The 44,147-nt window shown below is 71.8% G+C and carries 43 protein-coding genes and 1 riboswitch; of the genes, 23 read left to right on the forward strand and 20 right to left on the reverse strand.

From position 1 onward, the window contains the following. Positions 1–1,779, reverse strand: a 1,779-nt coding sequence (locus JYK17_RS33430; RefSeq protein ID WP_222811846.1) for an AMP-dependent synthetase/ligase, incomplete at its 3' end; no start/stop codon positions are given. A 336-nt stretch (positions 1,780–2,115) separates the two neighbouring features. On the opposite strand from JYK17_RS33430, the gene JYK17_RS33435 reads away from it, so the two are divergent. From JYK17_RS33435 to JYK17_RS33460, 6 genes are all read left to right on the forward strand, one after another. Then, entirely contained in the window at positions 2,116–2,871 is a 756-nt protein-coding gene (locus tag JYK17_RS33435) for a metallophosphoesterase family protein (RefSeq protein WP_181362532.1), read from the forward strand. Positions 2,872–3,009: 138 nt separating this feature from the next. Then, positions 3,010–3,453 carry an SRPBCC family protein gene (locus JYK17_RS33440; protein ID WP_108013347.1) on the forward strand — a complete coding sequence of 148 codons (444 nt, stop codon included), beginning with the start codon at positions 3,010–3,012 and terminating at the stop codon, positions 3,451–3,453. Between the two features lie 100 nt (positions 3,454–3,553). After that, positions 3,554–4,723, forward strand: a complete 1,170-nt coding sequence (locus tag JYK17_RS33445; protein ID WP_222811847.1) for an ArsA family ATPase — start codon at positions 3,554–3,556, stop codon at positions 4,721–4,723. Positions 4,724–4,780: 57 nt separating this feature from the next. Beyond that, positions 4,781–5,287 carry a DUF5304 domain-containing protein gene (locus tag JYK17_RS33450; RefSeq protein ID WP_108013349.1) on the forward strand — a complete coding sequence of 169 codons (507 nt, stop codon included), beginning with the start codon at positions 4,781–4,783 and terminating at the stop codon, positions 5,285–5,287. A 122-nt stretch (positions 5,288–5,409) separates the two neighbouring features. Further along, complete coding sequence (locus JYK17_RS33455; RefSeq protein WP_108013350.1) at positions 5,410–6,363, forward strand: ROK family glucokinase; 954 nt, start codon at positions 5,410–5,412, stop codon at positions 6,361–6,363. 159 nt (positions 6,364–6,522) lie between these two features. Then, positions 6,523–7,275, forward strand: a complete 753-nt coding sequence (locus tag JYK17_RS33460) for an endonuclease/exonuclease/phosphatase family protein (RefSeq protein WP_108013351.1) — start codon at positions 6,523–6,525, stop codon at positions 7,273–7,275. A 33-nt stretch (positions 7,276–7,308) separates the two neighbouring features. On the opposite strand, the gene JYK17_RS33465 is transcribed toward JYK17_RS33460, so the two are convergent. Together JYK17_RS33465 and JYK17_RS33470 are read right to left on the reverse strand one after the other, a co-directional pair. Next, a complete protein-coding gene (locus JYK17_RS33465; protein WP_108013352.1) occupies positions 7,309–7,884 on the reverse strand; it encodes a hypothetical protein in 576 nt (191 codons plus the stop codon). Further along, positions 7,877–8,656: an alpha/beta hydrolase gene (locus JYK17_RS33470; RefSeq protein WP_108013353.1), complete on the reverse strand. Its 780-nt coding sequence runs from the start codon at positions 8,654–8,656 to the stop codon at positions 7,877–7,879. Before JYK17_RS33470 ends, JYK17_RS33465 begins: the two co-directional genes overlap by 8 nt. Before the next feature lie 192 nt (positions 8,657–8,848). Between JYK17_RS33470 and JYK17_RS33475 the strand changes: the two genes are divergently transcribed. The 4 genes from JYK17_RS33475 (at position 8,849) to JYK17_RS33490 (ending at position 12,696) form a co-directional block, all read left to right on the forward strand. Further along, the gene (locus JYK17_RS33475; RefSeq protein ID WP_222811859.1) at positions 8,849–9,604 is read left to right on the forward strand and encodes a lysophospholipid acyltransferase family protein; all 756 of its coding nucleotides are present in this window, start codon (positions 8,849–8,851) and stop codon (positions 9,602–9,604) included. 40 nt (positions 9,605–9,644) lie between these two features. Beyond that, the gene (macS, locus tag JYK17_RS33480; RefSeq protein ID WP_108013354.1) at positions 9,645–10,859 is read left to right on the forward strand and encodes a MacS family sensor histidine kinase; all 1,215 of its coding nucleotides are present in this window, start codon (positions 9,645–9,647) and stop codon (positions 10,857–10,859) included. Continuing rightward, positions 10,856–11,533 (forward strand): response regulator, encoded by a 678-nt coding sequence (locus JYK17_RS33485; protein ID WP_108013355.1) that lies wholly within the window; start codon positions 10,856–10,858, stop codon positions 11,531–11,533. Before macS ends, JYK17_RS33485 begins: the two co-directional genes overlap by 4 nt. A gap of 134 nt (positions 11,534–11,667) precedes the next feature. After that, on the forward strand, positions 11,668–12,696 hold the full coding sequence (locus JYK17_RS33490; protein WP_108013356.1) for a 6-phosphofructokinase: 1,029 nt from the start codon (positions 11,668–11,670) through the stop codon (positions 12,694–12,696). A gap of 44 nt (positions 12,697–12,740) precedes the next feature. Here the strand turns inward: JYK17_RS33490 and JYK17_RS33495 are convergent, their stop codons facing one another. Beyond that, complete coding sequence (locus tag JYK17_RS33495; protein ID WP_222811848.1) at positions 12,741–14,597, reverse strand: anthranilate synthase family protein; 1,857 nt, start codon at positions 14,595–14,597, stop codon at positions 12,741–12,743. 113 nt (positions 14,598–14,710) lie between these two features. Beyond that, the gene (locus JYK17_RS41320; protein WP_078516689.1) at positions 14,711–14,767 is read right to left on the reverse strand and encodes a trp operon leader peptide; all 57 of its coding nucleotides are present in this window, start codon (positions 14,765–14,767) and stop codon (positions 14,711–14,713) included. A 96-nt stretch (positions 14,768–14,863) separates the two neighbouring features. Between JYK17_RS41320 and JYK17_RS33505 the strand changes: the two genes are divergently transcribed. Together JYK17_RS33505 and JYK17_RS33510 are read left to right on the forward strand one after the other, a co-directional pair. After that, complete coding sequence (locus JYK17_RS33505; RefSeq protein ID WP_108013358.1) at positions 14,864–16,216, forward strand: class II 3-deoxy-7-phosphoheptulonate synthase; 1,353 nt, start codon at positions 14,864–14,866, stop codon at positions 16,214–16,216. Positions 16,217–16,365: 149 nt separating this feature from the next. Further along, positions 16,366–16,599, forward strand: a complete 234-nt coding sequence (locus tag JYK17_RS33510; protein ID WP_222811849.1) for a (2Fe-2S)-binding protein — start codon at positions 16,366–16,368, stop codon at positions 16,597–16,599. A 7-nt stretch (positions 16,600–16,606) separates the two neighbouring features. On the opposite strand, the gene bfr is transcribed toward JYK17_RS33510, so the two are convergent. Beyond that, positions 16,607–17,086 carry a bacterioferritin gene (gene bfr / locus JYK17_RS33515; protein WP_108013360.1) on the reverse strand — a complete coding sequence of 160 codons (480 nt, stop codon included), beginning with the start codon at positions 17,084–17,086 and terminating at the stop codon, positions 16,607–16,609. Positions 17,087–17,259: 173 nt separating this feature from the next. Between bfr and JYK17_RS33520 the strand changes: the two genes are divergently transcribed. Continuing rightward, complete coding sequence (locus JYK17_RS33520; RefSeq protein WP_222811850.1) at positions 17,260–17,907, forward strand: sulfite oxidase-like oxidoreductase; 648 nt, start codon at positions 17,260–17,262, stop codon at positions 17,905–17,907. A 22-nt stretch (positions 17,908–17,929) separates the two neighbouring features. Here JYK17_RS33520 and JYK17_RS33525 read toward each other — a convergent pair whose 3' ends face one another. From JYK17_RS33525 to thiO, 6 genes are all read right to left on the reverse strand, one after another. Next, the gene (locus tag JYK17_RS33525; protein WP_108013362.1) at positions 17,930–18,403 is read right to left on the reverse strand and encodes a DUF4396 domain-containing protein; all 474 of its coding nucleotides are present in this window, start codon (positions 18,401–18,403) and stop codon (positions 17,930–17,932) included. Between the two features lie 55 nt (positions 18,404–18,458). After that, positions 18,459–19,361 carry a deoxyribonuclease IV gene (locus JYK17_RS33530; protein ID WP_222811851.1) on the reverse strand — a complete coding sequence of 301 codons (903 nt, stop codon included), beginning with the start codon at positions 19,359–19,361 and terminating at the stop codon, positions 18,459–18,461. Positions 19,362–19,395: 34 nt separating this feature from the next. Next, positions 19,396–21,327 (reverse strand): Stk1 family PASTA domain-containing Ser/Thr kinase, encoded by a 1,932-nt coding sequence (gene pknB, locus JYK17_RS33535; protein ID WP_164932273.1) that lies wholly within the window; start codon positions 21,325–21,327, stop codon positions 19,396–19,398. 119 nt (positions 21,328–21,446) lie between these two features. Further along, positions 21,447–22,241, reverse strand: coding sequence for a thiazole synthase (locus tag JYK17_RS33540; protein ID WP_108013364.1), 795 nt, complete (start codon positions 22,239–22,241; stop codon positions 21,447–21,449). Positions 22,242–22,244: 3 nt separating this feature from the next. Further along, positions 22,245–22,445: a sulfur carrier protein ThiS gene (gene thiS, locus JYK17_RS33545; protein ID WP_108013365.1), complete on the reverse strand. Its 201-nt coding sequence runs from the start codon at positions 22,443–22,445 to the stop codon at positions 22,245–22,247. Next, entirely contained in the window at positions 22,442–23,596 is a 1,155-nt protein-coding gene (gene thiO, locus JYK17_RS33550) for a glycine oxidase ThiO (protein ID WP_108013711.1), read from the reverse strand. Before thiO ends, thiS begins: the two co-directional genes overlap by 4 nt. Next, a riboswitch (TPP riboswitch) is annotated at positions 23,594–23,705 on the reverse strand. It overlaps the preceding gene by 3 nt. A 108-nt stretch (positions 23,706–23,813) precedes the next feature. On the opposite strand from thiO, the gene JYK17_RS33555 reads away from it, so the two are divergent. The 5 genes from JYK17_RS33555 to JYK17_RS33575 all read left to right on the forward strand — a co-directional run bounded on the left by JYK17_RS33555 (position 23,814) and on the right by JYK17_RS33575 (position 28,322). Then, positions 23,814–25,058, forward strand: a complete 1,245-nt coding sequence (locus JYK17_RS33555; RefSeq protein WP_222811852.1) for an NAD(P)/FAD-dependent oxidoreductase — start codon at positions 23,814–23,816, stop codon at positions 25,056–25,058. 63 nt (positions 25,059–25,121) lie between these two features. Next, the gene (locus JYK17_RS33560; protein ID WP_108013367.1) at positions 25,122–25,487 is read left to right on the forward strand and encodes an Rv2175c family DNA-binding protein; all 366 of its coding nucleotides are present in this window, start codon (positions 25,122–25,124) and stop codon (positions 25,485–25,487) included. Between the two features lie 140 nt (positions 25,488–25,627). Beyond that, positions 25,628–26,287: a thiamine phosphate synthase gene (gene thiE / locus JYK17_RS33565; protein ID WP_128803295.1), complete on the forward strand. Its 660-nt coding sequence runs from the start codon at positions 25,628–25,630 to the stop codon at positions 26,285–26,287. A gap of 98 nt (positions 26,288–26,385) precedes the next feature. Beyond that, on the forward strand, positions 26,386–27,309 hold the full coding sequence (gene metF, locus JYK17_RS33570) for a methylenetetrahydrofolate reductase [NAD(P)H] (RefSeq protein WP_108013369.1): 924 nt from the start codon (positions 26,386–26,388) through the stop codon (positions 27,307–27,309). Between the two features lie 56 nt (positions 27,310–27,365). Continuing rightward, positions 27,366–28,322, forward strand: coding sequence for an SCO2102 family sporulation regulator (locus tag JYK17_RS33575; RefSeq protein WP_222811853.1), 957 nt, complete (start codon positions 27,366–27,368; stop codon positions 28,320–28,322). Positions 28,323–28,329: 7 nt separating this feature from the next. Here JYK17_RS33575 and JYK17_RS33580 read toward each other — a convergent pair whose 3' ends face one another. The 4 genes from JYK17_RS33580 to JYK17_RS33595 all read right to left on the reverse strand — a co-directional run bounded on the left by JYK17_RS33580 (position 28,330) and on the right by JYK17_RS33595 (position 33,793). Next, a complete protein-coding gene (locus JYK17_RS33580; protein WP_222811854.1) occupies positions 28,330–29,838 on the reverse strand; it encodes a phytoene desaturase family protein in 1,509 nt (502 codons plus the stop codon). Positions 29,839–30,316: 478 nt separating this feature from the next. After that, positions 30,317–30,952, reverse strand: a complete 636-nt coding sequence (locus JYK17_RS33585; RefSeq protein ID WP_108013372.1) for a TetR/AcrR family transcriptional regulator — start codon at positions 30,950–30,952, stop codon at positions 30,317–30,319. A gap of 47 nt (positions 30,953–30,999) precedes the next feature. Next, entirely contained in the window at positions 31,000–33,084 is a 2,085-nt protein-coding gene (locus JYK17_RS33590) for a YhgE/Pip domain-containing protein (protein WP_222811855.1), read from the reverse strand. Next, positions 33,056–33,793 (reverse strand): ATP-binding cassette domain-containing protein, encoded by a 738-nt coding sequence (locus JYK17_RS33595; RefSeq protein ID WP_128803297.1) that lies wholly within the window; start codon positions 33,791–33,793, stop codon positions 33,056–33,058. Before JYK17_RS33595 ends, JYK17_RS33590 begins: the two co-directional genes overlap by 29 nt. 170 nt (positions 33,794–33,963) lie before the next feature. Here JYK17_RS33595 and JYK17_RS33600 point away from each other — a divergent pair, with 170 nt between their 5' ends. The 3 genes from JYK17_RS33600 to JYK17_RS33610 all read left to right on the forward strand — a co-directional run bounded on the left by JYK17_RS33600 (position 33,964) and on the right by JYK17_RS33610 (position 36,220). Further along, a complete protein-coding gene (locus JYK17_RS33600) occupies positions 33,964–34,530 on the forward strand; it encodes an SAV_6107 family HEPN domain-containing protein (RefSeq protein WP_128803298.1) in 567 nt (188 codons plus the stop codon). Positions 34,531–34,722: 192 nt separating this feature from the next. After that, positions 34,723–35,550, forward strand: a complete 828-nt coding sequence (locus JYK17_RS33605) for a methyltransferase (protein WP_128803299.1) — start codon at positions 34,723–34,725, stop codon at positions 35,548–35,550. A 277-nt stretch (positions 35,551–35,827) separates the two neighbouring features. Further along, positions 35,828–36,220 carry an SCO2097 family morphological protein gene (locus JYK17_RS33610; RefSeq protein ID WP_016435839.1) on the forward strand — a complete coding sequence of 131 codons (393 nt, stop codon included), beginning with the start codon at positions 35,828–35,830 and terminating at the stop codon, positions 36,218–36,220. Positions 36,221–36,376: 156 nt separating this feature from the next. Here the strand turns inward: JYK17_RS33610 and JYK17_RS33615 are convergent, their stop codons facing one another. The 4 genes from JYK17_RS33615 to JYK17_RS33630 form a co-directional block, all read right to left on the reverse strand. After that, positions 36,377–38,893: a transglutaminase TgpA family protein gene (locus JYK17_RS33615; RefSeq protein WP_222811856.1), complete on the reverse strand. Its 2,517-nt coding sequence runs from the start codon at positions 38,891–38,893 to the stop codon at positions 36,377–36,379. Further along, complete coding sequence (locus JYK17_RS33620; RefSeq protein WP_108013378.1) at positions 38,890–40,260, reverse strand: DUF58 domain-containing protein; 1,371 nt, start codon at positions 40,258–40,260, stop codon at positions 38,890–38,892. The genes JYK17_RS33615 and JYK17_RS33620 overlap by 4 nt, the downstream gene beginning before the upstream one ends. Next, positions 40,260–41,300, reverse strand: a complete 1,041-nt coding sequence (locus JYK17_RS33625) for an AAA family ATPase (RefSeq protein ID WP_222811857.1) — start codon at positions 41,298–41,300, stop codon at positions 40,260–40,262. The genes JYK17_RS33620 and JYK17_RS33625 overlap by 1 nt, the downstream gene beginning before the upstream one ends. Before the next feature lie 239 nt (positions 41,301–41,539). Further along, entirely contained in the window at positions 41,540–42,085 is a 546-nt protein-coding gene (locus tag JYK17_RS33630) for a beta-class carbonic anhydrase (protein WP_108013380.1), read from the reverse strand. A gap of 418 nt (positions 42,086–42,503) precedes the next feature. Between JYK17_RS33630 and rsmH the strand changes: the two genes are divergently transcribed. Both rsmH and ftsL read left to right on the forward strand, forming a co-directional pair. Next, positions 42,504–43,460, forward strand: a complete 957-nt coding sequence (rsmH, locus tag JYK17_RS33635) for a 16S rRNA (cytosine(1402)-N(4))-methyltransferase RsmH (RefSeq protein WP_222811858.1) — start codon at positions 42,504–42,506, stop codon at positions 43,458–43,460. Between the two features lie 55 nt (positions 43,461–43,515). Beyond that, on the forward strand, positions 43,516–44,103 hold the full coding sequence (gene ftsL, locus JYK17_RS33640; RefSeq protein WP_108013382.1) for a cell division protein FtsL: 588 nt from the start codon (positions 43,516–43,518) through the stop codon (positions 44,101–44,103). The last annotated feature ends 44 nt before the right edge of the window (positions 44,104–44,147 follow it).

The raw sequence follows: 44,147 nt of genomic DNA on the forward strand, positions 1-44,147 counted from the left end.
CTCGATCTCGCCCGCGTAGTCCTTCGCCACCACATTGCGCTTGAGCTTCAGCGACGGCGTCAGGTGGCCCGACTCCTCCGAGAACTGGGAGGACAGGATGCGGAACTTGCGCACCGACTCCGCCTTCGACACCGCGGCGTTGCCGTCGTCGATCGCCGTCTGGATCGCGGCCAGCAGGTCGGGGTCCTCGCGCAGCGACGCCGCGGTGGAACCCGCCGGCTTGCCGTGCTCGTCGGCCCAGCGGCCCAGGAACTCGTCGTCGATGGTGACCAGCGCGCCCACGAACGGCCGCCCGTCGCCCACGACCATGCACTCCGCGACCAGCGCGTGCGCCCGGATGCGGTCCTCGATCACGGCCGGGGCGACGTTCTTGCCGCCCGCGGTGACGATGATCTCCTTCTTGCGGCCGGTGATCCGGAGGTAGCCGTCCTCGTCGAGCGTGCCGATGTCGCCGGTGTGGAACCAGCCGTCGGTCAGCGCCTCGGCCGTGGCGGTCTCGTTGTTCCAGTAGCCCTTGAACAGGTGCTCGCCGTGCAGCAGCACCTCGCCGTCGTCCGCGATGCGCACCACCGAGCCGGGCAGCGGCTGGCCGACCGTGCCGATCTTGGTGCGGTCCCAGGGGTTGAAGGCGGTGGCCGCACAGGACTCGGTCAGGCCGTAGCCCTCCAGGACCGTGAAGCCGATGCCGCGGAAGAAGTGGCCCAGGCGCTCGCCGAGCGGGGCGCCGCCGGAGATGGCGTACTCGCCCCGGCCGCCGAGCACCGCGCGCAGCTTGCTGTAGACGAGCTTGTCGAACGTCCTGTGCTTGATCTTCAGTCCGAGGGAGGGGCCCTGCGGGGTGTCCAGCGCCTTGCTGTACGCGATCGCGGTGTCCGCGGCCTTGTCGAAGATCTTGCCCTTGCCGTCCGCCTGCGCCTTGGCGCGCGCCGAGTTGTAGACCTTCTCGAAGACCCGCGGGACGCCGAGGATCAGCGTCGGCCGGAAGGAGGCCAGCTCGTCGGTGAGCTGCTTGATGTCGGGGACCGTGCCCAGCTTGATCGGCGCCATCAGCGGCGCGATCTGCACCATGCGGCCGAAGACGTGGGCGAGCGGCAGGAACAGCAGGACCGAGCACTCGCCGGTGCGGAACAGCGGGCGCAGCCGCTCCACGATGTTGCCGCACTCGGCGAAGAAGCTGCGGTGCGTGAGCACACAGCCCTTGGGGCGGCCGGTGGTGCCGGAGGTGTAGATGATCGTCGCCGGGTCGTCGGCCCGCGCCAGCGAGCTGCGGTCCTCGACCATGCCGTCGGTGACGCCCTTGCCGAGCCTGCGCAGCTCCTCGAGCGCGCCGGCCTCGATCTGCCAGATGTGCTTGAGGGCGGGCAGCCGGTCGCGCACCGACTCGACGGCGGCCAGGTGGTTGTCCAGCTCCACGACGACCGCAGTGGCGCCCGAGTCGGAGAGGATCCACTGCACCTGCTCCGGGGAGCTGGTCTCGTAGACGGGCACGGTGATCGCGCCGGTGCACCAGATCGCGAAGTCCAGCAGCGTCCACTCGTACCGCGTGCGGGACATCAGGGCGACCCGGTCGCCGGGCTGGATGCCGGAGGCGATGAGCCCCTTGGCGGCCGCGTGCACCTCGGTCAGGAAGGCAGCGGCCGTCACGTCCTGCCAGTCGCCGCCCACCTTGCGGGCGATGATGGCGACATCGGGATGCTGCGCGGCGTTTCTCCGGACGATGTCGGTGAGATTGCCGTCCGCAGGGACCTCGTACAAAGCCGGAAGGCTGAACTCGCGCAAGACTGCTGCTCCTCATAGGGCGCCGGCGCCACGACATTGTGTGATGCGACGGGGGTCCACGGCTCGGGCAGGTACTCGGGTTTTCAGAGGTTGAAATCCTGAGTACGACTGGACGGCCCGGACGTTACCCGCCGGTATGGCTTCTTCGACAGGGGGTCCCGGCGAGATGTTCCCTGCGTCACACAGGCTGGTGTTCCTTTGCGTACGGTAGTCCACCGGCTAACTGACTGGCCAGTAACCGCAAGGTCACCCAGCACTGTTCACGTACACCGCACACGCTTACCCTTGATCGCCATGGCATCCTCACCAGCCGGCAACCGCAGGACACGCGTTCATGTGGTCAGTGACGTGCACGGCAACGCCCGTGACCTGGCCACCGCCGGCGAGGGCGCGGACGCCCTGATCTGCCTGGGGGACCTCGTCCTCTTCCTCGACTACGCCGACCACTCGCGCGGGATCTTCCCCGATCTGTTCGGCCGGGAGAACGCCGACCGCATCGTGGAACTGCGCACCGCCCGCCGCTTCGAGGAGGCGCGGGAGTTCGGGGCCCGGCTGTGGGCCGGCATCGGCTCGGACCGAGCGGCCGTGATCGAGCAGGCGGTGCGCAAGCAGTACGCCGAGATGTTCGCCGCCTTCCCCACCCCGACGTACGCCACCTACGGCAACGTCGACATGCCGCCCCTGTGGCCGGAGTACGCCGGACCGGGCACGACCGTCCTCGACGGCGAGCGCGTGGAGATCGGCGGCCGCCTCTTCGGCTTCGTCGGCGGCGGCCTGAAGTCCCCCATGCGCACGCCGTACGAGATCGGTGACGAGGAGTACGCGGCCAAGCTCGAGGCCGTGGGCGAGGTCGACGTCCTGTGCACCCACATCCCGCCGGAGGTGCCGGAACTCGTCTACGACACCGTCGCGCGCCGCTTCGAGCGCGGCAGCCGGGCGCTGCTGGAGGCGATCCGCAGGACCCGTCCCCGCTACGCCCTCTTCGGCCACGTCCACCAGCCGCTCGCGCGGCGCATGCGGATCGGGGCGACGGAGTGCGTGAACGTCGGGCACTTCGCCGGGACCGGGAAGCCGTGGGCGCTCGAATGGTGACTCCCGTGGCGAGCGGACGACAGCGGCGGAACGCAGGTGGGGGTGAAGTCCCCTCGTCACGTGCGCGGTAGCCTTCACGCGGCACACACGTGCGCACGACGACCTCTGTACCGGCCCGCATCTGGAGGAGCCACAGCGATGGCGGAACACACCAGCTCGAGCATCACGATCGAGGCGGCACCGGCCGATGTCATGGGGGTGATCTCCGACTTCGCGCGGTACCCGGACTGGACCGGCGAGGTGAAGGAGGCCGAGGTGCTCGCCTCGGACACCCAGGGCCGCGCCGAACAGGTCCGTCTCGTCATGGACGCCGGCGCGATCAAGGACGACCAGGTCCTCGCGTACACCTGGACCGGTGAGCACGAGGTCTCCTGGACGCTGGTCAAGTCCCAGATGCTGCGCTCCCTCGACGGCTCCTACCTGCTCAAGCCGGCCGGAGCGGGCGCCACCGAGGTCACCTACCAGCTGACCGTGGACGTCAAGATCCCGATGCTCGGGATGATCAAGCGCAAGGCCGAGAAGGTCATCATCGACCGGGCGCTGGCCGGGCTGAAGAAGCGCGTGGAGTCCGGGGAGAAGTAGCGCGTGGAGTCCGGGGAGCAGTGACGCCCGCGTTGCCCGGACGCCGCTCGGACCCGACGGCGAGCCCGCCTCCGTTCCCGCCTCCGTTACGGTTCAGCGCATGCGCACCATCCTGATCACCGGCTCCGGCGGCAGCGGTCGTACGACGATCGCGGCCGCCACCGCCCTGGCCGCCGCCCGCGAGGGGACCCGCACCCTCGTCCTGAGCGCCGACCGCACCGACACCCTCGGCGCGGCCCTCGGCACCGCCACGGGACCGGAGCCGGCGCAGGTCGCCCCCGATCTCACCGCCTGGCGCCCCGACGCGGCGGCCGGCTTCCGGGACGACCTCACCGCCTTCCAGGAACGCGCGACCGGCGTCCTCGACCTGCTGGGCGCCGCCCGGCTGGACGCCGAGGAGGTCACGCCGCTGCCCGGCGCCGAGGAACTCAGCTTCCTGCGCGCCCTGCGCGACGCCGCGCTCTCCGAGCGCTTCGACCTCCTCGTCGTCGACCTCCCGCCCGTGCCCGGCGCCCTCGCCCTGCTCTCGCTGCCCGAGGAACTGCGCCGCTATCTGCGCCGGCTGCTGCCGCCCGAGCGCCAGGCCGCCCGCGCGCTGCGCCCGGTCCTCGGCAGGCTGACCGGCGTCCCCATGCCCTCGGAGTGGCTGTACGAGACGGCCGCGCGCTGGGAGACGGAACTGGCCGCCGTCGAGGCCGTACTGGCCGACCGCGACACCGTCGTACGGCTGGTCGCGGAGCCCGGCCCGGCGGGCGCGGACGCCGTGCGCACCGCGGCCCTGGGGCTCGCCCTGCGCGGGCTGCGGCCCGACGTCCTGGTCGCCAACCGGGTGCTGCCGGAGCGGGCCGCGGAGGGCTGGCCGACCGGGCTCGTCGCCCAGCAGCGCAAGGCGCTGGAGGAGTGGCAGGAGTCGTACGACGTACGTCCGGTGCACCACCTCGGCCACGACCCGCGCGGCACCGACGACCTGACCGCCCTGCCCGTCCCCGGCGTCAACGGCGCTCCCTCCACGGTCGAGTGGCCCGTCACCGACCGGCTCGCCGACGACGGCGTGCTGGTCTGGCGGATCCCGCTGCCCGGCGCCGTCCGCGAGGACCTGGACCTCGTCCGGCGGGGCGACGAACTCGTTGTCACGGCGGGCCGGTTCCGCCGTGTCGTGCGGCTTCCGTCCGTACTGCGCCGCTGCACCGTGGACGGGGCCGCGCTGCGCGAGGGCGAGCTGAGCATCCGGTTCGCACCCGACCCGGATCTGTGGCCGCGGACCCGGTGAAGCACATACGGCCGTTCGGGTAACGTCGTAGGGACGAACCGTAGTCAGGAGGTCGTCATGAGCGAAGAGCTCCCCCCGTCCGGCGCCGAGCGGAACGAGGCGGCCGGCGAGGTGCGGGCGACCGACGCCGACGCCTGGTCGACGGCGTGCGCCGAGGACCTCGCGGCGGAGAAGTCCCGCCGCCGCGCCGAGTACGGCCCGCCGCCGGGCTCGGCCGCCGAGGAACTGCGCAAGTTCGTCGACGCCGTCTCCGAGAAGCTGGACAAGCTGTCGGCGGGTCAGTCCCCGCTGCTCGGCTCCGTCGCCGGACCCGCCGCGCAGCAGGTCGTCAAGCAGGTCGTGCAGCAGGCGAGGGCCGCCGTCGAACCCGTCATCGAACGCAACCCGGACGTCTTCGACCACCTCGCGGCCGCGGGCAACGAACTCCTCGCCGCCTACCGCTCCGCGGTCCAGGCCCAGGAACAGCGGTGGACCACCCGTGCGGCGGACCTCCACAAGGACCTCGACGAACGCCGCGACGACGGTGAGGGAACCGGTCCAGGACAGCGCATCGATCTGGACTGACGGCCCGCCCCCACCCCCTGCCCCCGGGCTCCCGCCTGCCCGGACGCTGGACAGCAGGACTGGCAGGGCAGGGCCTCGGGTACGGTTGGCCGTAGCGGGGCTCGACCGAAACTGAGGGATTCATGGGACTCACCATCGGCGTCGACATCGGCGGTACCAAGATCGCGGCCGGTGTGGTCGACGAGGAAGGCAGCATCCTCTCGACCCACAAGGTGCCGACCCCGGGCACGCCCGACGGGATCGTGGACGCCATCGCCTCCGCCGTCGAGGGAGCGCGCGCCGGACACAAGATCGTCGGCGTGGGCATCGGTGCGGCCGGCTATGTGAACCGGCAGCGCTCCACCGTGTACTTCGCGCCGAACATCGACTGGCGCCAGGAGCCGCTGAAGGAGAAGGTCGAGGCCCGCGTGGGCCTGCCGGTCGTCGTGGAGAACGACGCGAACGCCGCCGCCTGGGGCGAGTACCGCTTCGGCGCGGGCAAGGGCCACCGCAACGTCATCTGCATCACCCTCGGCACGGGCCTGGGCGGCGGCATCATCATCGGCAACAAGCTGCGCCGCGGCCACTTCGGCGTCGCCGCCGAGTTCGGCCACATCCGCATGGTGCCCGACGGCCTGCTGTGCGGCTGCGGCTCGCAGGGCTGCTGGGAGCAGTACGCCTCCGGACGCGCCCTGGTCAGATACGCCAAGCAGCGCGCCAACGCCACCCCCGAGCGGGCCGAGATCCTGCTCGCGCTCGGCGACGGCAGCCCCGACGGCATCGAGGGCAAGCACATCTCCATCGCAGCCCGCCAGGGCGACCCGGTGGCCACCGACTCCTACCGCGAGCTGGCCCGCTGGGTGGGCGCCGGTCTCGCCGACCTCGCCTCCCTCTTCGACCCGTCCGCCTTCATCGTCGGCGGCGGCCTCTCCGACGAGGGGGAACTGGTCCTCGACCCGATCCGCAAGTCCTACAAGCGCTGGCTCGTCGGCGGCAACTGGCGCCCGGTGGCGGACGTCATCGCCGCCCAGCTGGGCAACGGCGCGGGTCTGGTGGGCGCGGCGGACCTGGCCCGGGAGCCCGACCCGATCATGTAGCCCGGTGCAGCCCGGTGACCGCGCGGCGATGTCCAGTGCCGCCGGTGACCGCGCAACCCGTGTCCAGTGCCGCCGGTGTCCGCATCCGGCCGCCGCTGAACGTGATGAGCCCGCCGTGCCCCGCCCCGGGGCGGCGGGCCTCGTCGTATGTTGATCGTCATGGCGACTTCGACCCCGCTGCCCAACTCCCGCACCGAACCCGACGGTTCCGTTCTCCGCGTCCTCAGCTACAACATCCGCTCCATGCGCGACGACACCGCGGCCCTCGCGCGGGTTATCGGCGCATGCGCGCCGGACCTCGTGCTGGTCCAGGAGGCCCCCCGGTTCTTCCGCTGGCGCAAGAAGCTGGCCCGGCTGGCCGCGGCCTCCGGCCTGGTGGTGCTCACCGGAGGGGCCACGGCCGCAGGACCGGCGATCCTGTGCAGCCTGCGCGCCACCGTCGAGCGCACCGAGGACGTGCTGCTGCCGCTCACCCCCGGGCAGCACCGGCGCGGCTTCGCCACCGCCGTCGTACGCTTCGGCGGCGCCCGCCTCGGCGTCCTGAGCTGCCATCTCTCGCTGCAGAAGGACGAGCGGTACGAGCAGGGCGGCATGCTCCTGGACCGCCTGGCCGGCCTCGGCGTGGACCACGCGGTCGCGGGCGGCGACCTCAACGAGCGGCCCGGCGGCCGCACCTTCGGCCGCCTCGCCGACGGCCTGCAGGACTGCCACGCCGTGACGCCCTGGGGTGGCGAGCACACCTTCACGCCCCTCACCCCCTTCCAGCGCATCGACGCGATCTTCGCCACGAAGGGCGTCGAGGTGCTCGGTTGCGGGGTTCCGCTGGACCTGCCGGGGGTGACGGAGACAGACCTGAGGGCGGCCACGGACCACCTTCCGGTCCTGGCCGCCCTCAAGGTGCCGATCGGCTAGCCGAGGGTTACGAAAGTCACGGCCGACCGAGGTTCAGACGACGGCCCCGCGCCCCGGGTCGTCGTCGTCCTCGTCGTCCGTCCGCATCCGTACGACCAGGGTGACGAAGCCGCCCACGAAACCGCCGACGCTGAGCGTCGTCAGCCACCATGTCATGTCCCAGCCGAGCACCACCGCCAGCAGCAGCAGGATCGGACCGCCGATCACGCCCAGCCAGGCGAACTTCGAGGTCGGGTCGGCCGCGGGCAGCGGCGGCGGCTCCGGCGGGACGAAGTGGCCCTCGTCGTCCTCGTCGAAGTCGTCCTCGGACGGTTCGGCCGACGCGTAGTCGCGCGGGCCCACGCCGGGCGCGAAGGAGACCGAGCCGCCGAGGGGCTTCGCCGGCTTGTCCTTCCCGGGTGCCTGGTCCTCGGGCCCGTCCTTGCTGTCGTTGGGCTCCGTCTCCAGCAGCGCCAGATCCTCGATGGGCTTGAAGGGCTTGCTGCCCGGCGGGTCCTTCGGCTCGTCGCCGTAACCGGCGACGATCGCGGCCCAGGCGGCGTCCTCGTCGAAGGGGACGCCCTGCTCGTCGGGTTCGAGATCCTCGCGGTCCGAGTCGTGCTCAGCCACCTACGGCCGTCCCTTCCTTGCCGACACTGGGTGCGAGCCGGGCGATGAACCCGAGGCTCTCGTCGAAAATCCGGTCCGCGTCGTGGTCCAACGTCGCCACGTGGTAGCTCTGTTCCAGCAGGATCTCCGTCACGTCGTGCGAGGAGACCCGGCTGAGGATCCGCGCCGAGTCGGCCGGCGGCACGACATGGTCCTGCGGGCTGCGCAGGAGCAGCAGCGGCTGGGTGACCTGCGGCAGTTCGCCGTCGACCAGCCGGAAGAAGTTCCGCAGGGAATGGGCCGCGTGCAGCGGCACCCGGTCGTACCCCAGCTCGGCGCCGCCCTCCTTGGCGATGTCGCTCGCGATGCCCCGCGTCGTCCGTACGAGATGACGGGCCACCGGCAGGGCGTACGGCGAGAAGCCGTGCATGCGGTTGGCCGGGTTGACGACCACCACCCCGCGGACCGCCTCCCCGTGCTTCGCCGCCAGCCGCAGCGCCAGGGTCCCGCCCATCGACAGGCCGGCCACGAACACCTCGGCGCAGCGCTCGCGCAGGGAGCGCAGCTCGCGGTCCACCTCGGCGTACCAGTCCTGCCAGCCGGTGAGCTGCATGTCCTCCCAGCGGGTGCCGTGGCCGGGCAGCAGCGGCAGCGACACCGTCAGGCCGCGCGCGGCCAGCTGCTTGGCCCAGGGACGCAGCGACTGGGGGGAACCGGTGAAGCCGTGGCAGAGGAGGACGCCTGTGTCCCCGCCCTCATGGCGGTACGGCTCGGCTCCAGGAAGGACCGGCACCTTCGGTCTCCTGTTCATGAGGAGTGACAGTTCAAGAGGAAGTGACAGTTCATGAGAGTGACGTGAAGTCCAGGTGTGTTTCACCGTACGCGACCGCACTGACACCGACCAGGGCCGTCGGAGCCTTTGGGGGTGGGCCGGGTTAAGGTCTGAGCGAAGGAATCAGGAGGCACTCGGTTGTTGTACGGCACGATGAAGGTCGCCATCGGGGGACCGCTGAGGGTTGCCTTCCGGCCATGGGTGGAAGGCATGGAGAACATTCCGGCCGAGGGCGCCGCCATCCTGGCGAGCAATCACCTCTCCTTCTCCGACTCGTTCTTCCTGCCCGCGATGCTCGACCGCAAGGTCACCTTCATCGCCAAGGCGGAGTACTTCACCACGCCCGGCGTCAAGGGCCGGCTGACGGCGGCCTTCTTCAAGAGCGTCGGCCAGCTCCCGGTGGACCGCTCCGGGGCGCGCGGCGCGGGCGAGGCGGCCATCAGGAGCGGCCTGGAAGTGCTGGAGCGCGGCGAGCTGTTCGGGATCTACCCCGAGGGCACGCGCTCGCCCGACGGCCGGCTGTACCGGGGCAAGCCCGGCGGCCTCGCGCGCGTGGCGCTCGCCTCCGGCGCGCCCGTCATCCCCGTCGCGATGATCGACACCGAGAAGATCCAGCCGCCCGGCCAGGTGATGCCCAAGCTGATGCGCCCCGGCATCCGCATCGGCAAGCCCCTCGACTTCAGTCGCTACCAGGGCATGGAGCACGACCGCTTCGTGCTCCGCGCGGTCACCGACGAGGTCATGTACGAGATCATGAAGCTCTCCGGCCAGGAGTACGTCGACATGTACGCGACCGCCGCCAAGCGGCAGATCGCGGAGGCGGCGAAGTCCGAGAAGGAGGCCGAGAAGGCGGCGAAGGCCGCACTCGCGCAGGCGGAGAAGGAACAGGCCGAGAAGGAGCCGTCCTAGCCCTAAGGTGGGGGGCGGTCCGGGCCTGGGGGTGGGGGAAGTGGCCAAGCGCGAGAGAGTCATGAGGATGTCGGTCGAGCAGCCGCTGTGGCGTGCGCTCACCGCCTACCGGGTGCTCACGATGCTGTACGCGGTCGGCCTGTTCGCCACCGCCTACGACGAGTACGACCACCCGGGCGTCGCCGTCGTCTACTTCGTCGTCCTGTTCGTCTGGACGCTCGCCACCCTGCCCCGCGTCCAGAACGCGGCCGCCTGCACCAAACGCTTCCTCGCCGTCGACCTCGCCGTCGCGCTCACCGGCATCCTGCTCACCCCGATCGCCGTCAGCGACCAGCACATCCAGAGCGGCGGCCCCACCCTGCCGTCGATATGGACCGCCGGTTCCGTCCTCGCGTACGCGATCAAGGGCGGCTGGCGCTGGGCCGCCTTCGCCTCCACGCCGGTCGCCGCCGCCAACCTGATCGAGCGCGGCGCCCCCGCCCGCGACACCGTCCACAACGTCATCCTCGTCTGGGTCGCCGCCATCGCCATCGGCTACGTCGTCGAGGTCGCCCGCGCCTCCGAGCGCACCCTCGCCCGGGCCCTGGAGATCGAGGCCGCGACGAGGGAACGCGAGCGGCTGGCCCGGGACATCCACGACGGCGTCCTGCAGGTGCTCGCGATGGTGCAGCGCCGGGGCCTGGTGATCGGCGGGGAGGCGGCCGAGCTGGGCCGGATGGCGGGCGAGCAGGAGGTCGCGCTGCGCACCCTGGTCTCCGGCGGTCTGCTCCCGCTGTCCCGGGCCTCGGAGGACGCGGCCGACGGCGCGGTCGTACGGGTCGTGGAGGAGCCCTCCCCCGACGAGGACGGTCCGGTGGACCTGCGCGCGCTCCTCGCCCCGTACGCGGCGGCGAGGGTCAGCTTCGCCGAGCCGGGTGCCCCCGTGCTGCTGCCCGCGCCCGCCGCGAAGGAACTCTCCGCGGCCGTCGGCGCAGCCCTGGACAACGTCCGCAGGCACGCGGGCGAGCACGCGCGCGCGTGGATCCTCGTCGAGGACGAGCCCGGCGAGGTCGTGGTGACCGTACGGGACGACGGACCCGGCATCCCCGAGGGGCGGCTCGCCCAGGCGGAAGGGGAGGGGCGGCTCGGCGTCGCCCTGTCGATCCGGGGGCGGCTGCGCGAACTCGGTGGCAGCGCCGAGCTGATCTCGACCCCGGGGCAGGGCACGGAGGTCGAGCTGAAGGTACCCAAGGACGCGAAGGCGGGGCAGCGATGAGCGAACGGCAGGACACGATCAAGGTCATGGTGGTCGACGACCACCCCATGTGGCGCGACGCCGTCGCCCGCGACCTGACCGAGTCCGGCTTCGACGTGGTCGCCACCGCGGGCGACGGCGAGCAGGCCGTGCGCCGCGCCAAGGCCGCCGCCCCCGACGTCCTGGTGCTCGACCTCAACCTGCCCGCCAAGCCCGGCGTCCAGGTCTGCAAGGAACTCGTCGGCCACAACCCGGCGCTGCGCGTCCTGGTGCTGTCGGCGAGCGGTGAGCACGCCGACGTCCTGGAGGCCGTGAAGTCGGGGGCCACCGGCTATCTGCTGAAGTCGGCGTCGACCGAGGAACTGCTCGACGCGGTGCGCCGTACGGCCGTCGGCGACCCGGTGTTCACCCCGGGCCTGGCCGGGCTGGTCCTCGGCGAGTACCGCCGCCTCGCCTCCGAGCCCGCGCCCTCCTCGGATCCCGACGAGCCCAGGGCGCCCCAGCTCACCGACCGCGAGACCGAGGTGCTGCGCCTGGTCGCCAAGGGCCTGAGCTACAAGCAGATCGCCGACCGTCTGGTCATCTCCCACCGCACGGTCCAGAACCACGTCCAGAACACCCTCGGCAAGCTCCAGCTGCACAACAGGGTGGAGCTGGTGCGATACGCGATCGAGCGAGGCCTCGACGACGCCTGACCGGCGCCGGCTTGACGACGCGTAAACCGGACGCCCGGCGCTTCACCGGAAATGCCCTTCCCGCCCATCCCACTGTGACGCGGCTCACCATTAGCGTGGCTGTCACCAGGCAACCGCGGCGAAGGGACTTTTCCATGCGGGTCGGAGTACTGACCGGAGGCGGCGACTGCCCCGGGCTCAACGCCGTCATCCGGGGCATCGTCCGCAAGGGCGTGCAGGAGTACGGCTACGACTTCGTCGGCTTCCGGGACGGCTGGCGCGGTCCGCTGGAGTGCGACACCGTGCGCCTCGACATCCCCGCCGTGCGCGGCATCCTGCCGCGCGGCGGCACCATCCTCGGTTCTTCCCGCACCAATCCGCTCAAACAGGACAACGGCATCCGGCGCATCAAGGAGAACCTCGCCAAGCTGGAGGTCGAGGCGCTCATCGCCATCGGCGGCGAGGACACCCTCGGCGTGGCCGCGCGCCTGACCGACGAGTACGGAGTGCCCGTCGTCGGCGTACCGAAGACCATCGACAACGACCTGTCCGGCACCGACTACACCTTCGGCTTCGACACCGCGGTCGGCATCGCCACCGAGGCCATCGACCGTCTGCACACCACCGCCGAGTCCCACATGCGCGTCCTGGTCTGCGAGGTGATGGGCCGTCACGCCGGCTGGATCGCCCTGCACTCCGGGCTCGCGGGCGGCGCCAACGTCATCCTCATCCCCGAACAGCGCTTCGACGTCGACCAGGTCTGCGCCTGGATCACCTCCCGCTTCAAGGCCTCGTACGCCCCGATCGTGGTCGTCGCCGAGGGCGCCATGCCCAAGGACGGCGACGTGGTGCTCAAGGACGAGTCGCTGGACTCCTTCGGGCACGTCCGGCTGTCCGGCGTCGGCGAGTGGCTGGCCAAGGAGATCGAGAGGCGTACGGGCAAGGAGGCCCGTACGACCGTGCTCGGGCACATCCAGCGCGGCGGCACCCCGAGCGCCTTCGACCGCTGGCTCGCCACCCGCTTCGGCCTGCACGCCATCGAGGCCGTCCGCGACCGCGACTTCGGCAAGATGGTCTCGCTGCAGGGCACCGACATCGTCCGCGTCCCGATCGCCGACGCGACGGCCAAGCTGAAGACCGTGGATCCGAAGCTGTACGAGGAGGTCGGGGTCTTCTTCGGCTGACGCGGTCCCGTCCGGGCGTCCGGGGGCCGTCGGCCCCCGGACGGCTACACCGTCGTGTTGCGCAGCTGAGCGATCAACTCCCGTACGACCGCTGCGCCGTTGAGGGTCAGCACCGACTCCGGGTGGAACTGCACACCGGCGAAGCCCGGACCGCGCAGCGCATGCACCTCGTGCGACGGGCCGCGGCTGACCTCGACTCCGTGTGCGGCCAGTTCGGTGTGCGCCTCCTCGTCGCAGCGCGCCACGAAGCTGTTGTAGAAGCCCACCGTCTCGGTGTGCCCGAACAGGTCGATCGCGGCCTGCGCACCCTGATGGGGCACGTCCTTGCGCACGATCTCCAGCCCCAGTTCGGCCGCGATCAGCTCGTGCCCCAGGCAGACGCCGAGGACGCCGTGCCGGTGGCTTTGGAGCACCTCGGCGGTCAGCCCCCGCAGCAGCCGCATCTTGGGGTCGTCCAGGTCGGACGGGTCACCGGGGCCGGGGCCGAGCACGACCGGCCCCTCGTGCGCGAGCACCGCCTCCCGCAGTCCGGGCTCGTCGTAGCGCCGGACGGTCACGTCGAGCCCGCTCGACCGCAGCACATGCGCGAGCATCGCCGTGAAGGTGTCCTCCCCGTCGACCACCAGGGCGTGCCCGTCGAGCTCGGCGGACCGCTCCTGCATCCGCAGCCAGAAGGGGGCGAGCGAGGCCCGGCGCCCGTCGAGCGCGGCACGCACGCGTGGGTCGTCGGCGAGCCGCACGCGCGCGTGCTCACCGCGCGGCCGCGCCGGACGCACCCCCAGGGCCGCCAGCACGCCCGCCGCCTTCGCGTGCGTCTCCGCGACCTCGCCCGCCGGGTCCGAGCCGCGCACCAGCGTGGCGCCGACCGGGACCTGCAGCCGCCCCTCGCCCGAGATGTCGGCGGTGCGGATCAGGATGGGAGAGTCGAGGGTCTGGGCGCCGCCGCTGTCCCGGCCGAGCAGGGCGAGGGCGCCCGCGTAGTAGCCGCGCCCGCCGGCCTCGTGGCGCTCGATGACCCGGCAGGCGTTCTGCACCGGCGAGCCGGTGACGGTCGCCGCGAACATGGTCTCCTTGAGCACCTCGCGCGCATCCAGCGAGGACTTCCCGCGCAACTCGTACTCGGTGTGCGCGAGATGGGCCATCTCCTTCAGCCGCGGCCCGATAACGACCCCGCCCATGTCGCCGACCGTGCACATCATCTTCAATTCCTCGTCGACGACCATCGACAGCTCCTCGATCTCCTTGCCGTCGGCGAGGAAGCCGAGCAGATGCTCCGGGGTCGGGCCCTCGGCGGGATAGCGGTAGGTCCCGCTGATCGGGTTCATGACGACCGTGCCGCCGGACATCCGCACATGCACCTCGGGGCTCGCCCCGACCAGCGTCCTGTCCCCGGTGTGCACGACGAACGTCCAGTACGCCCCCCGCTCCCCGACGAGCAGCCGCCGGAACAGAGCGAGGGCGTCCCTGCGGGAGAAGCCGGGGATCTCACCCTCGTACGTGCGCCGGATCACGAAGTTCGCGCCCTCGCCCCGCCCGATCTCCTCGCGCAGCACCCGCCCGACGATCTCGCCGTACTCCTCGTCACCGACGTCGAACCCGCCGCCCTCGACCCGCACGTCCTCGTCCGGGAGCTGCGCGAGCACGTCGGCGAGCGGGATCTCGTACGACTCCTCGGGGGTGAGGAAGGCCAGCGGCGTGCCGTCGTCGCGGACGTCGAAACCGCGCTCGCGGATCTGGCGGAAGGGGACGAGGGCGAGACCCCGATCGGGCAGGTCGGCGAGGCGGTCGTAGGTGGCGACCGGGCCGAGGAGCAGCTCGACGGTGTCGCCGTCATGGCCCGGGGCACGGCGCCGCAGCAGGGCGAACGGCCTCGGGTCGTGCAGCAGGTCCAGCAGGTTCATGGGGTCCGGGTTCCTTCTCGATCGTCGTCGATCATGTCGACGGAGAGGAACGGCCCCGGAAACGCCGAAGGCCGCCCCTCGGGCGGCCTTCGCGAAGTCTTTCTTACGCGCAGTCAGCGGGCCGCCGGATGAGCGGTCCACCACCAGTTCTGGGTCGAATGCGCGAACATGCGAGGCACCCTACCGCATGTCCGGCAGCCGTACCCGGTGTCTCACTTCCTGGGCATGGGGCAGGACGCCCGACCCGACCCCGTAATGTTGAGGTCGTGACCGTGAACGCTAAGACCAGCGCGAGTGCTGGCAACACCTGGCGAAATCTGCCCGCGGCGCAGCAGCCCGAGTACCCCGACACCGAGGCTCTGCGCGCAGTGATCGCGGACCTCGAGTCGTATCCGCCGCTCGTCTTCGCGGGCGAGTGCGACCAGCTGCGCGCCCGGTTGGCGGCCGTCGCCAAGGGAGAGGCGTTCCTCCTCCAGGGCGGCGACTGCGCCGAGGCATTCGACGCGGTGTCCGCCGACCACATCCGCAACAAGCTCAAGACCCTGCTCCAGATGGGCGCCGTGCTGACGTACGCCGCCTCGGTGCCGGTCGTGAAGGTCGGGCGGATCGCCGGCCAGTACTCCAAGCCGCGGTCCAAGAACACCGAGACCCGCGACGGCGTGACCCTGCCGACCTACCGCGGCGACTCGGTCAACGGCTTCGACTTCAACGAGGCCGCCCGCGTCCCGGACCCCGAGCGCCTGAAGCGGATGTACAACGCGTCGGCCTCCACGCTCAACCTGGTGCGGGCCTTCACCACCGGCGGCTACGCCGACCTGCGCCAGGTGCACGCCTGGAACCAGGACTTCGTGAAGTCGTCCCCCTCCGGCCAGCGCTACGAGCAGCTGGCCCGCGAGATCGACCAGGCGCTGAACTTCATGCGCGCCTGCGGGGCCGACCCGGAGGAGTTCAGGACCGTCGAGTTCTACTCCTCGCACGAGGCGCTGCTGCTGGACTACGAGTCGGCGCTGACCCGTGTCGACTCCCGCACCGGACAGCTCTACGACGTCTCCGGGCACATGGTGTGGATCGGTGAGCGCACCCGGCAGCTGGACGGCGCGCACATCGAGTTCGCCTCGAAGATCCGCAACCCGATCGGCGTCAAGCTCGGCCCGAGCACGACGGCCGAGGAGGCGCTGCAGTACATCGAGCGCCTGGACCCGGAGCGCGAGCCGGGCCGGCTGACCTTCATCGTCCGCATGGGCGCGGACAAGATCCGCGACAAGCTGCCCGAGCTGGTCGAGAAGGTCACCGCCTCCGGTGCCACGGTGGCCTGGGTGACCGACCCGATGCACGGCAACACCTTCGAGGCGGCCTCCGGCCACAAGACCCGCCGCTTCGACGACGTGCTCGACGAGGTCAAGGGCTTCTTCGAGGTCCACAAGGGCCTCGGCACCCACCCGGGCGGCATCCATGTCGAGCTCACCGGCGACGACGTCACGGAGTGCGTGGGCGGCGGCGACGAGATCTTCGTCGACGATCTGCACCAGCGCTACGAGACGGCCTGCGACCCGCGGCTGAACCGCAGCCAGTCGCTCGACCTGGCGTTCCTCGTCGCGGAGATGTACCGGGACCAGTGACGGCTTTGCCTGTCGCACGGACATGAGTGGGGCGCGGATCACATGCGATCCGCGCCCCTGTGCACTTTCGCGGACCCCGAGGCGCCGGTTAAGGTTAGGTTAGCCTCACCGATTATCGGGACGGCAAGACTGATCGATCCCGTCGGGAGGTGAACCGCGTGTACGTCTGCAGTTGCTTCGGCATCACCGAGCAGCAGGTCAAGAAGCACGCGGAGGACGGTGCCTGCACCCCCCGCCAGGTGGCCTCGGCCTGCAAGGCGGGCACGGACTGCGGTTCGTGCGTACGCCGCATCCAGGCGATTTTGGGCCGAGGGGAGTGCCCCCGCCGCGAGCTCGCCGACCGGGGTGCACCGGCCCTGAGCGCGCTGGACGAGGCCGCCTAGCTCCCGGCTAACTCTCCGGCTGCTCGATGAGCTGCGCGATGTAGAGCGCGTCGCCGAGCTTCTCCACCAGTTCCAGCTGGGTGTCGAGATAGTCGATGTGATGCTCCTCGTCCGCCAGGATGGACTCGAAGATGTTGGCGGACGTGATGTCGCCCTTCTCGCGCATCACCTTGATGCCCCGCCGCAGCCGGTCGATGGCCTCGACCTCGATCATGCGGTCGGCCTCGAACATCTCCTTGACGGTCTGCCCGACCCGCACATGGAAGAGCCGCTGGTAGTTCGGCAGCCCGTCCAGGAAGAGGATGCGGTCGGTGAGCACTTCCGCGTGCTTCATCTCGTCGAAGGACTCGTGGCGGGTGTACTTCGCGAGTTTCGTCCAGCCGAAGTTCTCCTGCATCTTCGCGTGCAGGAAGTACTGGTTGATCGCGGTCAGCTCGGCGGTGAGCTGCTCGTTCAGGAATTCGATGACCTCGGGGTCGCCCTGCATCGCGCGGGCTCCTTCCGACCGGGGGAACTGGCAGGTTGCGCCGCATGATTGCACCGGGAGTCAAGATCGTCCAGTAAGTCTTCACTTAGTAAGTAAGTCCAGGCTCAGTGGTAATTGCCCGTGTTTGAGGGGGCCGGTCAAGGGCATCGCTCCCGGTCTGTCAGGATGGAGACATGGGTCAGCCGGCGGAGCGTGCATCGGGAGAACGCGATTCGGGAAGAGCAGCACAGCCCGAGCTTCCGCCGGGGCAGCGACTGCAGCGCGGCTGGCCGGTCACGCATTACGGACCCGTTCCCAAATTCCGCCCGGAGCGCTGGGAGTTCAGGGTCTTCGGCGCGACCGCGGACCAGGAGAAGCACTGCTGGACCCACGAGGAGTTCGCGGCGCTGCCGTACACCACGGTCATGGCCGATCTGCACTGCGTGACGAAATTCAGCATGCTCGGTGCCGAGTGGGGCGGCATTCCGGCCCGCACGATCCTTGAGATCGCGCCGCCCGCTCCGGCGGTCACCCATGTGATGGTGTGGGCCGAATACGGATTCAGTTCGAATCTGCGTCTCGCCGACTTCGCGTCCGCACGAACCATCTTCGCCACCCACAAGGACGGCGAGCTCCTGACGGCGGAACACGGCTTCCCGCTGCGTCTCGTCGTGCCCCACCTGTACGCCTGGAAGGGCCCCAAGTGGGTGCGCGGCGTGGAGTACATGACCGCCGACCGCCGCGGCTTCTGGGAGGAGCGCGGCTATCACAACGTCGGCGACCCGTGGCGCGAGCAGCGCTACTCCTACCAGGAGGAGCCCGGGGAGGGCCCCGAGCTCTGATCCCGGCGCCCTGTCCGAGCGGTCAGTGGTGGTACGCGTGCACCACGGCGTGGCCCTTGCCGCGGCCGATCATCCACTTGTTGACGGGTGTCGTCACGACGAAGGCGAGCGCGAGCGAGATCGCGAGCGAGACCCAGAACAGCAGATCGTCCAGCTGGGCGTCCATCGCGTCCGGCCACAGCACGATCACGCCGTTGTCGATCAGCTCCATCACGGCGATGGACACGGTGTCCGCGGCCAGTGCGACCCGCAGGGCCGTACGGAAGTCGACGCCGGCCCGCAGCACTCCGCGCAGGGTGAGCGAGTAGCCGAAGAAGAACGCGAGCACGACGGCGAGCACCGTGGTCGCGAGGTTGCCCCAGCCCAGAGCCGTGCCGATCACCATGCCAAGGACCTCGCCGACGGCACAGCCCGTGAGGCAGTGCAGCGTCGCCTGGGCGGCCGTGCTCCAGGTGGCGGCGGCCGGCTGATGGTGTGCGTGTGCCTCGTGGTCCATGAGTGCCCCCTGTGTCAGGTCACGGTTCCTCCACCCAGCAGGAACCGTATACCCCCTAGGGGTATTCCTCAATGTGCGGGGAAAGGTGCGTGGAGTCGCGCAGTCTCTTCAGCCGCGCCACGTCCGCCGCGTGTCCCTCCTTACCACCGGGCGTCTCGATGACGAGCGGTACGCCCTCGGTCGCGGGGTGGGTCATCAGCGCCCGGAACGGGTCCTCGCCGATGTGCCCGGAGCCGATGTTCTCGTGCCGGTCCTTGTGCGCGCCGACGACGTCCTTGGAGTCGTTGGCGTGGATCAGCTTCAGCCGGCCCTCGCCGACCGTGTCCACCAGCAGATCCAGCGTTTGGTGCATGCCGCTCGGCCCGGTCAGATCGTGCCCGGCCGCGAAGATGTGGCAGGTGTCCAGGCAGACCCCCAGCTTCGGATGGGCGTCCAGCGCCTCGAAGTACGGCCCGAAGTCCCAGGTCCGCGAGCAGAGCGAGGCGCCCTGTCCGGCCGTCGACTCCAGCAGCAGGAACGGGTCGTCGTCGTGCGTGAGCTCGTCGAGCAGCGGCAGCAGATGCTCGCGCACCTGCTTCAGGGCCACGGAGCGGTCCCGGCCGCCGGTCGCGCTGCCGGTGTGCACGACCACGCCGAGCGCCCCGATCTCCCGCCCGCGCCGCAGCGAGTGCCGCATCGAGTCGACGGACCGCTCGACGGTCGCCTCGGTGTGGGAGCCGAAGTTGATCAGATACGGGGCATGGACGTACGCCGGGATCGACTCGGCCTCGCACACCGCGCGGAACTCCTCGTCCTGCCGCGGACTGCCCACGGGTGTGGCCCAGCCGCGCGGGTTGGCGACGAAGACCTGCACCGTCTCGGCCTCGAGGTCATGGGCGTAGGACAGGCCGACGGAGCGAAGACCGCCGGCCACGGGGACATGGCTGCCGACGGGGTTGCGCAGCTGCTGACTCTTCACCGGGTCAGGGTGCCACGCGGGGCGCCGCGCCCCCTCACCGGATCTTGATGGTGATGGTCGACCCCTTGGGCGCCTTGTCCCCGCCCTTCACGGACTGGCCCTTGACGGTGTCGCCGAACAGGCCCAGCAGACCGCGGTCCTCGTCGACCTTGAAGCCGGCGTCCTGAAGCGCCTGCTTGGCGTCGTCCACGCTGTCACCGGTGACGTCCGGGACCTCGATCATCTGCGGGCCCTTGGACAGGGTCAGCGTGACCGTGTCCCCCTCGGCGGCCCGGCTGTCGGCCTTGGGTGACTGCGTGGCGACCTGGCCCTTGTCGAACTGCGAGTTGACCCGCTCGGGAGCGATCTTCACCGCCAGGCCCGCGTCCTCCAGGTCCGCCCGCGCGTCCTGAGGGTCCTCGCCGGTGACGTCCGGGACGTCCACCGGGCTGCCCTTGCTGACGAGCAGCGCGATCGCCGAACCCGCGTGCCGCTTCGTGCCCGCCTCCGGATCCGTGGAGATCACGGAACCCTTGTCGACGTCGTCGCTGAAGTCACGGGTGACCATGCCGGGCTCCAGGGCGGCCTTCTTCAGCAGGGCCCTGGCCGCGGCCAGCGTCCGGCCCTCCAGATCCGGCACCCGCACGGTCTCCGGGCCGTCGGAGATGGTGAGCGTCACCGAGGCGTTGTCACGGACGCGGGTGTTCGGTGCGGGGTCCGAGCTGATCACCGTGCCCCGCTTCACCGTGTCGCTGTAGGCGTGCTCGACCTTCCCGAGGTCCAGCCCGGCGTCGTCGAGCTGCTTGCGGGCCTCGGTCTGGGTCTTGGACAGCACCGGCGGGACCTTGGTGAACTGACCGGAGTTGATGTACCACACGCCCGCGCCGACCCCGAGGATCAGCAGGACGGCGACGACGAGCGCGAGCGGGCCGCGCCGGACCCCCGTGCCGCGGCGGCGCGGCGGCAGCGGCGGCGGGGTCTCCAGCACGCTGGTGTGATGCAGGTCCTGACCGCTCTCGTCCTCGTTGACCGGCAGCGGACGCTGCACGTTCAGCGCGCGCGGGATGACGCTCGTACGGTCCTCGGAGATGTTGCGGTGCTCCGCGGCGAGCGCCTGCGGCGGCATCGCGTCCAGCTGGTCCACGCCGAGCCCGGCGCGCACGTCACGCGCGTGTGCCAGCAGCGCCACCGCGTCCTGCGGGCGCAGGCCGGGGTTGCGGGCGGTGGCCACCGCGACCAGCTCGTCCAGCGGATACGCCAGCCCCGGCACGGCGCGCGAGGGCGGCGGGACGTCCTCGTGGATGTGCTTGTACAGGACGGTGGCCGGGGAGTCACCGCCGTGCGGCCGCTCGCCGGTCAGCATCTCGTACAGGACGACACCGCACGCGTACACGTCGACCCGGGGGTCGGCGATGCCGTGCTCGATCTGTTCCGGGGCGAGGTAGGAGACGGTGCCGAGGACGGTGCCCGTGGTGTTGGTGACCGTGTCCACGGACCGCACCAGCCCGAAGTCGGCGACCTTGACCCGGCCGTCGTCCCCGATCAGCACGTTCTCGGGCTTCATGTCCCGGTGCACGAACCCGGCGCGGTGCGCGGCGCCCAGCGCGGCGAGGACCGGCTCCAGGATGTCCAGGGCGGCGCGCGGCTGCAGCGCCCCGCGCTCGCGCAGCACGTCGCGCAGGGTGCACCCGGCGACGTACTCCATGGCGAGATAGACGTACGACCCGTCGGCGCCCTGGTCGAAGACCTGCACCACGTTCGGGTGCGCCAGCCGGGCGACGGACTTCGCCTCCCGGATGAACCGCTCGACGAAGGTGACGTCGGCGGCGAGCGTCGGGTGCATCACCTTCAGCGCGAGCACGCGGTCGAGGCGGGTGTCCAGGGCCCGGTAGACCGTGGCCATCCCGCCGACCGCGATCCGCGCGTCCACGCGATAACGCCCGTCGAGCACCTGCCCGACCAGAGGGTCCTGAAGGGTCGTATCCACGCAGGTGAGTGTACGAGCCGTGACTGACAGGGCCGTCCTTTCCTGCCGTATCGGGGCGTGACTGCAGCCGACCTGTGACGGACGTCGCACCCGCTCTCGACCGTTGTCGAACGCTCGTTTTAGAACGCGGGGCGCTCGGGGTCGAGGTGCGCGCGACCCCCGTGCGGCGAGGACGCCTCGGCGAAATGGCGGCGCGGGATACGGCCCGCCCGGTGCGCGAGCCGGCCCGCCTCCACCGCGTGCCTCATGGCCTCGGCCATCAGCTGCGGCTCCTGCGCGCGGGTCACCGCCGAGGCGAGCATCACACCCGCGCACCCCAGCTCCATCGCGAGCGCCGCGTCCGAAGCCGTGCCCGCGCCCGCGTCCAGAATCACCGGTACGCGCGCGTGCTCGGTGATCAGCTGGAAGTTGTGCGGGTTGCGGATGCCGAGGCCGGAACCGATGGGCGAGCCGAGCGGCATGATCGCCGCGCAGCCCACGTCCTGGAGCTTCCGGGCGAGCACGGGGTCGTCGTTGGTGTACGGCAGCACCGTGAAGCCGTCGTCGACCAGCGTCTCGGCAGCCTCCAGCAGCTCGATCGGGTCGGGCAGGAGGGTGCGCTCGTCTGCGATCACCTCGAGTTTGACCAGGTCGGTGCCGAGGGCCTCGCGCGCGAGCCGGGCGGTCAGCACGGCCTCCCCGGCGGTGAAGCAGCCGGCCGTGTTCGGCAGCACCCGGATGTCGAGCTTCTCCAGGACGGACAGGACCGATCCGTGCACCGAGGGGTCCACGCGCCGCATCGCGACCGTCGTCAGCTCCGTGCCGGACGCCACCAGCGCCCGCTCCAGCACGTCGAGGCTGGGAGCCCCGCCGGTGCCCATGATCAGACGGGACGTGAAGGACGTACCGCCGAGGACAAAGGGGTCGTCGGCCATGGGTCAGCCTCCTTGGACGGCGGTGAGGACCTCGACGCGATCCCCCTCGGAGAGGGGCGTCGACGGCCACTGCGCGCGCGGGACGACGGTTTCGTTGAGGGCGGCGGCGACCCCGGAGGGGGCCGGGGTCAGCGTCTTGACGACGGTGTCGAGAGCCGTGCCGTCGGCGAACCGGCGGGGCTCCCCGTTGACGGTGATGTTCATACGGGCTGCTCCACGCGCGCGAAGCGGGCCGGGGTGAACGGACGGGCCTCGTCCGGGAGTTCGCCGGTGGCCAGGACGTGCGCCATGGCGTCGCCGGTGACCGGTGTGAGCAGCACGCCGTTGCGGTAGTGCCCGGTGGCCAGCAGCAGCCCCGGCAGCTCGGTCGGGCCGAGCAGGGGAGCGTTGTCGGGGGAGCCGGGGCGCAGCCCCGCCCGCGTCTCCGTCAGCGGCAGCTCGGTGAGGCCGGGGACCAGCTCGTGCGCGTCGCGCAGCAGCTCGTACACCCCGCCCGCGGTGACCGTGGTGTCCCAGCCGAGCTCCTCGGTGGTCGCGCCGATCACCAGCTCGCCGTTCTCGCGCGGCACCAGATAGACCTGGCTGCCGCGCACCACGGCGCGCACGGTACGGCTGAGGAAGGGCGCGAACCGCCGCGGCACCGTCAGCCGCAGCACCTGCCCCTTGACCGGCCGCACCGGCGGCAGCACGTCGTCCGGGACGCCCGGGAGCCGTCCGCTGAGGCTGCCGGCGGCCAGCACCACCTGGCCCGCGTCCAGCTCGGTGCCGTCCGTCGTGGTGACCCCGGCGGCCCGCTCCCCTGCGACACGGAAGAGCTCGGCCCACGCGCGGTGGAAGATGACGCCCGCCCGTTCGCACGCGAGCACCAGCGCGCGTGCCAGCCGTCGCGGGTCGATCTGGTGGTCGCCGTCGACCCGCAGACCGCCGCGCACGCCCGGCGCGAGCATCGGCTCCAGACGCCGGCAGTCGCGGCCCGACAGCCACTGCGAATCCAGCCCCGACTGCCGCTGCAGGGCGTGCAGTTCGCGCAGATGGGCGCGGTCGTCGGCGTCCAGCGCGACGGCCAGCGTGCCGCACCGGCGGTAGCCGAGATCCTCGCCGGAGACCTCGGTCAGCTCGGCCGCGAAGTCCGGATAGCGGCGGGCCGAGGCGAGGTTCAGGCCGAGCAGGGTCTGCTCGCCGTAGTGCAGCTCGGTGACCGCGGCGAGCATGCCCGCGGCCACCTGCGCGGCCCCACCGCCCGGCTCGGGGTCCACCACGGCCGTGGTCAGCCCGCGCTGCGCGGCGCGCCAGGCCGTGACCAGGCCGATGATCCCGCCCCCGATGACGAGGACGTCTGAGGTACGTGACGACATGGGCGTCCAGCCCCTCCCTTCGCCGGCATGACCCGGATCAGGTTCGTACGGTCGGAGGCCGCCAGCCTCCCTCTCAGCCCGGTGCGTCCGGGCTCCCGCGAGTGCGTGTACGTCGGCCACCCTAGCCCGACCCACAGCGCTGCGGAACCAGCGCTGTGGAGCAGGTCACTCGGCACGACGGCTGACTGACAATTTGTCAGTTGTCTATGGTGATCAGGTGAGCGAGCAGACGCGGGAAACGGGCGGGTCGCCACTGCGGCGCGTGGTCGTGGTGGGCGCGGGAATGGCCGGCGTGCAGACCGCGGTCGCCCTGCGGGAGAGGGGCTTCAAAGGCAGCGTCACGCTGATCGGCGCCGAGCCCCACCAGCCCTACGACCGGCCCCCGCTGTCCAAGGCGGTCCTGCTCGGCAAGTCCGAGGGCTCCGCCTTCGACGTCGACTTCGAGGCGCTCGCCGTCGAACTGCGGCTGGGCCGCGAGGTGTTGGGCGTGCGCCCCGGCGAGCACGAACTGGACACCGAGGCGGGACCCGTCCCGTACGACGTCCTGGTCCTCGCCACAGGTGCCGAACCGATCCGCCTGCCGGGCGCCGAGGGCGTGCCCGGGGTGCATCTGCTGCGCACCCTGGACGACGCCGAGCGGCTGCGGCCCGTGCTCGCCCGCCAGCACGACGTCGTGGTCGTCGGCGCGGGCTGGATCGGCGCCGAGTTCGCCACCGCCGCGCGCGAGGCGGGCTGCGCGGTGACGGTCGTCGAGGCGGCCGACCGGCCGCTCACCGGTGCGCTGCCCGCCGACGTGGCCGCGCCGATGGCCGCCTGGTACGCCGACGCAGGCGTCGAACTGCGCACCCACGCGCGCGTGCAGCGCGTCGAGGCCGGCGAGGTCGTCCTCGCCGACGGCTCGCGGCTGCCCGCGGGCGCGGTCGTGGTCGGCATCGGCGCACGTCCCGCCACGGCCTGGCTGACCGGCTCCGGCATCGAGCTCGGGGCGCACCGGGAGGTCGTCGCCGACGCCCACCTGCGCACCTCGGTGCCGGACGTGTACGCCGTCGGCGACTGCGCCTCGTTCCCCTCGGGTCGGTACGGCGAGCGCCTGCTGATCCACCACTGGGACAACGCCCTGCAGGGGCCGCGCACGGTGGCCGAGAACATCATCGGCGGGGCCTTCGGCGCGCCGTCCGCCGTCTACGACCCGGTCCCGTACTTCTGGTCCGAGCAGTTCGGCCGTTTCGTCCAGTACGCCGGTCACCACACCGGCGCCGACACGGCCCTGTGGCGCGGTGACCCCTCGGGGCCCGCCTGGTCCGTGTGCTGGCTGCGCGAGGGCCGCATGGCCGCGCTGCTCGCGGTCGGCCGGCCGCGGGACCTGGCGCAGGGCAGACGGCTGATCGAGTCCGGCACGCCGATGGACCCGGCCCTGCTCGCGGACCCGGCGAGGCCGCTGAAGGCCGCCACGGCGCAGTGAGAAAGCCGCAGGTCGGGCACGTCCGGCTTCCGACTGTCAGTGCGGGATGGCAGGCTTGATGCCGTGACCGAGATTGACGCAAAGACCGATGCTCTCGTCCCCGCCTGGCTCACCCTCCCCGACATCGCAGAGATGCTCGATGTCGAGGTGACGCGAGTGCGGCAGCTGGTCAAGGACGGCCAGCTCATCGCCGTACGCCGCGGTGAGAACCGCGCACTGCACGTCCCCGCCGCCTTCATCGACGGGGACAAGGTCGTCAAGGGCCTCAGCGGCACCCTGACGCTCCTGCGGGACGACGGCTTCACGGACGAAGAGATGCTCGAATGGCTCTTCACCCCGGACGACAGCCTGCCCGGGACCCCCGCGCAGGCCCTGAGTGAGAATCGAGGCACGGAGGTGAAGCGCCGGGCCCAGGCGCTCGCCGTCTGAGCCGAACCCGCTGATCCGACACCGTCCGGCGTACGGGCCGGGGCCCGCGAGGGCCGCGGCCGTACTTCACTGCGGCCCGCGGCACCGACGCTTTCGGCGGGCCCACGGCCCGTACGCCACCGACCACGGGGGACACACCCATGCCCGACACCACGGCCGCCACCGCGCGCGCCCGCCTCGCCGACGCCCGCGTCTACCTGTGCACGGACGCCCGCAGACGCCAGGGCGACCTGCCGGAGTTCCTGGACGCCGTCCTGGCCGGCGGCGTCGACATCGTGCAACTGCGCGACAAGGGCATGGAGGCGGCCGAGGAACTGGAGCACCTGAAGGTCTTCGCCGACGCCTGCGCCCGCCACGGCAGACTGCTGGCGGTCAACGACCGCGCGGACGTCGCGCACGCCGCCGGTGCCGATGTGCTCCACCTCGGCCAGGGCGACCTCCCGGTCCCCGCGGCCCGGGCGATCCTCGGCGACGACGTCCTCATAGGCCGCTCCACGCACGCGGACACCGAGGCGGAGACGGCCGCCGTCCAGGAGGGCGCCGACTACTTCTGCACCGGGCCCTGCTGGCCGACCCCCACCAAGCCCGGCCGCCACGCCCCCGGCCTCGACCTGGTCCGGCACACCGCCTCCCTCCGCACCGACCGCCCTTGGTTCGCCATCGGCGGCATCGACCTCGAAAACCTCGACGAGGTGCTCGCGGCCGGCGCCCGCCGGGTCGTGGTCGTCCGCGCCATCACCGAGGCGGACGACCCGGGCGCGGCGGCGGCGGAGTTCGCCAAGCGCCTGCGGCAGGCGTAGAAGCGCCCGCTGTCCGAGGCGTGGACAGCAAATCGACAATTCGGGTAAAAATCCCGCGTTCGGTTGGGGGACCGACGGCCCCTGGTTAACCTGCGAGTATGGCCCTCGGAACCGCATCCACAAGGACTGATCGCGCACGAACGGTGCGCGACATGCTCGCCACGGGCAAGAGGACGTACTCCTTCGAGTTCTCCGCGCCGAAGACCCCCAAGGGCGAGCGGAACCTGTGGAGCGCGCTGCGCAGGGTCGAGGCGGTGGCTCCCGACTTCGTCTCCGTGACCTACGGCGCAGGGGGTTCGACACGCGCGGGCACGGTCAGGGAGACGGAGCAGATCGTCGCCGACACCACGCTCACCCCGGTGGCCCACCTCACCGCCGTCAACCACTCCGTCGCCGAACTGCGCAACATCATCGGCCAGTACGCCGACGCCGGGATCCGCAACATGCTCGCCGTGCGCGGCGACCCGCCCGGCGACCCCATGGCGGAGTGGGTTCAGCACCCCAAAGGCCTCGCCTACGCCGCCGAGCTCGTCCGGCTCATCAAGGAGTCGGGCGACTTCTGCGTGGGCGTCGCGGCCTTCCCGGAGATGCACCCGCGCTCCGCCGACTGGGACACCGACGTCGCCCACTTCGTGGACAAATGCCGCGCGGGGGCCGACTACGCCATCACGCAGATGTTCTTCCAGCCGGAGTCCTATCTCAGGCTGCGCGACCGGGTCTCCGCGGCCGGCTGCGAGACCCCCGTCATCCCCGAGGTGATGCCGGTGACCAGCGTCAGGATGCTGGAACGGCTGCCGCAGCTGAGCAACGCGCACATCCCGTCCGTCCTGAAAGAGCGGATCCTCACAGCAAAAGACGATCCGACCGCTGTACGCTCCATTGGCATTGAATTCGCCACGGAGTTCTGCGCACGGCTGCTGGCCGAGGGAGTGCCCGGACTGCACTTCATCACGCTCAACAACTCCACGGCCACGCTGGAAATCCACGAGAACCTGGGCCTGCACCACCCCCCGCAGGCCTAGACCGGCCGCACGGGTATACGACACACTGCGTAGCGGCGACTGGGAGAGGGGCGTACATGGGCTGGACGGTCCTCTACATCGCGTTCGGCATCGTCGCGCTGTGGCTGCTCGGCGAGGTGCTGCTGCAGTACAAGGCACGGCTGCGCTGGCGGCTGCTGGCGTTCGCCGGCTTCCTCGGCGTCGTGATCGGGGTGCTGATCCCCTCGGTGTTCGTCATCGGTCTGGGTGCTGCCGCGTTCGCGGTCGGCCAGACCTACGTCACGCTCTCCTTCCGCCGCGGCTTCTCCGCGGGCTGGGCCGTCAAGCGCCCCGAGGCCGGCGAGCCCACCAAGCGGCGCCGCGGCAAGGCGGACCACCGGGACCCGACGCTCGAGGTCTCCGACCTCGAACCGGGTGACGGCGGCTACGGCGAGCAGGCCGCCTACCCGCAGGAGAACCCGGCCTTCAACGGCGAGGACGACTTCGACCGCGACGACGTCTTCACCCCGGCCCGTGCCGAGCAGCCCATGGCCATGGACAGCACGGCGGTGTACGAGCCGCAGCCCCTGCCCGACGACACCGGCTCGTACGGCGTGTACAACGACCCCGCCTACGCGGGCGCCGCCGACCCGTCCTACGCGGGCGCCACCGGCCAGGACCAGTACGCGACGGCCGCCCAGGGCGCCGACCAGACCTACGGCTACGACTACTCGGGCTACGACCAGCAGCAGTACGGCTACGACACCACCGGTCAGCAGCAGTACGCCGCCTACTCCGACCCGTACATCGGCACGCAGACCTACGGCGGCGGCTACGACACCGGCTACGGGCAGTACGGCCAGCAGGGCTACGGCCAGGACCAGTACGCCACCGGCGGCTACGGCCAGACCCCGGCGGGCGGGGTGTGGGTCCCGCAGCAGCGCACCGACGAGACCTACGGCGGCGAACTCCCGCCGGAGCAGCCGTATCCCTACCAGGACAACGGCCAGGGCCAGCCGCAGGGCAACGGGTTCGACGAGCAGTACCGCTTCTGAGCGAAGCTCACCGGGAGCCTCTGAACTCCGGTCCCTCCACGATGAGTCCGGCCACCAGCGCGCCGGACATGCCCGCGTGCGGGAGGCCGCCGCCGGGGTGCGACCAGCCGCCGGCCCGGTACAGCCCCGGCAGGCGGGTGGTGTTGGCCGGGTGCAGGAAGCGCCCGTCCCCCGCGGCCAGCGACGGCGCGGACACCTCGCCGGACCCCGCGTCCTCCGTCTCGCGCCACAGGATCCGCTCCCGCAGCCCTGGTATGACGGCCTCCGCGGCGGTGACGAGTTCCTCGGCGAGGGCCTCGCGCCGCTCGGGCAGGTCGCGTCCCGCATCCGGGGCGACCACCGCGGACAGCACCACCGACTCGTGCTCCCCGTCCGGGCGCAGCGCCGGGTCGTCGGGGCGCAGCACGGTCACCGTGGGCCGGACGGGCGCGGGGGAGGATGACGTGAGGGAGTCCAACTCGGCCGTGCGGTCGGGCGCGTGGACGATCGTGCGGTGCACCGCACCGGCCTCTCGCGGGCCGCGCAGCGCCAGCAGCACGGTGAACCGGCGCGGGCGCGCGCCGGTGTCCGGCCGTACGTCACCGTCGTCGTCCAGCCGGTGCCGTGTCAGCTCCCGCAGCCGCGCGGGACGCACACCGGCGATCACCTGGTCCGCCTCCGCCACCAACCCGCCGTCAGTGCTGGTAGCCCGGGAGGTGCCCTCGGCCAACTCGACCCCGACGGCCCGGCCGTCTTTCTCCAGCACCCCGGTCACCTCGGTGCCGAAGTGGAACTCGACCCTGCGGGCCAGGCACCGCTCGTACACCGCGCGCGCCAACTCCCGCATCCCGCCGCGGACATACCAGGTGCCGAAGGCATGCTCCATGTACGGCAGCACGGCCGCGCTCGCCGGGGTGACGCGCGGGTCCAGGCCGTGGGCGAGGGCGTGACTCTCCAGCAGGGCCGTGAGCCGGGCGTCGCGCAGCTCCCAGGCGCCGATCTCGGCGAGCGTGGCGGCGCGCCGGGTGCGCAGCAGGCGCTTGTGGGGGACCGCCGGATACGGCTCGCGCTCCGCCAGCACCGGCCAGTCGGGCCACAGGGGTTCTTCCAGCAGCGGGCGGCGGGTGCGGTCCCAGGCCTCGCGGGCCCGCACCAGGAAATCGCCCCAACGTCCGCCGGCGCCGCCTCCGAGGGCTTTGTCCAGGGCGGCGACGACACCCGCGCGGGAGGCGTTGGGCACCGCGGCCTCGGTGCCGTCCGCGAAGAGATGCCGCGTGGAGGGGTCGACCTGGACCAGCTCGGCACAGTCCTCCAGCGGCTCCTTGCCGGTCTTGATGAACAGATCGCGCCATACGGCGGGCAGCGTGAGCAGCCCGGGACCGGTGTCGAAGGCGAAGCCGTCCCGCTCGAACCGGCGCACCGCACCGCCGTACGTCTCCGCCCGCTCGTAGACCGCCACCCGGTGGCCCGCGACGGCCAGCCGGGCGGCGGCCGCCATCGCGCCCATCCCGGCGCCGATCACCGCAATCCGTCCCATGCCTGCGACTTTATCGACCGCCACTGACAGTCACGGCACGGGCGGCCCGCAGCGGGGGAGTACGCACGCGGGCGCATTCGTCACCAGCCGGCGACGGGGCGTCCTGGGGGTGAGTGCGCAGTGCTGAGTACGCGTACCTAGTGAGTGAGATGAGTACGCACGCGGATGGGGCAGGACCTGCGTCAACGAGACAGTGGAGGCACGGAGAAGGGGCTCGGCTCCGGAACCGGCGACACGGGGCGCCGGAACGGAGCCGCCCTCGATCCGCTCCTTCCGCCGGCTGCGGTCGGCGGGAGCGAGACACGGGGGAACCCGGGGGAACGACCGCAACGGGGGCCCAACAGGGGGAAAGTGAAAACGGGGGAGCACGAGAAGGCGCCGGTTCGAGGTGGCCCGCGGGGGACGCGGCCACAACGGACCGGCGCTTTCGTGATCGTGCGGGATCAGCGGACGCGCGCGTGCACGGCGTCGCACGGGCTCAGCCGCGGCCCGGACCGCTCACCCGCCCCTGCAGCAGCCGGGACAGCGCCGCGTGCACGTCGTCCAGGGAGCGCTCCGGCTGGAACGACTGCCAGTCCAGGGCGGCCACCAGGACCATGCCGACCAGCGCCGAGGCGGTCAGCGGCACGTCGATCTCGTCGCTGAACTCGCCGCCCTCGACGCCCTCGCGCAGCACGTCCTCCACGACCGCGACCGCCTGCTGCCTGACCACCATCAGCGTGGACTGCCAGGCCCGGTTGGTGCGCCACATCTCGGCCACGTACAGCTGGGTGAAGGCCGGATAGCGGTCGATGAAGACGAGACCGGCCCGGACCATCGCGTCCAGCGCGTCCACCTTGCTGCCGCCGTCCCTGGCCGTCTTCTCGGCCGCCTCCCGCAGGGAGGCGGCGAGGAGTCCGACGCCGTGCCGCAGCAGCTCCTCGAAGAGGACGGACTTGCTCGCGAAGTTGTAGTAGACCGTGCCCTTCGCGACCCCGGCGCGCTCGGCGATCTCGTCCACCGTGGTGGCGGAGAAGCCCTGTTCGGCGATGAGGGTGACGGCCGCCTCGTAGAGCTTCTGCCGGGTGGCCTCGCGGCGCGTGCTGCCGCCGGGAGCGGTGCTGCTGCTTTCCATGGCCCTGATTGTCACAGGAGCCGTGCCCCGGGATGTCACCGCGGCGCTCACAGGCTCAGCTCCGGGTGCAGCCGGTCCAGCGTCCACACCTGGCGGCGGCGGGCGGAGAGCGCGGTGAGCGCGAGCGCGCCCGCGGTGAACGCGGTGAGCACCACGCACGCGTGCCACACCGGTCCGAGACCGCCGCCCGTGATGAGCCTCCGGAGGGCGTCCACGACGTAGCTCATCGGCAGGAAGGGGTGCAGCGCGTTGAAGAAGCCCGGACTCGTCTGGACGGGGTAGGTGCCGCCCGCGGACGTCAACTGCAGCATCAGCAGGGCGAGGACGAGGATGCGGCCCGCCGCTCCGAAGCGTGCGTTCAGCCACTGCACGATCGCCCCGAAACACGCCGTCACCAGGAACAGGAAGCCGATCGTGCCGGCCGCCCGGACCATCTGCAGGCCGATCGCCCAGTGCAGCACCGCCATCAGGGACACCGTCTGCAGCACACCGATCGCGACCACCGGGAGCCAGCCCGCGAGGGCGATCCGCCACGCCGGGGCGCCCGTGGCGAGCGCGCGCCGGTTCATCGGCGGGATCAGCATGTACGCCACCATGGCGCCAACCCACAGGGACAGCGGGATGAAGTACGGGGCGAAACCGGTGCCGTAGTTGGGCGCCCTGTGCAGGTCCTTGGAGACGAGGTGGACCGGGTCGGCCATGACCCCGGTGCGGTGGTCGCGGTCCTGCTTGTCGTAGTCCGGGATCTTCCCGGCGCCGTCGTGCAGCCCGCCCGCGAGCTTCCCGGAGCCGTCCACGAGCTTGAACATGCCGCCGTTGAGGGTGTCGGCGCCGGTCTTCAGCTTGCCGACGCCCTCGTCCAGGTCGGCCGCGCCGCCGGAGGCCGTGCCGAGCCCCTTGTGCAGCTTCTTGGCGCCCGCGGCGACCTTGCCCGCGCCGTCGTTCAGCTTGTTGATCTTCGTGACGGCGTCGGTGAGGTCCTCGGACAGGTGCGGTGCGCGGTCGGCGAGCGCCTGGGCCTGCTCCTGGAGGGTGGCCAGGTTGGTGTCGAGCTTCTTCAGGTCGCCGTTCTGGTCGCCGATCAGCGTGTTGAGGTCGTCGGCGACCGTCGCCACGTCCGCGGCGGCCTCCTTGGCCTTCTTCAGGTCGGAGCAGGCCGCGTCGGGCAGCACGGGGTTCTCGCAGCGCACCCGGTAGACGTCGTTCAGCGTGTCGGAGGCGGCGTGGGCGCCCTTGGCGGCGACCGGGGCGGTCTTGACCAGGGTGCCGAGGTTGTGGCGGATCGCCTTGGAGGAGTCCGCGACCAGCTGTGCGGTGTCCCCGATGGTCTTCTCGTTGTCCTTGAGGAAGGGGCCCGCCTTCTTGTCGACGGCGTTGACCTTGTCCGCGAGCGTCTGCGTGCCCGCCGCGACCTGCTTGGAGCCGTCCTCCAGGGCGCCCGCGCCGGTGTTGAGCTTCTTCAGGCCCTTGGAGAGTTTTCCGCTTCCGCTCTTGGCGTCCTTGAGGCCGTCGGCGAGGTCCTTGGAGCCCTTCTCCGCCTTCCCGATCCCGCCGTTGAGCCTGTCCGCCCCGTCGGCGGCCTTCACGGTCTGGCCGTGGATGTCGGAGAACGAGATGAAGATCCTGTCCAGGAAGGACCGCGAGGCCTTGGTGGAGGCGGCCTGGCGCACCTCGCTGAACACCGTCCGCGAGATCTGCCCGACGATGTAGTTGTTGGCGTCGTTCGTCCGCACCTGGAGGGCGCCCGTTTCCGGGGAGTCGCCGGCGCTGGACGCGATCCGTCGGCTGAAGTCGGCCGGCATGGTCAGCGACAGGTAGTACGTGCCGTTCTCCACGCCCGTGCGTGCCTGGTCGGCGCTCACCTCCTGCCAGTCGAAGACGTCGCTGTCGAGCAGCCCCTTGGTGAGGTCGTCGCCCGCCGCGAGCTTCTTGCCGTCGGCCGTCGCCCCCCGGTCGTCGTTGACGAGCGCCACGGGGATGCGGTCCAGCCGGCCGTACGGATCCCAGAACGACCACAGGTACAGCGCGCCGTACAGCAGCGGCAGCACCAGGAGGGCCACCAGGGCGGCCCGGGGCAGCCTGCCCCTGCCGAAGCGCCTGAGCTCAAGCGCGGCGAGTCTCGGCGAGCGCATCCGCCTTCTCCTTCGTCTCGGGAGCCTCCTTGGTGGACACGACGACGGCGTCGCCGGGAGCCGCGCTGCACACCGCCACGACCGTCGTCCCGGACTCGGCGACCGACCTCAGCAGCGCCCAGACCTCGCCCCGTTCGGCGTCCGAGAGCTTGAGGTCGGTGTCGTCGACGCCGAGCAGCCGGGGGCGGCCCAGCAGGGCGAGCGCGATGGACAGCCGCAGCGCCTCCATCCGCTCCAGGTCCCGTACGGCCGTACGGGAGCCCTTGGGCAGCGCCTCCCGGTCCAGGCCCGCAGCGGCCAGCGCGGTGTCGATGCGCAGCCTCGCCTCGGCCCGGCGCTCGGCGCGCGGCCGCAGCAGCGCGCGCAGCGAGTCGCCGAACCTGCGCTGCAGCAGCGCCCGCTCGTGCAGATGCTCGGCCACGGTCAGGGCCGGTTCGAGCTCGATGACCCCGGCGACGTGCGCGAGCGCGCAGACCCGGCGTACGGCCGCCATCTGCTGGGGCAGCTTCCGGCCGCCGACCTCGGCCGCTCCCTCGGTGGCCTTCATCCGGCCCGTGAGCGCGAGCAGCAGACAGGTGCGGCCGGACCCGGACGGGCCCTCGATCGCGATCAGCGAGCCGGGCTCCGCGTCGAACGCGACGTCGCGGAAGGCCCAGCCGCGCGGGCCCTTCAGGCCCAGCCCTCGGGCGGTGACACCCACACCGGACACGGTTCTCCCCACCCCTGCATCCCCAAAATTTGAACTGACTGGTCAGTGCAAAAACTATCCCGAACCTTCGATCGAAGCAAAACACCAGGTCAGAACGGATTGTCAGTGGCATACCGCACGATGGACACATACGGCCACAGGGCCGTCACGCAGACGACAGGAGGTTCGTCATGGCCACCTACCACGCAGCAGCCGCCCGCCGGCGCCGCGCCACCGGCCCTGCCCCCTCACTGACCGGCCCGGCGAGCGACGTCCACCCCGTGCTGCGCCGGACCACGGCCCCGCCCGCCGCCCTCGACCTGCTCGCCCAGGCCCGCGCTGGACTGGACGAGGCAGCCGTCCTCGAAACCCCCAACGAGCGCTACGCGACGGCCCACCTCGCCGCCCTGCGCACGGCCGCGGCGGTGCTCGCCGCCCGGGGACGCCCGGAGCCGTCGTCCCGACGCCGTGCCCGCATCCGGAGCGCCTGGGAAGTGCTCCCCGAGATCGCGCCCGAACTGACCGAGTGGAGCGTGCTGTTCGCCTCCGGCGCCCGGCGGCGCGCCCGCGCGGAGGCGGGCATACAGGGCGCGGCCACCCGCCGCGACGCCGACGACCTGATACGGGACGTGGCGATGTTCCTGCGTCTGGTCGAGCGGATGCTCGTCCTGCAGCCCGTCCTCCCGCAGCCGCGCCAGGACGCCGACCACCCGCACCCGGACGCGCACAGCGACCGCGACTTACCGGACACGGGATGAGGGAGTCCGCCGTACGAGACGTTCGGCGGGGCAGGCCACCGCCGTGACCGGGCGGACCGCCGAAGGCAATAGGGTGGAAGCCGCCTGAAGCCTTCCCTCCCGTGCCCGTGCCCGTGCCCGGGCCCGGGCCGGGGAAGCAGCCCGTTCGCTCCGCCGTGCAAGGGGCGGTGCCGCGCCGAGGAGTCATCTGCCGTGTCGGACCCGATGCGCCCACCCGTCTCCCACCACCACCCTCGAACGACGTCGCTGCGCGCCGACCCCCCTCGTCCCCGAGCCTCTCTCCGTACCGCCGTGGTCTGGGAGGTCCTCCAGGACGCCCTGGAGCGCCGGGTCAAGGCCACGGGACGTGAGTCGCTCGACGTCCTCGACACCGGAGGCGGCAGCGGCCACTTCGCCGTGCCCGTCGCCCGCCTCGGCCACCGGGTCACCGTCGTCGACCCCAGCCCCAACGCGCTCTTCGCGCTGGAGCGCCGTGCCGCCGAGGCCGGCGTCGCCGACCGCGTCAGGGGCGTCCAGGGCGACGCCCACGGCCTCTTCGACGTGGTCGAGCGCGGTGGCCACGACGTGGTGCTGTGCCACGGCGTCCTGGAGTACGTCGACGACCCGGCGGAGGGCCTGCGCAACGCGGTCGCCGCCCTGCGCTCCGAGGGTGTCCTCAGCCTGCTCGCTGCGGGCCTCGGGGGCGCCGTGCTCGCGCGCGCCCTGGCCGGCCACTTCAAGGAGGCCAGGCAGGCCCTCGACGACCCGAACGGCCGCTGGGGCGAAGGCGACCCCGTGCCGCGCCGCTTCACCGCCGAGCAGCTCACCGCCCTGGTCGAGGGCGCGGGCCTCAGGGTCGGCGCGGTGCACGGCGTGCGGGTCTTCGCCGACCTCGTCCCCGGCGTCCTGGTGGACACCGAACCCGGCGCCCTGGAGGCGCTGCTGAAGCTGGAGGAGGCGGCGGCCGAGAACCCCGCCTTCCACTCCGTGGCCACCCAGCTCCATGTGCTCGGCGAGACCCAGGGGGCCTTCGGGGCCTGACGCACCTCGTGCGGCGCGCCGCTGATCAGGGACTGGAGCGCACATGGAGTACGCCACAGGCCCCCCGATCGGGCGCTCGTCGCCGTATGATCGAGGGAGACCGCCCGGCATGACGGGTCGGCCGTTGGGGAATGCAGGATTCAGCGAGCCGGGACGTACATGGCGGATTCCGGTTGGTCAATTGGCGCAGAGGGGCGGGTTTCACGGGGGCGATTCCCTGCCTATCCTGAAGGGACCCCCCGGGTCGCCCCGGCGACTGCACGATGAGGAGGACTCCGTGCCGCTCTCGGAGCACGAGCAGCGCATGCTCGAGCAGATGGAGCGAGCGCTGTACGCCGAAGATCCCAAGTTCGCGTCGGCGCTTGAGGGAAGCGGGCTGCGTACGTACACCCGACGGCGGGTCTACCAGGCGGTCGCGGGCTTCCTCGTGGGTATCGCGCTCCTCATGGCTGGAATGGTCGCCAAGCAGGTGTGGCTCAGCGTGGTGGGCTTCCTGGTCATGCTGGGATGCGCCGTGCTGGCCGTCACCGGCTGGCGCAAGGCCCCCAAGCCGGGCGAACAGCCCGCGACGGGCGCCCCGCAGGCGCGCCGTCAGGGACGGCAGAAGCGCTCCATGATGGACCGGATCGAGCAGCGCTGGCAGCGCCGCCGCGACGAGCAGGGCCACTAGCTCCCGTAGACGAGCGAGGGGGTGACCACCCGCCGGGTGGTCACCCCCTCAGCCGTATGCGTCGTCCGGCATTCACGACGCCCCTCCTCCGGTCCTCCGACGGTTCTCCGGGGAGTTTGCGCGGGAGTCCTTGGGGGACGGGCGCCGTCCGTGCTGTCAGCCGCCGCTCTCCTGCCCGGACGGCCGGCGCACCAGCGCCGTCAGGGCCGACCAGCGGTCCGCCAGGCGGGCCCTGACGGCGGCCCAGCGGTCCGTGACCTCCCACACCGCCCGGATCGCCGACCGGGGCGCCACCACCGCATGCACCCGGGCGGTCCAGGCGGCCCGGGACCGCAGCGCCACCCGCAGCCTGCGCACATCGTCGGCCAGCCCGGGCCTGACCTGCGGCTCGGGCGCGTAGAGCACCACCTCCACCGCGCTCGCCACCCGGTGCACCGACTCCGCCGAGGCCGGATCCAGCTGTCCGAGCCGCACGATGCGCGCCGCCGCCTTGCGCGGGGTGAGCGCGTCGTCCGGCACGATGCCGTAGTCCCAGGCCGTGTCCGTCAGCTCGCGCCAGACGGCCAGGACATGGCCCGCGGCCAGCTCCGCCGCGAACCGTGCCTCGGCCTCGACCGGCGGGGCCGTCACATCAAGGTCGTCCGTCGCCCCGGCGGCCGGACGCCGCCATCTGCGGGACTCGCGGGCCGACGTCGGCCCGGACGCGGAGTGCTGGGCCGACGTCAGCCGCACCGAGCGCCGTCGCAGGCGCCACAGCATGGGCAGCAGCGGTACGGCGAGCACCAGAAGCGCGAGCAGGGACCATCCGGCGAGCCGGTACCAGGGCAGGCCGCCGTCCTGCGGCTTGGCCGTGTCCAGCGGGACCGCGCCCGCGCATGCCTGGAGCTTCTTGTCCTCGGCCGAGCAGCTCGTGCTCGCCGACGGTGCCGACGAGGCGGAGGAGCCGGCCGACTGCGAGGGCCGCCGCACGTCGGGAAGGCTGGTGCCCGGGGTGTCCGTCTGCGTGTACGAGGGCGCCACACCGCGGTTCGGGGTGGGCTCGAAGCGGGTCCAGCCCACGCCCTCGAAGTACAGCTCCGGCCAGGCGTGCGCGTCCTTCAGGCCCACCGACACCGTGCTGTCCGCCTGCGGCGTACCGGGAGCGAAGCCCACCGCGACCCGGGCCGGTATGCCCAGGCTGCGGGCCATCGTCGCCATCGCGAAGGAGAAGTGGACGCAGAAGCCCTCCTTGTCCTTCAGGAAGCGGGCGATCGCCTGCGGGCCGTTGCCCACCTGCACCTGGGTGCTGTACTGGAAGCCGCCGTCCACGGCGAAGTAGTCCTGGAGCTTGACCGCCTGCTCGTAGTGGCTGGTCGCGCCCTCGGTGACCTTGCGGGCGGTCTTCGCCACCACCGCGGGCACCGAGTCCGGCAGCTTGGTGTAGTCGCGCTTGATCGCGGCGGGCGGCTCCGGCGCGTCCGCGAGCTGCTCCGCCGTCGGCTGCACATCGAGGCTCTTGACCACGTAGGTCTTGCCGCGCGTGGTCTCACCGTGGTCGCCGACCAGGGTCATGCCGACCGGTTCGTAGCGCCACTTGCCCGAGACGTCCACGTCGCTGGGCGGGTACGGCATCGGCAGCCAGTCCTGGGCGTACCAGTCGGCGGCCGAGACACGGGTCTCGATCTCCGCGCGCTTGACGTCCGGGGCGAGGCCGGACGGGGTCGGGAACGTGTGCGGCACGCCCTCGACGTGCCGCTTGGACGGCCGCCAGGTGCTGCCGTCGAAGTCGTCGAGCGACACGATCCGCATGTACAGGTTCGAGATGTCGTCGCTGTTGGTCTTCAGGGTCATGACCTGGCGGTCCTCGTCCACGTTCAGACTGTCGCGCAACGAGACCAGGGGGTTCACCGCGGAGATCGTGCCGCCGCCTCCGTCGCCCGAGCCCACGCCCGTACCGGCCGCGTCCAGCAGGCCGCCGTTCATCGCGGGCAGGGCCAGCGGCACCACGAGGGCGACGCCCAGGGCGACGAACCCGATCCGCCGCCCGGTGCGGACCGGCGCCACCGCGCCCTGCTCCGCGCCCGGCGAGCGCGCGGCGCCGCCGAAGATCCGGCCCCACTGCGAGAGCCGCTCACGTCCCTCGGCCAAAAGCAGCATCAGATAGCCGCCCGCGGCGACCAGGAACCACAGCCAGTCGGCGCCGCCGTCGGACAGCCCCGCGGCCACGGAGTACAGCGCGAGCAGGGGCAGACCGGCCGGGGCCGCGCTGCGGAAGGTCACCGCCAGCGTGTCCACCGCGAGGCCGATGATCAGCACCCCGCCCAGCAGCATCAGCCGGATGCCGTCGGACTCCAGGGGCGCCGGGATCGCGTACCGCGCGATGTCGTCGCCCCCCTGCTGCAGCAGGTCGGAGAAGTGACGGAAGGCCTCGGGGCCCGGGACCAGCCCGATCAGGGCCTGCTGCCGGGCGAAGGCCAGGGTCAGCAGCATCAGCGTGACGAGGGCCTGCGCCGCCACCGTCAGCGGCCGGGCGAGCGGCACCCGGCGGGTCGCCGCGCCCACACCCGTCTGCACCGCCAGCATGAAGGCCGCCTGCAGGATCCAGGTGGCGGGGGAGACCAGGGGCAGCAGGGCGCAGGACGCCATCAGCGTGGCCGCCCAGGCGCACAGCGCCATACGTGCCCGCCCGCTCATGAGCCCGCCCCCTCACCGCTCGTCCCGCTCGCCGCCAGACCCGTGCGCTCGCGGTCCGCCTGCCGCCACAGCTCGCTCAGCGGCACGCCCCGAGGCACGCTCAGGGCTGTCCAGCCCGCCTCGCGCAGCATCCGCAGCCGCTCCCCGTGCTGGTCCAACGGACCGGGCACATCGCTCGGTTCCCGCATCCAGGCGCCGCTCTCCAGCACGAAGGCGACCGCGCCCCCGCTGCGTTGGCGCATCTTGGCGGCCACCGCGGCCTGTTCGTCGTCCAGGTCGCCGAAGAAGGCGACCAGAAGCCCTTCGTTCCCGCCGCGCAGCACGTCGTACGCCCGGGACAGGCCCGTGCCGTCGGAGTGGTCGATCACCGCGAGGGTGTCCATCATCAGTCCGGCCGCGTCGGCCGTCTCCTGGCGCGCGCCCGCGAAACCGTCGGCGCCCTCGCCGGGCACCGAGTTGCCGCTGTCCGTCAGCAGCCGTACGGAGAAGCCCCGTTCGAGCATGTGCACCAGCACGGACGCGGCGCCCGAGACGGCCCACTCGAAGGCCGAGTCAGGGCCCGCGCCCTCGTAGGCGATGCCCCGGGTGTCAAGCAGCACCGTGCAGCGCGCGCGCTGGGGCTGCTCCTCGCGGCGCACCATCAGCTCGCCGTAGCGGGCGGTCAGGCGCCAGTGGACGCGGCGCAGGTCGTCGCCGTAGCGGTAGCCGCGCGGGATCACGTCGTCCTCGCCGGCCAGGGCCAGCGAGCGCTGCCGGCCGTCGCCGTACCCCTTCGCCTCGCCGGCCAGCCGCACCGGAGGGAGCGCCTCCACGCGGGGGATCACCGTGAGGTTGTCGAACGTCGAGAAGGACCGGGTCAGCTCGCACATGCCGAACGGGTCGGTCAGGCGCAGCTGCAGCGGGCCGAGCGGATAGCGGCCGCGCAGGTCGGAGCGGACGCGGTAGGACACCTCGCGGCGGCCGCCCGGTTCCACCCGGTCCAGCACGAACCGGGGGCGCGGGCCGAGCACGTAGGGCACCCGGTCCTGGAGCATCAGCAGGCCCGTGGGCAGCCGCGAGACGTTGTCCATCCGCAGATGGACCCGGGCCTCGCTGCCGGCGGGCACGCGCGCGGGGGAGAGGCGGCGGCTGCCGGCCACGCGGTAGCGCGTGCGGTATAGGAACAGCGCGCAGACCAGGGGCAGCACGGCGAGCAGCAGGCCCACCCGCAGCAGATCGCTCTGCCCGAGGACGTAGGCGCAGACGGCGGCCGCGATGCCGGCCGCCAGGAAGGAGCGTCCGCGGGTCGTCAGGCCCGCCAGGGCCGTGCGGATGCCGCCCTTCTCGCCCCGGTCGGCGTCCGCGTGCCCCGTCCCCCCTGAGGTCATCACAGCCTCCGCGGCGGTTGCTGGGGATACGCCGGAGCGCCCCGGCCCAGGCTCCCGAAGCCGCTCTGCTGCTGAGGCGCCGCGGGCACCGCGGTGCGCTGCAGGATCTCCTGCACGACCTGCTCCGCGGTGCGGCGGTTGAGCTGGGCCTGGGCGGTGGGCAGCAGACGGTGGGCCAGGACGGTGACGGCGAGTGCCTGCACGTCGTCCGGCAGCGCGTACTCCCGGCCGCTCAGGGCTGCGGCCGCCTTCGCCGCGCGCAGCAGGTGCAGCGTCGCGCGCGGCGAGGCGCCGAGTCTGAGGTCGGGGTGGGTGCGGGTGGCGGCGACCAGGTCGACCGCGTACCGCCGGACCGTTTCCGCCACGTGGACGCCGCGGACCGCCTCGATCAGCTTCACGATGTCGTGCGCGTGCGCCACCGGCTGCAGGTCCTCCAGTGGGGACACGCCGCCGTGCACGTCGAGCATCTGCAGCTCGGCCTCCACGCTGGGGTAACCCACGGAGACCCGGGCCATGAAGCGGTCGCGCTGGGCCTCGGGCAGCGGGTAGGTGCCCTCCATCTCGACCGGGTTCTGCGTGGCCACCACCATGAAGGGGCTGGGCAGCTCGTAGGTCTGCCCGTCGATGGTGACCTGGCGCTCCTCCATGGACTCCAGGAGCGCCGACTGCGTCTTGGGCGAGGCGCGGTTGATCTCGTCGCCGATCACGATCTGCGCGAAGATCGCCCCCGGCTTGAACTCGAAGTCCCGGCGCTGCTGGTCCCAGATCGAGACACCGGTGATGTCCGAGGGCAGCAGGTCGGGCGTGAACTGGATACGCCGCACGGAACAGTCGATGGACCGGGCCAGTGCCTTGGCGAGCATGGTCTTGCCCACGCCGGGGACATCCTCGATCAGAAGATGCCCCTCGGCGAGCAGTACGGTCAGCGAAAGCCGTACGACCTCGGGCTTGCCCTCGATCACTCCTTCCACCGAACTGCGGACTCTCTCCACAGTGGCGGTCAGATCAGTGAGGCTCGCTCGATCGTCATAGGTCGTCACCCGGCCCTCCTCGGCCCGTTTCTTTCTCCGGGCCGTCGCTCTGCGATGCGGACCGGCCCACCCCGAAACACGAACACCACGCGTGATGAGTTCCGCGTGACGTCACATCCCGCATTCTTGCTGCCGTTACCGATTCGTGTCACTCGACTGTGGACAACTGGCTGCGATATGTCGGGTTTTACGACGCTTGGGCTCCAGCATGCGCGGGTTTTGCGAAAAACGAGAAGGGCCGGGTGGGGTCACTCGGGGTCGATCTCGCGCAGCAGGCCCGTCTTCACGTCGAACACGAAGCCGCGCACGTCGTCCCTGTGCAGCAGGAACGGGGAGGTGCGCACGCGCTGCATGGACTGCCGTACGTCCTGCTCGACGTCCCGGAAGGCCTCGACCGCCCAGGCGGGGCGCTGTCCGACCTCCATCTCCAGGTCGTGCCGGAAGTCCTCGGTGACGGCCTCCATGCCGCAGCCGGTGTGGTGGATGAGCACCACGCTGCGGGTGCCGAGCGCGCGCTGGCTGATGGTCAGGGAGCGGATCACGTCGTCGGTGACGACCCCGCCCGCGTTGCGGATGGTGTGGCAGTCGCCCAGTTCGAGGCCGAGCGCCTGGTGCAGGTCGAGGCGGGCGTCCATGCAGGCCACGACGGCGACGTGCAGGACGGGGTGGGCGTCCATGCCGGGGTCGGTGAAGGCGGCGGCATACCGTTCGTTCGCCTCGACGAGGCGGTCCGTCACCGTGCCGCCGCGTATGGCGCCCTGGGACTCGGTGGGGACGGATGCGGGAGTCGTCATACTCATGACGTTACTGGTCACCTGCGATTCGGTCGCGGTACGGGGACGGGAAAAGGCAGTCATCACAGTCCTCTTGTGAGGTACGCCACACGAGTGGTCGTAGTAGGGCCGTGCGGGTCGTTTTCCCGGATTTGCCACATCGCACGCATGCCGTTTCGCGACGCGCAGGCCGGTTGATTGACCGCGCGGGACCGTGGACTAAAGTGACGCGGAGCGGGAGGCGGTGCGCTCCCTGCTGGACTGACATTCCCGGAGGCCACACGCGGTGGGCGGCCTCCCCATGTGCGCGGCGCGTACGCAACGCTCGGCCTCCTCCCGCTCCCGGTCGGCTGACGCTCCCGGCGCCGGCAGACCTCCCCTTCTCGAGCGGGCGGGGACCCGGCGGTGCGTACGGCCGCGCCGGATCTGAGAGGGACCCTTGAGCGAGAGTCGACACGTCCCGGTGATGCTCCAGCGGTGCCTGGACCTGTTGGCCCCCGCCCTGCAGCGGCCCCAGGCCGTGGTCGTCGACTGCACGCTCGGCCTCGGCGGACACAGCGAGGCCCTGCTGACCCGCTTCCCCGAGGCCCGGCTGGTCGCCCTCGACCGCGACAAGGAGGCCCTGCGCCTGTCCGGCGAGCGGCTCGCTCCCTTCGGCGAGCGGGCCACCCTGGTGCACGCCGTCTACGACGAGCTGCCGGACGTACTCGAAAGGCTCGGCATCGCGCGCGTGCAGGGCGTCCTGTTCGACCTCGGCGTCTCCTCCATGCAGCTCGACGAGGCCGACCGCGGCTTCGCCTACGCCCAGGACGCCCCGCTCGACATGCGCATGGACCAGACGACCGGCATGAGCGCCGCCGAGGTCCTCAACACCTACCCGCCCGGTGAGCTGGTGCGGATCCTGCGCGCGTACGGCGAGGAGAAGCAGGCCAAGCGGATCGTCGCGGCGATCGTGCGCGAGCGCGCCAAGGAGCCGTTCGACCACAGCGCGCGGCTCGTCGAGCTCATCCGGGACGCACTGCCGCAGGCCGCCAAGCGCACCGGCGGCAACCCGGCCAAGCGCACCTTCCAGGCCCTGCGCATCGAGGTCAACGGCGAGCTCTCGGTGCTGGAGCGGGCGATCCCGGCCGCCGTGGAGGCCCTCGACGTGGGCGGGCGGATCGCCGTCCTGTCGTACCACTCGCTGGAGGACCGCCTGGTCAAGCAGGTGTTCGCGGCCGGCGCCGCGAACACCGCCCCGCCCGGTCTGCCGGTCGTGCCCGAGCGCTACCAGCCCCGGCTCAAGCTGCTCACGCGCGGTGCCGAACTTCCGAGCGAGGAAGAGGTCGCCGAGAACCGGCGCGCGGCACCGGCGAGGCTGCGCGGGGCCCAGCGCATCAGGGAGTCCGTCGAATGAGCGATGTGAACCAGTTCCAGGAGTGGGTTGGAAAACCGGACTCGCTGGAGGGCGTGTGAGCCAGAAACCCGAACTGAAGGGACGGGCCGCTCGGCTGGCACGGCTCTTCCCGGGACCGGCCAACCGCAGACAGGCGGCCCGCACCCCCTTCGTCCTCCTCGTCGTGCTCCTCCTGGGCGGCGGCCTCATCGGCCTCCTGCTGCTGAACTCCGCAGTCAGCGCGGGCTCGTTCAAGCTGGACGACCTCCAGAAGGACACCAAGAGCCTCACCGACGAGGAACAGGCGCTCCAGCGGGACATCGACTCCTACTCCGCCCCGGAGGCCCTCCAGCGCCGCGCCCATGAGCTCGGCATGGTCCCCGGCGGGGACCCCGCGTTCCTGGATCCGAACGGCACCGTGAAGGGCGTGCCCTCGGCCGCCGCCGAGCAGTCCGCGGCCGAGCGGCCCCTCGTCCTGCTCCCGCCCGAGGCCCTGGAGTCCCAGCCGGAACCCGGCGCCTCCCCGACCCCGGCCGCGCCGCCCGACGAGGCGACGACACCGGCCGCGCTGCCCGAGCAGCCCACCACCCCCGCGGCCCTGCCCGCCCGGGCGACGACCCCGGCGGCCCTCTCCACCCCGACGACCACGACCCCCGGCAGGTGACGGAAGTGTCCGACAGGGAACCGCAGCGCCGCCGCGTGCCGGGC

The organism is Streptomyces plumbidurans (assembly GCF_019857225.1).
GTDB classification, from domain to species: domain Bacteria; phylum Actinomycetota; class Actinomycetes; order Streptomycetales; family Streptomycetaceae; genus Streptomyces; species Streptomyces plumbidurans.

What these genes read in the sequence shown, in the direction of transcription:
- JYK17_RS33440 (WP_108013347.1), top strand. Translation starts at nt 3,010, where the DNA reads ATGGCGGAACACACCAGCTCGAGCATCACGATCGAGGCGGCACCGGCC.
- JYK17_RS33445 (WP_222811847.1), top strand. Translation starts at nt 3,554, where the DNA reads ATGCGCACCATCCTGATCACCGGCTCCGGCGGCAGCGGTCGTACGACG.
- JYK17_RS33450 (WP_108013349.1), top strand. Translation starts at nt 4,781, where the DNA reads ATGAGCGAAGAGCTCCCCCCGTCCGGCGCCGAGCGGAACGAGGCGGCC.
- JYK17_RS33455 (WP_108013350.1), top strand. Translation starts at nt 5,410, where the DNA reads ATGGGACTCACCATCGGCGTCGACATCGGCGGTACCAAGATCGCGGCC.
- JYK17_RS33460 (WP_108013351.1), top strand. Translation starts at nt 6,523, where the DNA reads ATGGCGACTTCGACCCCGCTGCCCAACTCCCGCACCGAACCCGACGGT.
- JYK17_RS33475 (WP_222811859.1), top strand. Translation starts at nt 8,849, where the DNA reads ATGAAGGTCGCCATCGGGGGACCGCTGAGGGTTGCCTTCCGGCCATGG.
- JYK17_RS33485 (WP_108013355.1), top strand. Translation starts at nt 10,856, where the DNA reads ATGAGCGAACGGCAGGACACGATCAAGGTCATGGTGGTCGACGACCAC.
- JYK17_RS33490 (WP_108013356.1), top strand. Translation starts at nt 11,668, where the DNA reads ATGCGGGTCGGAGTACTGACCGGAGGCGGCGACTGCCCCGGGCTCAAC.
- JYK17_RS33495 (WP_222811848.1), bottom strand. Translation starts at nt 14,597, where the DNA reads ATGAACCTGCTGGACCTGCTGCACGACCCGAGGCCGTTCGCCCTGCTG.
- bfr (WP_108013360.1), bottom strand. Translation starts at nt 17,086, where the DNA reads ATGCAGGGCGACCCCGAGGTCATCGAATTCCTGAACGAGCAGCTCACC.
- JYK17_RS33520 (WP_222811850.1), top strand. Translation starts at nt 17,260, where the DNA reads ATGGGTCAGCCGGCGGAGCGTGCATCGGGAGAACGCGATTCGGGAAGA.
- JYK17_RS33525 (WP_108013362.1), bottom strand. Translation starts at nt 18,403, where the DNA reads ATGGACCACGAGGCACACGCACACCATCAGCCGGCCGCCGCCACCTGG.
- JYK17_RS33540 (WP_108013364.1), bottom strand. Translation starts at nt 22,241, where the DNA reads ATGGCCGACGACCCCTTTGTCCTCGGCGGTACGTCCTTCACGTCCCGT.
- thiS (WP_108013365.1), bottom strand. Translation starts at nt 22,445, where the DNA reads ATGAACATCACCGTCAACGGGGAGCCCCGCCGGTTCGCCGACGGCACG.
- thiO (WP_108013711.1), bottom strand. Translation starts at nt 23,596, where the DNA reads ATGTCGTCACGTACCTCAGACGTCCTCGTCATCGGGGGCGGGATCATC.
- thiE (WP_128803295.1), top strand. Translation starts at nt 25,628, where the DNA reads ATGCCCGACACCACGGCCGCCACCGCGCGCGCCCGCCTCGCCGACGCC.
- metF (WP_108013369.1), top strand. Translation starts at nt 26,386, where the DNA reads ATGGCCCTCGGAACCGCATCCACAAGGACTGATCGCGCACGAACGGTG.
- JYK17_RS33575 (WP_222811853.1), top strand. Translation starts at nt 27,366, where the DNA reads ATGGGCTGGACGGTCCTCTACATCGCGTTCGGCATCGTCGCGCTGTGG.
- JYK17_RS33580 (WP_222811854.1), bottom strand. Translation starts at nt 29,838, where the DNA reads ATGGGACGGATTGCGGTGATCGGCGCCGGGATGGGCGCGATGGCGGCC.
- JYK17_RS33585 (WP_108013372.1), bottom strand. Translation starts at nt 30,952, where the DNA reads ATGGAAAGCAGCAGCACCGCTCCCGGCGGCAGCACGCGCCGCGAGGCC.
- JYK17_RS33590 (WP_222811855.1), bottom strand. Translation starts at nt 33,084, where the DNA reads ATGCGCTCGCCGAGACTCGCCGCGCTTGAGCTCAGGCGCTTCGGCAGG.
- JYK17_RS33600 (WP_128803298.1), top strand. Translation starts at nt 33,964, where the DNA reads ATGGCCACCTACCACGCAGCAGCCGCCCGCCGGCGCCGCGCCACCGGC.
- JYK17_RS33615 (WP_222811856.1), bottom strand. Translation starts at nt 38,893, where the DNA reads ATGAGCGGGCGGGCACGTATGGCGCTGTGCGCCTGGGCGGCCACGCTG.
- JYK17_RS33620 (WP_108013378.1), bottom strand. Translation starts at nt 40,260, where the DNA reads ATGACCTCAGGGGGGACGGGGCACGCGGACGCCGACCGGGGCGAGAAG.
- JYK17_RS33630 (WP_108013380.1), bottom strand. Translation starts at nt 42,085, where the DNA reads ATGACGACTCCCGCATCCGTCCCCACCGAGTCCCAGGGCGCCATACGC.